At 40.3% G+C, this 57,671-nt stretch carries 43 protein-coding genes and 1 pseudogene (1 of these 44 running past the window's edge); 23 read left to right on the top strand and 21 right to left on the bottom strand.

Translation table 11 applies throughout. The annotated features are described in order from the left end of the window. Positions 1-104: 104 nt before the first annotated feature. The 3 genes from fldA to ACHB7C_RS09625 all read left to right on the top strand — a co-directional run bounded on the left by fldA (position 105) and on the right by ACHB7C_RS09625 (position 2,563). A complete protein-coding gene (fldA, locus tag ACHB7C_RS09635) occupies positions 105-632 on the top strand; it encodes a flavodoxin FldA (RefSeq protein WP_042846486.1) in 528 nt (175 codons plus the stop codon). A 267-nt stretch (positions 633-899) separates the two neighbouring features. After that, positions 900-1,349 carry a ferric iron uptake transcriptional regulator gene (fur, locus tag ACHB7C_RS09630; RefSeq protein WP_042846487.1) on the top strand — a complete coding sequence of 150 codons (450 nt, stop codon included), beginning with the start codon at positions 900-902 and terminating at the stop codon, positions 1,347-1,349. Positions 1,350-2,023: 674 nt separating this feature from the next. After that, complete coding sequence (locus ACHB7C_RS09625) at positions 2,024-2,563, top strand: polymer-forming cytoskeletal protein (RefSeq protein ID WP_225832874.1); 540 nt, start codon at positions 2,024-2,026, stop codon at positions 2,561-2,563. Between the two features lie 209 nt (positions 2,564-2,772). On the opposite strand, the gene ACHB7C_RS09620 is transcribed toward ACHB7C_RS09625, so the two are convergent. After that, a complete protein-coding gene (locus ACHB7C_RS09620; protein WP_042846489.1) occupies positions 2,773-4,170 on the bottom strand; it encodes an OprD family outer membrane porin in 1,398 nt (465 codons plus the stop codon). A 454-nt stretch (positions 4,171-4,624) separates the two neighbouring features. On the opposite strand from ACHB7C_RS09620, the gene ACHB7C_RS09615 reads away from it, so the two are divergent. Beyond that, positions 4,625-6,040, top strand: a complete 1,416-nt coding sequence (locus tag ACHB7C_RS09615; RefSeq protein WP_048606586.1) for an MFS transporter — start codon at positions 4,625-4,627, stop codon at positions 6,038-6,040. Between the two features lie 36 nt (positions 6,041-6,076). Here the strand turns inward: ACHB7C_RS09615 and ansB are convergent, their stop codons facing one another. Continuing rightward, positions 6,077-7,120, bottom strand: a complete 1,044-nt coding sequence (gene ansB, locus ACHB7C_RS09610; protein WP_048606585.1) for an L-asparaginase 2 — start codon at positions 7,118-7,120, stop codon at positions 6,077-6,079. Between the two features lie 194 nt (positions 7,121-7,314). On the opposite strand from ansB, the gene ycaO reads away from it, so the two are divergent. Next, a complete protein-coding gene (ycaO, locus tag ACHB7C_RS09605) occupies positions 7,315-9,069 on the top strand; it encodes a 30S ribosomal protein S12 methylthiotransferase accessory factor YcaO (RefSeq protein WP_071547884.1) in 1,755 nt (584 codons plus the stop codon). A 63-nt stretch (positions 9,070-9,132) separates the two neighbouring features. On the opposite strand, the gene ACHB7C_RS09600 is transcribed toward ycaO, so the two are convergent. From ACHB7C_RS09600 to ACHB7C_RS09590, 3 genes are read right to left on the bottom strand one after another with little or no spacing between them, the layout of a single operon-like run. Further along, positions 9,133-10,725, bottom strand: a complete 1,593-nt coding sequence (locus tag ACHB7C_RS09600; RefSeq protein WP_166685417.1) for a UxaA family hydrolase — start codon at positions 10,723-10,725, stop codon at positions 9,133-9,135. 25 nt (positions 10,726-10,750) lie between these two features. Beyond that, on the bottom strand, positions 10,751-12,064 hold the full coding sequence (locus tag ACHB7C_RS09595; protein WP_042846493.1) for an MFS transporter: 1,314 nt from the start codon (positions 12,062-12,064) through the stop codon (positions 10,751-10,753). A gap of 51 nt (positions 12,065-12,115) precedes the next feature. Further along, complete coding sequence (locus tag ACHB7C_RS09590; protein ID WP_131680520.1) at positions 12,116-13,009, bottom strand: dihydrodipicolinate synthase family protein; 894 nt, start codon at positions 13,007-13,009, stop codon at positions 12,116-12,118. A 355-nt stretch (positions 13,010-13,364) separates the two neighbouring features. Between ACHB7C_RS09590 and ACHB7C_RS09585 the strand changes: the two genes are divergently transcribed. From ACHB7C_RS09585 to pflA, 4 genes are all read left to right on the top strand, one after another. Then, complete coding sequence (locus tag ACHB7C_RS09585; RefSeq protein WP_048606579.1) at positions 13,365-14,144, top strand: IclR family transcriptional regulator; 780 nt, start codon at positions 13,365-13,367, stop codon at positions 14,142-14,144. 448 nt (positions 14,145-14,592) lie between these two features. Beyond that, positions 14,593-15,450, top strand: coding sequence for a formate transporter FocA (focA, locus tag ACHB7C_RS09580; RefSeq protein WP_048606577.1), 858 nt, complete (start codon positions 14,593-14,595; stop codon positions 15,448-15,450). A gap of 70 nt (positions 15,451-15,520) precedes the next feature. Next, positions 15,521-17,803, top strand: a complete 2,283-nt coding sequence (pflB, locus tag ACHB7C_RS09575) for a formate C-acetyltransferase (RefSeq protein WP_042846497.1) — start codon at positions 15,521-15,523, stop codon at positions 17,801-17,803. 123 nt (positions 17,804-17,926) lie between these two features. Beyond that, positions 17,927-18,724 (top strand): pyruvate formate lyase 1-activating protein, encoded by a 798-nt coding sequence (gene pflA, locus ACHB7C_RS09570; RefSeq protein ID WP_048606575.1) that lies wholly within the window; start codon positions 17,927-17,929, stop codon positions 18,722-18,724. 283 nt (positions 18,725-19,007) lie between these two features. Here the strand turns inward: pflA and ACHB7C_RS09565 are convergent, their stop codons facing one another. Both ACHB7C_RS09565 and ACHB7C_RS09560 read right to left on the bottom strand, forming a co-directional pair. Next, a complete protein-coding gene (locus ACHB7C_RS09565) occupies positions 19,008-20,168 on the bottom strand; it encodes a DUF1120 domain-containing protein (RefSeq protein ID WP_166685419.1) in 1,161 nt (386 codons plus the stop codon). A 10-nt stretch (positions 20,169-20,178) separates the two neighbouring features. Further along, positions 20,179-21,078, bottom strand: coding sequence for a fimbria/pilus outer membrane usher protein (locus ACHB7C_RS09560; protein ID WP_349483808.1), 900 nt, complete (start codon positions 21,076-21,078; stop codon positions 20,179-20,181). A gap of 64 nt (positions 21,079-21,142) precedes the next feature. Here ACHB7C_RS09560 and ACHB7C_RS09555 point away from each other — a divergent pair. Together ACHB7C_RS09555 and ACHB7C_RS09550 are read left to right on the top strand one after the other, a co-directional pair. Continuing rightward, positions 21,143-21,509: pseudogene (locus ACHB7C_RS09555) on the top strand (ISNCY family transposase); the annotation flags it as partial. Positions 21,510-22,179: 670 nt separating this feature from the next. Beyond that, complete coding sequence (locus tag ACHB7C_RS09550; protein ID WP_042846502.1) at positions 22,180-22,986, top strand: BPSS1780 family membrane protein; 807 nt, start codon at positions 22,180-22,182, stop codon at positions 22,984-22,986. Between the two features lie 418 nt (positions 22,987-23,404). Here ACHB7C_RS09550 and serS read toward each other — a convergent pair whose 3' ends face one another. The 5 genes from serS to lrp all read right to left on the bottom strand — a co-directional run bounded on the left by serS (position 23,405) and on the right by lrp (position 31,497). Continuing rightward, the gene (serS, locus tag ACHB7C_RS09545) at positions 23,405-24,697 is read right to left on the bottom strand and encodes a serine--tRNA ligase (protein WP_042846503.1); all 1,293 of its coding nucleotides are present in this window, start codon (positions 24,695-24,697) and stop codon (positions 23,405-23,407) included. A gap of 109 nt (positions 24,698-24,806) precedes the next feature. Beyond that, entirely contained in the window at positions 24,807-26,150 is a 1,344-nt protein-coding gene (locus ACHB7C_RS09540; RefSeq protein WP_042846504.1) for a replication-associated recombination protein A, read from the bottom strand. An 85-nt stretch (positions 26,151-26,235) separates the two neighbouring features. Beyond that, entirely contained in the window at positions 26,236-26,856 is a 621-nt protein-coding gene (gene lolA / locus ACHB7C_RS09535; protein WP_042846505.1) for an outer membrane lipoprotein chaperone LolA, read from the bottom strand. Between the two features lie 106 nt (positions 26,857-26,962). Next, positions 26,963-30,589: a DNA translocase FtsK 4TM domain-containing protein gene (locus tag ACHB7C_RS09530; protein ID WP_395347106.1), complete on the bottom strand. Its 3,627-nt coding sequence runs from the start codon at positions 30,587-30,589 to the stop codon at positions 26,963-26,965. A gap of 413 nt (positions 30,590-31,002) precedes the next feature. Continuing rightward, positions 31,003-31,497, bottom strand: a complete 495-nt coding sequence (gene lrp, locus ACHB7C_RS09525; protein ID WP_004918089.1) for a leucine-responsive transcriptional regulator Lrp — start codon at positions 31,495-31,497, stop codon at positions 31,003-31,005. A gap of 538 nt (positions 31,498-32,035) precedes the next feature. Between lrp and trxB the strand changes: the two genes are divergently transcribed. The 6 genes from trxB (at position 32,036) to infA (ending at position 39,856) form a co-directional block, all read left to right on the top strand. After that, positions 32,036-32,995, top strand: coding sequence for a thioredoxin-disulfide reductase (trxB, locus tag ACHB7C_RS09520; protein WP_198861200.1), 960 nt, complete (start codon positions 32,036-32,038; stop codon positions 32,993-32,995). A 183-nt stretch (positions 32,996-33,178) separates the two neighbouring features. Beyond that, positions 33,179-34,858: a DUF4153 domain-containing protein gene (locus ACHB7C_RS09515; RefSeq protein WP_395347101.1), complete on the top strand. Its 1,680-nt coding sequence runs from the start codon at positions 33,179-33,181 to the stop codon at positions 34,856-34,858. A 417-nt stretch (positions 34,859-35,275) separates the two neighbouring features. After that, the gene (gene cydD, locus ACHB7C_RS09510; RefSeq protein WP_349483811.1) at positions 35,276-37,042 is read left to right on the top strand and encodes a cysteine/glutathione ABC transporter permease/ATP-binding protein CydD; all 1,767 of its coding nucleotides are present in this window, start codon (positions 35,276-35,278) and stop codon (positions 37,040-37,042) included. A gap of 2 nt (positions 37,043-37,044) precedes the next feature. Then, complete coding sequence (gene cydC, locus ACHB7C_RS09505) at positions 37,045-38,787, top strand: cysteine/glutathione ABC transporter ATP-binding protein/permease CydC (RefSeq protein ID WP_042846510.1); 1,743 nt, start codon at positions 37,045-37,047, stop codon at positions 38,785-38,787. A 7-nt stretch (positions 38,788-38,794) separates the two neighbouring features. Further along, on the top strand, positions 38,795-39,496 hold the full coding sequence (gene aat / locus ACHB7C_RS09500; RefSeq protein ID WP_042846511.1) for a leucyl/phenylalanyl-tRNA--protein transferase: 702 nt from the start codon (positions 38,795-38,797) through the stop codon (positions 39,494-39,496). Positions 39,497-39,637: 141 nt separating this feature from the next. Next, positions 39,638-39,856, top strand: coding sequence for a translation initiation factor IF-1 (gene infA / locus ACHB7C_RS09495; RefSeq protein ID WP_004244560.1), 219 nt, complete (start codon positions 39,638-39,640; stop codon positions 39,854-39,856). Between the two features lie 62 nt (positions 39,857-39,918). On the opposite strand, the gene clpA is transcribed toward infA, so the two are convergent. Together clpA and clpS are read right to left on the bottom strand one after the other, a co-directional pair. Beyond that, on the bottom strand, positions 39,919-42,201 hold the full coding sequence (clpA, locus tag ACHB7C_RS09490) for an ATP-dependent Clp protease ATP-binding subunit ClpA (RefSeq protein WP_048606557.1): 2,283 nt from the start codon (positions 42,199-42,201) through the stop codon (positions 39,919-39,921). Positions 42,202-42,231: 30 nt separating this feature from the next. Next, on the bottom strand, positions 42,232-42,552 hold the full coding sequence (gene clpS / locus ACHB7C_RS09485) for an ATP-dependent Clp protease adapter ClpS (protein WP_042846513.1): 321 nt from the start codon (positions 42,550-42,552) through the stop codon (positions 42,232-42,234). Positions 42,553-42,952: 400 nt separating this feature from the next. Between clpS and cspD the strand changes: the two genes are divergently transcribed. Further along, the gene (gene cspD / locus ACHB7C_RS09480) at positions 42,953-43,195 is read left to right on the top strand and encodes a cold shock domain-containing protein CspD (RefSeq protein WP_042846514.1); all 243 of its coding nucleotides are present in this window, start codon (positions 42,953-42,955) and stop codon (positions 43,193-43,195) included. Between the two features lie 94 nt (positions 43,196-43,289). On the opposite strand, the gene ACHB7C_RS09475 is transcribed toward cspD, so the two are convergent. The 7 genes from ACHB7C_RS09475 to ACHB7C_RS09445 form a co-directional block, all read right to left on the bottom strand. Then, positions 43,290-44,252 (bottom strand): DUF1177 domain-containing protein, encoded by a 963-nt coding sequence (locus ACHB7C_RS09475; RefSeq protein ID WP_198861197.1) that lies wholly within the window; start codon positions 44,250-44,252, stop codon positions 43,290-43,292. Between the two features lie 250 nt (positions 44,253-44,502). Then, the gene (locus ACHB7C_RS09470; protein ID WP_042846516.1) at positions 44,503-45,252 is read right to left on the bottom strand and encodes an IclR family transcriptional regulator; all 750 of its coding nucleotides are present in this window, start codon (positions 45,250-45,252) and stop codon (positions 44,503-44,505) included. Beyond that, on the bottom strand, positions 45,249-46,082 hold the full coding sequence (locus ACHB7C_RS09465) for a nitrilase-related carbon-nitrogen hydrolase (RefSeq protein WP_048606539.1): 834 nt from the start codon (positions 46,080-46,082) through the stop codon (positions 45,249-45,251). The genes ACHB7C_RS09470 and ACHB7C_RS09465 overlap by 4 nt, the downstream gene beginning before the upstream one ends. A gap of 3 nt (positions 46,083-46,085) precedes the next feature. Next, the gene (locus ACHB7C_RS09460; protein WP_210786936.1) at positions 46,086-47,438 is read right to left on the bottom strand and encodes a cytosine permease; all 1,353 of its coding nucleotides are present in this window, start codon (positions 47,436-47,438) and stop codon (positions 46,086-46,088) included. Between the two features lie 469 nt (positions 47,439-47,907). After that, positions 47,908-49,851, bottom strand: coding sequence for a macrolide ABC transporter ATP-binding protein/permease MacB (gene macB, locus ACHB7C_RS09455; protein ID WP_166686735.1), 1,944 nt, complete (start codon positions 49,849-49,851; stop codon positions 47,908-47,910). Position 49,852: 1 nt separating this feature from the next. Continuing rightward, complete coding sequence (macA, locus tag ACHB7C_RS09450) at positions 49,853-50,959, bottom strand: macrolide transporter subunit MacA (RefSeq protein WP_042846520.1); 1,107 nt, start codon at positions 50,957-50,959, stop codon at positions 49,853-49,855. Positions 50,960-51,170: 211 nt separating this feature from the next. Beyond that, positions 51,171-52,835 carry an ATP-dependent endonuclease gene (locus ACHB7C_RS09445; RefSeq protein ID WP_042846521.1) on the bottom strand — a complete coding sequence of 555 codons (1,665 nt, stop codon included), beginning with the start codon at positions 52,833-52,835 and terminating at the stop codon, positions 51,171-51,173. Between the two features lie 391 nt (positions 52,836-53,226). Here ACHB7C_RS09445 and ACHB7C_RS09440 point away from each other — a divergent pair, with 391 nt between their 5' ends. From ACHB7C_RS09440 to artQ, 5 genes are all read left to right on the top strand, one after another. Then, positions 53,227-54,126: a lysine exporter LysO family protein gene (locus ACHB7C_RS09440; protein WP_048606535.1), complete on the top strand. Its 900-nt coding sequence runs from the start codon at positions 53,227-53,229 to the stop codon at positions 54,124-54,126. A 51-nt stretch (positions 54,127-54,177) separates the two neighbouring features. Further along, entirely contained in the window at positions 54,178-55,659 is a 1,482-nt protein-coding gene (locus tag ACHB7C_RS09435; protein ID WP_042846523.1) for a DUF2867 domain-containing protein, read from the top strand. Between the two features lie 98 nt (positions 55,660-55,757). Further along, positions 55,758-56,486 carry an arginine ABC transporter ATP-binding protein ArtP gene (artP, locus tag ACHB7C_RS09430; protein WP_042846524.1) on the top strand — a complete coding sequence of 243 codons (729 nt, stop codon included), beginning with the start codon at positions 55,758-55,760 and terminating at the stop codon, positions 56,484-56,486. Between the two features lie 18 nt (positions 56,487-56,504). Next, positions 56,505-57,248, top strand: coding sequence for an arginine ABC transporter substrate-binding protein (artJ, locus tag ACHB7C_RS09425; protein ID WP_042846525.1), 744 nt, complete (start codon positions 56,505-56,507; stop codon positions 57,246-57,248). Positions 57,249-57,260: 12 nt separating this feature from the next. Then, positions 57,261-57,671: the 5' portion of an arginine ABC transporter permease ArtQ gene (gene artQ, locus ACHB7C_RS09420; protein WP_042846526.1), read on the top strand. The gene runs 330 nt beyond the window's last position; the window shows 411 of its 741 coding nt (coding positions 1-411); its start codon is at positions 57,261-57,263; the stop codon falls past the right edge of the window.

Below are 57,671 nucleotides of genomic sequence, written 5' to 3'. Positions count from 1 at the left end.
GCCAGAATAAGGCGTAATATTATATTTATTTTCGTTCTAAAAGAGCTATAGAAGATCAGCACTAACTTCTATCTCCCTTAGAAAAACAAGAGGTTAATCACTTTATGGCAGTCATAGGCATTTTCTTCGGAAGTGACACAGGTAACACAGAAAATATTGCCAAAATGATCCAAGAAAGACTAGGCAAAGATGTAGCAGAAGTTCATGATATTGCTAAATGTAGCAAAGAAGATATCGAAGCTTTTGACATTCTACTTCTGGGTATTCCTACTTGGTATTATGGTGAAGCTCAATGTGATTGGGATGATTTTTTCCCAACTCTCGAAGAAATTGATTTTGAAGGTAAACTTGTCGCCTTATTTGGTTGTGGAGACCAAGAAGACTACGCAGAATATTTCTGTGATGCGATGGGAACCATTCGCGATATCATCGAACCTCGTGGTGCTGTTATTGTGGGTCATTGGCCAACTGAAGGTTACCACTTTGAAGTATCCAAAGGTATGGCAGATGACAATCACTTTATTGGTTTAGCCATTGATGAAGATCGTCAGCCTGAACTAACTGATGAACGTGTCGATGCATGGGTAAAACAAATCTCTGAAGAAATGTCCTTAGCAGAAATTATCGGCTAAGGCATATGAAATAGAGCCTAACCCATAGATCAGCTCACTTGTCGCTCTAAACGCATCATTCAAACAAGTGATCTAGTCTAAAATAGCCGATAAAGCATCCTAATAGGATAGGCTCTCAAGAGATTATCAAAATAATGAGACAAAGCATGGTTTCTATTTTTATTTTCCATGCCTATAATTGTAAAACAGTTTAGAAGACAACTGAATTTATGTTAAAAACGTCTCATTATTGTTAAATTTATGATTTAAGATACAGGACAAACCCGCATGACAGACAACAATAAAGCATTGAAAAATGCTGGACTCAAAGTCACTCTTCCAAGACTTAAGATTTTGGAAGTACTTCAAGAGCCTGAGTGCCACCACGTCAGTGCGGAAGATCTCTATAAAAAGCTGATCGACATGGGCGAAGAGATCGGGCTAGCTACCGTATACCGTGTATTAAACCAGTTTGATGATGCAGGTATCGTAACCCGCCATAACTTTGAGGGTGGAAAATCTGTATTCGAATTAACTCAGCAGCATCACCATGACCACTTAATCTGTTTAGATTGTGGCAAAGTGATTGAGTTTACTGACGAATCTATTGAAACTCGCCAGAAAAATATCGCCGCTCGCCATGGTATTAAATTATCTAACCATAGTTTATATCTATATGGCCATTGCGCAGATGGTGATTGCCGTGAAAATGCTGACGCACACGAAGCAAAAGAGTAAAAGAATCACAAGGTATTGCTACCCTATGAATAAATCATAGTAGCGACAAACGAAAAACCCCTGATAACCATGCTATTGCTAAATGTTATCAGGGGTTTTTATTTCCATAAATTATATTGTTATTCACACTATATTGGTGATTAAGCTCACTAATCTTCTGACAACTTTCACTTAAATCGCCAAATATCAGCACAGAGCTTGCATATTTAGCGCTCGATAATAAGTTGCAATTCAACCCAAATCCTTTATATTATTTTACATATGAATTTTCTTATATTAGAAATTATGCTGCCTTTATTAGTATAGGTACATAAATATCATCATAGATGATTTCCAATATATCAATAATATAAAATTTATATGTATTTAGCTTATTAACTCATTATAATTGTATTATCTTAAATTACAGTTATTCTTTAGTCTGTAACGAAGACGTTATATTACATTTTTTTTGTGTAGTCATTTTTTTTGACTAAACTCATTTATGTAGCTTTAGTCATTTTGTAAGAGATTAACTGATGAAAAAAACCTACCTTTTTCTTAATACTAGTTTTTTCTTCTGGTTTCTTACTTTGATAGGATGGTTTTTTAGTTACTCTGCCATCACCTTATTTTCATTTGTATTATCAATTTTGTTCTTGATCTTACACTTCAATCAAAAAAAGGTAAGTAAAATGTTCACCAAAAGACAAAACAAACCAACCCCTGAAGTAACCCCAACACCAACCGCTAGCACGCCCGAAGCACCCGCTAAGCTAGAAGAACAGATTACAATAGCAACCCCGACTATAAGTGAAGAGAAATCCAATACCATCATCTCAAGGGATGTCATTTTTGAAGGTAATATTACCTCTAATGAACAAGTACATATTTATGGCAAAGTGATTGGTAACATTATAGGGAAAAATAATACAGTGAAAGTCATGTTAAATGGCCAAGTTACTGGGAACATTACCAGTAAAGAGTTGATTGTTAACGGGCGAGTTGAAGGGGAATGTTTATCTGATTCGATAAGCATCGAAAATAATGGTGAAATTCATGGAACCATTCAATATAGTAATTTATCTATTAAGAAAGGTGGTATTTTATCAGGGCAAGCAAAAGTAAAAGAGGCTACTTTACATAATGAAAAAGTAACCCAATTAAAAGATAGGGTAAAACACGACCTTCACACCCCTACCGATAACATCGATAAAGACATCGCTTCTATATAATTATTAATAAATCTAAGTATTGTTTTAACCATTCAAAAAAGGTGAAATATATTCACCTTTTTTATTCAATCACCATTCCCTTAATATACGTATAATTAACTATTTCATTACATCATTTAATATTTAGTCTGTATGTTATTCCTATTTTTAGTAGATCACTGCCAAAATAATTAATTTAAAGCAGCAATCTACTCTCAAAAAAATTGATATTAAAATACAGTAAATGGCATCATCACCATAAATTTAATATCTTTTTCATCTTGGAAGATATTGCCATAACCACCGCCATAGCTAGGAATATCTGTATGGTTATCATATTTAGTAAAGTGCAACTTAAATAGTGTGTCTTTTGCACGGCCTGATTGTACTGTATATAAAATATCAAAGTTCCAAGCGCTTTCTCTTAAACGCACATCCTGAGCGTATTGTGAGTTAGTGCTCGGTTTTGCATCCCAACCATAAATATAGGATGTCCCAACTTTCCACCCTGCTAAATCCCAATTTTTTAAATCATACATTACACCTGCATACACCGCTTTTTCATTGTTCGCATTCCAATCAGAGCGGCCATCCCACCATATATCCATACGGCCGTTTGACGTCGCCCAACCCGGTGTCATACGTTGTAAAAAATAACCTTGGTTTCCTTCAGCTTTAACATATGTCCCTTCAACCTTAAAATCGAATTCGTCATAGGTATAACCTAATGTCATCGCTTGTAACCATGCTAAACCATCGTATACGTCATTAACGCCACCGTCTGAAACTTTATCTTTCGAGCCATAAAATTGATAAGAAAGACGTAAATCGCGGTCAACTACAGGTACTGCATATGATACCTTCGCAAAATACTGGTCCATATAATCCTTTGCTTGACCGTATGAACCTTCTAACACTAATGAATTTTTAAAATCATATTTAAAACCAATAGCATGTAAATAACTGATCCCTGTTTTACCATCCGCTTCTCGGAAATTGTACATATCACGATACCAAGGGGCTTTATAGCGGTCAGCCCATATGTACGACATGCTAAGTTCACCACTTTGCTCAAAATCAAATACCCCACCAACCTCTACCCCTCGGTAAGTTCCTGGCATATAGCTCCAATGAGAAGCAAGCAGTGTTTGCCCTGTTGGTTGAATATAGCCCCCTCTTCCCCAAAAAGGCCCATACTTCATTTTTGCCGCGGCTTTATAAATACTCACACCACTGCGGTCGCCTTTATATTTTTCATCCCAGCGTGTCTTTGCATCACTGAAACCAATTTCATTGGGAGCCGCAGGCCCACTATTGGATAATTCGATTGCGGTAAAACCAGCCAAATCTAAGCCAATAAAGTCCTGAAAATAACCTGAGGAAAAATCAAGGCTAGCGTTGAAAGTCGAGTGCTTAAGGTTATCTGCATATTTTTTATATTTGTCGCTATTTGGGTCTAAATCTTTACGTGAACGATCCCTTTGCCAATAGTAGAGTCCACCTTTTAGTGTCGAATCTTCCAAAAATTGCTCTGCTTGCATGATAGGATGATAACCAATTGGCAGCATAGCGATGGCTATTTTTAAGACGAGCAGTTTCCTGCCAGTATTGACATGTTTATTAACCATTCTTGTATTCCTCTAATAATTTTTAGTTTTAATTTTTCGGCCGAAATACGATTTAACTTTCCTTTTAAATCTAATAATTCACAATAACTTAAGCTATTTGTGATGTATTTAGCCTATTTTTTGCGACGCGAATTATCAACACAGATACTGGCTTTGTTGCCAAAATATGATCAGCGACACATTAATTTTTTTTAGTGATGGTTATCAATATTGATTACTCAATAAAAAATAAAATGTAACTATTTGATAAATAATTAAAATTAAACATGTACTAATAACAGCCTGGATTAAAAAACAATTCAATAAATAGCTATCTAATGATTTATTTATCTTAATTTTATAGTAATTGCTTAAGTTATATCACCACATTGACCTAATTGAATAAAAATGTATAACTGGTATAAGCATATTTAGTTGGGTTTTCTTAATTTATTTCACATATTAGAGAAAATGGATGACTCAGAATAACGAACAAGGCTGGAGCGTACTCCTTACGGGTAAAAACCTTTGGCTAACTCTAGCGTTAGCAGGGGGCATTTGCCTACATGCGATTAATGTTTATATCACTATCACAACGCTCCCTTCTGTCGTTAGGGATATTGGTGGTATCCGATTCTATGCATGGAATACAACTTTATTTATCCTTTCATCCATTATTCTTTCTGCACTAACCTCTCGGATTTTAAACCATCTCGGTCCTAAACGGAGTTATTTACTCGCTACTGCTATCTTCCTAATTGGCTCTGTTATTTGTGCCATCACGCCTTCTATGTTTATCATGTTGCTTGGCCGGATTATTCAAGGAGCAGGCGGGGGAATATTACTGACACTTTCCTACTCAATGGTGCATATTGTTTTCCCTCAGCACCTATGGTCAAAAGTATTAGCCATGATGTCGAGTATGTGGGGGATGGCAACATTACTGGGCCCCGCATTAGGTGGTTTTTTTGCTGAATATGATATCTGGCGCGGTGCATTTTGGTGCTTAGTATTTGTTGGGATACCTTATTTATGGCTAACGTGGTTGATTTTACCAAGTCATAATTTAACTGAAAAATGCCCTCAAGACCCAATCCCACTGCAAGCTTTGTTGCTACTTTCTGCCGCAGTATTGGCTATTTCACTTGGAAGTCTAAGTAAAGCAAGTCTAATCCCTATTCTTGGGATGTTAATTGCCATTTTATTATGTATACGATTAGTTAAACTTGAACGGACAGCCGAAAATACACTATTTCCCCAAGGTACATTCCATTACAAAGCACAACTTGCTCCTATTTACCTTACGATGGCGCTATTAGGGCTAAGTGTGCAAACAGAAGTTTTTGTCCCTTATTTTTTACAAACCCTTCATGGTGTTGCTCCATTAATGTCAGGCTACTTGGCCGCCTTAGTTGGAGCAGGATGGTCATGTTCTGCCATTATCTCGTCTTCATGCAAACCCGAACATGCGATAAAAACTATACGAATAGGCCCTTTTATTACCTTTAGTGCATTAGCTATTTTAGCACTTTTCATAACAAACATTTGGCAGATTGAAACGCTGCAAATCTGGATAATCTGCTTAGCATTATTCACAACAGGAGCTAGTATCGGCGCAGCTTGGCCACATTTGCTAACCCGTGTCCTGCAAGTTTCTATCGGCCCTGAATCACAAAAAGCCTCTTCAGCGATTACCACATTGCAGCTATTCTCCACTGCGTTTGGCGCATCTTTAGCTGGGTTAATCGCCAACCTTGCAGGGTTATCAGTACCAGGGGGAGTTGAAGGGGCGCAATCCTCAGCGAGTTGGCTATTTGCTGTGTTTTCACTGATCCCGTTACTTGCCTTAATGACGGCAAATATCGTTGCTAACAGAATGAAAGGTCAGTAACTAGAAGGCGGTAAACTCACCGCCTTCTATGCATAGTTAATATTGTTCAAATAGTTCTTGAATTTGTTTTGCATCCTTCGTTTGCGTCAAGGCTAATTGTAGTAAAACCCGTGCTTTTTGTGGGTTTAACCGTTCTGATGCTACAAAGCCATATAAGTTATCATCAACTTCCGCATTACGTGTGGTATAGCCTGTTGGTACACGGCTTGAACGCACGACCACAACATCTTCTTTTGCTGCGTTTGCTAAGGCATCAAATACTGTTTTATACATATTACCATTACCGACTCCCGCACTTACTATCCCCTCAACCCCTTCTTCTCTAAGTGCTTTAACTGGTGCTGCGGAGGCATTAGCATAATTATACACAATACCCACCATCGGTAGTTTTTCGAGTTTACTCACATCAAATACCGCCTTATCACTACGGGGCTGGGCAGCTTGGAAGTACGTCACTTTACCATCATGAATAAACCCTTCGGCCCCCGCGTTCACTGCATCAAACGCTTGTACTTCTGTAGTACTCATTTTCATCACATTGCGGCCTTGAACAACTTTATCATTCATAGCCATTAAAACCCCACGCTGCCCTGCTGATTTGTCTGTCGCTAAAACGACGGCGTTATACAAATTAAGCGGGCCGTCGGCACCTAACGCCGTTGAGGGGCGCATTGCCCCCACTAATACAATAGGTTTTTTACAACTCGTGGTTAAATCGAGAAAAAAAGCGGTTTCTTCTAATGTATCAGTCCCATGAGTGATCACAAAACCATCAGTTTTATCACAATCTTGATTAATCTTTTTAGCCAGTGTTAGCCAAACTTGGTCATTCATATCTTGGGAACCGATATTCACCAACTGCTCACCACTTAAATTAGCAATTTTTTTAGTTTCAGGAACAGCATTAATTAATGCGTCAATCCCGACTTTACCTGCTTGGTAGTTTGAAGAGGTTGCTGAATCTCCGCCTCCAGCAATAGTCCCTCCCGTCGCTAATACCGTAATATTGGGTTGGGCAATTGCTGATACGGCAAACAATGAAACCAGTGTCGCGAGTAGCGCTTTATTTCTGTTTTTCATCTTAATTTCCTTTCATTAATAAACTTCAGTTATTATGTGTATTTGTGCTGGGTTTTATGTGATCTATATAATTATTTTACGATAAATAATGAATTTTAAGATGATTTCTCTATGAACGAATAAAAAGCGTGAGGCTGACGACAAAAATCCGTATCATAGCCCGTTTGAAACACCCTACTCACAAGTGACTGACAATGAGCCAAACTTTTATACCCGGCAAAGATGCCGCTCTTGAAGATTCCATCGATGCATTTCAAACCAAATTAAAAAAATTGGGGTTTGATATTGAAGAAGCATCTTGGTTAAACCCTGTACCAAACGTTTGGTCAGTACATATTCGCGATAAAGAATGCCCTCTTTGCTTTACTAATGGCAAAGGTGCGAGCAAAAAAGCGGCATTAGCCTCTGCACTTGGCGAGTATTTTGAACGTTTATCAACTAACTACTTCTTTGCTGACTTTTACTTAGGTAAAGCGATTTCTGAAGGGGACTTTGTTCATTATCCCAATGAAAAATGGTTCCCACTGACAGAAGATGACAGCTTGCCTGAAGGCTTATTAGATAGCCGTCTGCTCAAATTCTATGACCCAGATAACGCATTAGCAGCAAGCCAATTAATTGATTTGCAATCAGGTAATGAAGAACGGGGTATTTGCGCCCTACCATTTACCCGCCAATCAGACGATAAAACGGTTTATATTCCAATGAATATCGTTGGCAATTTATACGTTTCTAACGGTATGTCTGCGGGAAATACAGCGAATGAAGCCCGAGTACAAGGCCTTTCTGAAGTCTTTGAACGTTTTGTAAAAAACAAAATTATCGCAGAAAGTATCAGCTTACCAACGATCCCAGCAGACGTGATGGCACGTTACCCTAGCGTAGTTGAAGCTATTGATACCCTTGAAAAAGAAGGCTTCCCAATTTTCTGCTACGACGCTTCATTAGGTGGGAAATACCCTGTCATTTGTGTCGTGTTATTTAACCCACAAAATGGCACTTGTTTTGCCTCATTTGGAGCTCACCCTGACTTTGGTGTTGCCCTTGAACGTACCGTCACTGAATTACTGCAAGGTCGTGGCTTAAAAGACCTCGATGTATTCAATGCCCCAACGTTTGATGACGAAGAAGTGGCTGAACACACCAATCTTGAAACTCACTTTATTGATTCAAGTGGTTTAATTAGCTGGGATCTATTCAAAGATGATGCGGATTATGCATTTGCAGATTGGAGTTTCAAAGGGACAACCCAAGAAGAATTTGCAACGCTTATCAGTATCTTCAATACCTTAGATGCAGAAGTGTATATTGCGGACTATAACCATTTAGGCGTATACGCATGCCGTATCTTAGTACCGGGTATGTCTGATATTTACCCGGTTGAAGACCTACATATCGCCAATAATGCGATGGGGGCTTATTTACGCGATACTATTATTAATTTGCCGGATAGCCAATGGGAAAAGCAAGACTACCTTGCCCTTATTGAGCAATTAGATGATGACGGTCTAGACGACTTCACCCGTGTCCGTGAGCTACTTGGTTTAGCTGTGGGTAAAGATAACGGCTGGAGCAACCTGCGTATTGGTGAGCTAAAATCCATGCTAGCACTGGCTGGTGGTGACCTTGAGCAAGCATTAGCTTGGGTTGAGTGGACGCAAGATTTCAACAGTTCAGTATTTACTGCAGAGCGTGCGAATTATTATCGTTGTTTGCAAACCCTGCTGTTGCTTTCTCAAGAAGAACAGCGTGAGCCTACTCAATACTACAACGCATTTGTTCGTATGTATGGGAAAGAAGCGGTGGATGCAGCATCTGCGGCTCTTGCGGGTGAATCATGTTTCTATGGTTTGTGGTCCATTGACGATGAACTAAAAGCGTTACCTGCACATCAAGCCTTGCTTGCCGCTTATGAAAAACTACAAAAAGCGAAAAGAGACAACGCATAATAGGTATTAGTTTATTGACGGGGTATCCTTACCCCGTCAATATTTAGTTTTATTCTAAATAACTTATAAATCGAGTGAACGTTTCCACAGTAAAAAATCATACTGCTCTAAACGGTCTGCTTTGACTTTATAGTCCCCACTCGCCGTTTCAATAACACGCTCAAACAACCCTTCGCTTATCGTCGGTAATGGGACACCCTCTATAATTGGCCCGCAATCATAATCAATCATATCCGATAAACGCTCTGCTATTGCGCTATTTGTGGATATTTTCAACACCGGAACAATTGGGTTCCCTGTCGGCGTACCAAGACCCGTCGAGAAGATAACCACATTACATCCCGCAGCCACTAACCCCGTAACCGCATCCACATCGTTACCGGGCGTACAAACTAACGATAACCCACTATTTGGCATTGGCTCTGCATAATCACACACCGCACTAATTGGCGATGTTCCACCCTTTTTAGCCGCTCCCGTTGATTTAATTGCATCTGTTATCAACCCATCTGCAATATTGCCCGGACTTGGGTTATCTGCAATGGTCGTACTAAAGAAATTTGCCGTTTTTTCATAGCGTTCCATTAGTTCAAGGAATTTCTTTTTATCATCAAAAGCGATACAGCGTTTCACCATATCCCCTTCAGCACCACAGAGTTCGGGGAATTCCGCTAAACCAGATGCACCGCCAAGAGTCACTAACCAATCAGAAACTAACCCCATTGCAGGGTTACCAGAAATCCCTGAAAAACCATCAGATGCCCCGCATTTAACACCTAGTTTTAAATATGATAGAGGGACATCAACCCGAGACTGAGGCTTAACTGCTTTCATGCCCTCATACGTTTGCTTTAATGCCGTTTGCATCATTTGTTCCTCGCTGTTCCATTCTTGTTGACGGAAATACAGCGTCGGTTTATCAAAGTTAGGATTACGGGCAAAAAGTGATTCTTTGAACATGTCCCGCTGTGCTTTTTCACAACCTAAACTAAATACAGTGATCCCAATGACATTAGGATGGTCTGCATAAGCCGCAAGCACATCACACATCGTTTTGCTGTCTGACGTTGCCCCACCGCACCCGCTGGTTACAGTAATACAGCGAACACCTTCTATATGTGGAAATAGTTTTGGCTTAGTGATTGCCTCTTGTGCGCCCGCCGTTAAATCAAGTGCGAAACTTTTTAAGCTATTATTGCTGTAACCCAATGCGTCATTAAGAGCATCAGTCAACTTAGTCACATTGCGGTTTTCACAAAACACTAATGGAAAAATTAACCAGTAATTAGCCGTACCAACGCGGCCATCATCCCGTAAATACCCTTTAAATGTACGCCCCTTATATTGTGAAACATCTGGGGCCAGCCATTCATAAGGCTCTTGTTCTAACGAAACAGGTGCAGCATAGTGGCGGATATTATCAACCGTAATCGCCTCACCTTTTGCGATAGCTTTTGTGGCTTTCCCTACTGCCGTACCATACATAGACACAATGCCATCAACAGGGATAGCTTCAAGGGCAAATTTGTGCTTGGCTTTGACCTCTGTCACTAACGTAACGCTTTCATTTCCCCATTGATAAGTCTCACCTGCATGTAAGTCTTTCAGCGCTACAATCAGATTATCACTTTCATCTATTCTTAATATTTTTTGCATGTTTCACCTTCCAGAAATCAAGCTATTAATTTGACGGTAACGCCTTAATATTTTTTTTATGTGTATTCTTTTTTAGTAACCCAATAAGCAATGCGCACCCCACAGTGATCACCGCTAAAGTGACAATACCCGCGGTAGTACTATTCATCATTTTATCGACCTCAACGCGAATGATTGGCGCAAGGAATGAGCAAAATGCCCCCATCGTAGTACAAAAGCCGATCCCTGCAGCAAGTGCTGGGCCGCTCAATAGCTGTGGAGGAAATGTCCAAAAAATCGGTTGCACTGATAAAAAACCTACCGCACTTAAACAGAGAGCTGCAATAGCGAATACCGGACTCGCAAATGCAGATAATGCAAGACCTAAAGCGGCTGCTAGCATACACACAACAGAGATTTCGATGCGACGATTTGGGTACCTGTCAGCAATACGAGGGATAAAATACACCCCGAATGCAGAACAAGCCCAAGGGATTGCAGCCACCAGTGATTGTTTAAAGCCTAGGCTTTCCCCCATGAGGGATGCAACTTGAGAAGGTAAAAAGAACATCAAACCATACACTGAAATTTGGATCGTGCCGTAAATCAATGCCAAGTGCCATACTTTGGCATTTTTCAGTGCAGATAATACCGATGTTGTTTCTGTTTTTTCATTTTCTTTTGCTAACTGCTCTGTCAGTGCTTTTTTCTCTTCATCAGTAAGAAAACGTGCTTTTTCGGGGCTATCATCCAGATAAAAGAATGCAAAGATACCAATAACAATCGCGGGTAAGCCTTCAATAACAAACATCCAGAACCATCCCGGACGACCTAACCAACCATGTAATTCAAGCAAAGCTCCTGATAACGGTGAACCTAAAGTTAACGCAAGTGGCACACCAAGAACAAAAATACCAATCACTGAGCCACGAACATTATTTGGAAAATAAATAGAAGCTAGTAATAAGATCCCTGGATAAAACCCTGCTTCACCCAGCCCAAGTAAAAAACGCAAAATAATAAATTGCGTTTCATTGGTAACAAACCCTGTCATTGCAGAAAGAACCCCCCAAATGACCGTCGTAATACTGAGCCATTTTTGGGCGCCTATTTTATTTAAAATCAAGTTTGCGGGAATACCAAATAATGCATACGCGGCAAAGAAAATCCCTGCACCAAATGCAAAGGCAGAATCTGATAAGCCAATATCCACTTGCATGGCATCTTTGGCAAAACCAACATTCACTCGGTCAATGAATGCAACAAAATACAAAATAAACATCAGGGGGACTAAACGCTTCCACGATTTGGCTATCGCAGAATTTAAAACGGGATTGTTATAAGCTTTTATCGTTGCCATGATATTTTTTCCCTGTCAGTAAGATGTTCTATGTTTTGGATTCAGGAAAGATTAGAGCGGTGCATCAGCAAGTGCCAATAGCTGCTGAAGCTGCTCTGTCTGTGTACTGTTCAATCCAATAAATGGTGATGTGCAATGATCAGAATTAATCACCCCTTTGAGTTGTAACGCTTTTTTAAATGTTGGAATAAATGGCGTATTCACCCCATAAATCGCCATTAATTGGTCGACGCGTTGCTGATATTTTGCGACTAATGCTAAATCACCTTGAGCAAAAGCCTGCATCCATGATGCAAAAAATTGAGGGAAAATATTCGATAAACCGCCGATACAGCCACTTCCGCCAGACAACACGACATGAGCAAAGTTATTGTCATAGCCTGCATAAACTTCAAAATGTGGGAGCCGTGATTTTACTGTTTCAATCACTTGAGCTGTATGAGAAGTGTCAGGAATGGTATCTTTTAGCCCAACAATATTAGTGTATTTATCCGCTAAGCGAAGACAAACCTCAGGAGAAACAGAGTAGCCAGTGCGCTCAGGGAAGTTATAAATAAAAATTTTAGCGGGTGTTTTTTCCGCAATCGTACTGTAAAAACGGTAAACCCCTTCATCGTCTAGTGGGAAATAATACGGGCTAATGATCATCACACCGTCAATTTCCTGCTCATAGGCAAAATTAGCCAATTCAATGGATTCATTCACATCTAGGCGGCTTGCCCCTGCATAAACATGCATTCCTTCTTTTTGATAACCGCCACAAAGTTCTATTAATGCTTTTGAATTCTGCATATTTAATGCAAAAAACTCCCCAGTACTCCCCATCGTCACAAAACCTGACACCTTTCCTTTCAAAGAGTCATAAACGTGTAAGTTCTGTTCAAGATCTACTCGCCCCTTGTCATCAAAAACGGTCACTACGGGGGTAATATAACGACTTTCCATACTTTTTTTCTCCATTATTCTTTTTCTTCATCAATTATTGTTCATATATACAAACTGCATTCATAAATAAAAACACAATCAAATAAACACGAATTCTAGATGGAGTCAAATTTATCCATTAACTTTAACTATTCACTTAATGAATTGATTAATTGAGATTTAATTGATGAAAGGGATAATAACGGTAGATTAAATCTATTTTTTTATTAAAAAATTTTGAGCAGTATCACGGCTTTTTATTGCTCATATCAGGTTTATTCATGATGGAAATGAGATAAATCGTTTTTCTACGGCGATTTACATCGTGTTATTTTAAACCTAGAATAGCGGCAAAATTAATCAGGGAGATAGTTCAATGTCTACGGGGCACATGCCGACAATTCGAGTATTAGAGATACTTCAAGTTTTAGCGGCTGAAAATACTGGGCTTTCTTTGACACAACTTTCTGATAAAACTAATATTTTAAAGGGGACAATTTACCCTATTTTAAAAACATTGGCTGAGTTTCGGTATATCAATTACGATGATAAGAGCCAGCTTTACTATTTAGGTATTGCGTGCTCAATTCTTTCCCGCTCATTTTTCGAAAAATCATATTGGTTGAAAATGATACATCGAGAGATGACGCAAATTGTTGAAGAGTGTAATGAAGTTTGCCAAATGGGCATCTTAGATGGCGCTGATGTACTATACATAGACAAAGTGCAATCTGCACAAAAAGTCCAACTAATTTCTAACATTGGAACCCGCTTACCCGCCATTTATTCAGCATTGGGTAAAGCGATGATTTTTAACTATACTGACCAACAAATTGCTCAGCTATACCCTTCTGGCTTTACGCCACTCACTCAATATAGTGTGCAAACTCTACCTGAATTGCGTCAGCAACTTAATATTGTTAGCCAAAATGGCTATGCCGTAGACAATAAAGAAATCAACGAAGAAACAACTTGCTATGCTGTGGCATTGCGCCAACGTAATAAAATCATTGCAGCAATTAGTGTATCTATTCCGACCTTCCGCAGTGATAAACAAAAAGTTGATCAAGTCATCAAAACATTGCTCAACAGCCGTGAACGCATCGAACAAGAGCTAAATACATTAGAAGATATTGAATTTTATACTGAAAACTAATTTAGCGTCTTCATAAAAATTTAAAGCATTGGTTGCTTCCATCAAAGATTATTTTCTTATAATTGGCATAATTGTTAGATAAATATTGCTCGTTAATATAACTAACTAAAAAGTGGTATATCAGATTAAAGTTATACAAGTTAGGGGGATATATACACATAAGTTAAATTAAATATTAAACGGATCATATTCATCTTAAATAATTAACATTTGCACGTATTTTTTTACTTAATCCTGGCCTTAAGATAGCCTTTATAAAAATATTTTATAAATTTTAAAAAATATTTTTATGTTATTTTTCATTTGGTTACAGTTGATTTTAACATTTAACCAACCATTTTGACCGCTTTCTCTAGAGACTTCATGATCCACATCAAATTTCTCATTTATCCCCTTTGTTACTATTATTGCGTGCTATAATTAATCAACTTTGTAAGAGAGTGTTGGTATGAAAGCTGACAACCCTTTTAATTTACTGCCACCAGCTGTAATGGCGCAAGTCGCAGATGATGCGGCCTTTTATAAGGCGAATAAGCATCCTGCAATTACTTACTTGTCAGCATTCACTGCCGGTATTTTTATCTCTATCGCATTTGTATTTTACATCACTGCAACTACAGGGGCGGCTGAAGCGCCTTATGGTTTTACTAAGCTCATTGGTGGGATTTGTTTCTCCTTGGGTCTGATGCTAGTCGTTGTATGCGGTGCCGACCTTTTCACTTCTACCGTACTCACTATTGTTTCGAAAGCCACAGGCAGGATCACTTGGGGACAAATGTTCCGTAATTGGTTTCATGTCTACATTGGTAACTTAATTGGTGCATTGTTCTTTGTCGCAATTATCTGGTTCGCAGGGCAATATACTGCAGCAAATGGGCTATGGGGTCTTAACGTTTTACAAACCACCAGCCATAAATTACACCATACTTTTGTTGAAGCTGTTGCATTAGGAATTTTAGCAAACTTAATGGTCTGCCTTGCGGTTTGGATGAGTTATTCAGGTCGTAGCTTAACTGATAAACTGGTTGTTCTTGTTCTGCCTGTTGCTATGTTTGTAGCAAGCGGTTTTGAACATAGCATTGCAAATATGTTTATGATCCCATTAGGGATTATGATTAAAGAATTTGCTCCTGCTGAGTATTGGGCTCAAATCAATATGTCACCAGAGCAGTTTTCTCACCTAACAGTCGGAAACTTTATTACAGATAACTTAATTCCAGTCACTATTGGAAATATTATTGGCGGCGCGATTTTAGTCGGCCTCATTTATTGGTTCATGCATTTACGTGGTGGCCAAAAACATTAATAGCCACTGACACACACAAAAAGATTTATTAAGATCCTTAAAAGATCCATTGTTAAAAGGTAAAAGTATCATGTCCGAGTTAAATGAAAAATTCGCTTTAGCATGGCAAGGTTTTAACCAAGGTAACTGGCAGGATAACGTCGATGTACGTGATTTTATCCAGAAAAACTACACTCCATATGAAGGTGATGAATCTTTCTTAGCAGGCTCTACCCCAGCGACTGACGCACTGTGGGATAAAGTCATGGAAGGGATCAAAATCGAAAACCGCACTCACGCGCCAGTTGATTTTGACACAGATGTTGCGTCAACTATCACTTCCCATGATGCTGGTTACATTACTAAAGAATTAGAAAAAATCGTTGGTTTACAAACTGACGCCCCTCTGAAACGTGGTCTTATCCCGTTCGGTGGTATCAAAATGGTTGAAGGCTCATGTAAAGCTTATGACCGCACTTTAGACCCAGAAATCAAAAAAATCTTCACTGAATATCGTAAGACTCACAACCAAGGTGTTTTCGACGTTTACACACCAGACATCTTAAAATGCCGTAAATCAGGTATCTTAACAGGTCTACCGGATGCATATGGTCGTGGTCGTATCATCGGTGACTACCGTCGCGTTGCACTGTACGGTATTGATTTCCTGATGAAAGACAAATTTAACCAATTCACCTCTTTGCAAGAAAGATTAGAAAAAGGTGAAGACCTGCAAATGACTATCCAACTGCGCGAAGAAATTGCTGAACAGCACCGCGCATTGGGTCAAATGAAAGAAATGGCTGCAAAATACGGTTACGATATTTCTGCACCAGCAACAAATGCACAAGAAGCTGTACAGTGGACTTACTTCGGTTACTTAGCCGCAGTGAAATCACAAAATGGTGCAGCAATGTCATTTGGTCGTGTTTCAACGTTCTTAGACGTTTATATCCAACGTGATATCGAAGCAGGTAAACTGACTGAACAACAAGCGCAAGAACTGATTGACCACTTAGTCATGAAACTGCGTATGGTACGTTTCTTACGTACACCTGAATACGATGAGCTATTCTCTGGTGACCCAATTTGGGCAACAGAATCATTAGCGGGTATGGGTCTTGATGGCCGTACTTTAGTCACCAAAAATACGTTCCGCTTCCTGAACACACTGTATACCATGGGCCCATCTCCAGAGCCTAACATGACTATTTTGTGGTCAGAAAAACTGCCATTGAATTTCAAAAAATATGCGGCAAAAGTCTCTATCGATACTTCATCAGTTCAATATGAAAACGACGACCTGATGCGTCCAGATTTCAACAACGATGACTACGCTATTGCATGTTGTGTTAGCCCAATGATTGTTGGTAAACAAATGCAGTTCTTCGGTGCTCGTGCTAACTTAGCGAAAACCATGCTGTATACCATCAATGGCGGTATCGATGAAAAACTGAAAATGCAAGTTGGTCCTAAACATGCGCCAATCATGGACGAAGTCCTTGACTTCGATACTGTGATGAATCAAATGGATGGCTTCATGGACTGGTTAGCAACTCAGTACGTCACTGCACTGAACTGCATCCACTTCATGCACGACAAATACAGCTATGAAGCTTCTCTAATGGCGCTGCATGACCGTGATGTCTATCGTACAATGGCATGTGGTATTGCGGGTCTGTCTGTTGCAGCTGACTCACTGTCTGCGATTAAGTATGCCAAAGTTAAACCAATTCGTGATGAAGACGGTATTGCAATCGACTTTGAAATCGAAGGCGAGTATCCACAATTCGGTAATAACGATTCTCGTGTAGATGATATCGCGTGTGACTTAGTTGAACGTTTCATGAAGAAAATTCAGAAACTACCTACTTATCGTAACGCAGTACCAACTCAGTCAATCTTAACTATCACATCTAACGTTGTGTATGGTAAGAAAACAGGTAATACCCCTGATGGTCGTCGAGCAGGTGCTCCGTTTGGCCCAGGTGCAAACCCTATGCACGGCCGTGACCAAAAAGGTGCGGTTGCATCGTTAACTTCTGTTGCTAAACTGCCATTTGCTTACGCGAAAGACGGTATTTCTTATACTTTCTCTATCGTACCAAATGCATTAGGTAAAGATGACGATGTTCGTAAAACTAACTTAGCAGGTCTGATGGATGGTTACTTCCATCATGAAGCGTCTATCGAAGGCGGTCAGCACCTGAACGTTAACGTTATGAACCGTGAAATGCTGTTAGATGCAATGGAAAACCCAGAAAAATACCCACAACTGACTATCCGTGTATCTGGTTACGCAGTGCGTTTCAACTCACTGACTAAAGAACAACAGCAAGACGTTATTACTCGTACTTTCACCAGTACAATGTAATAATTAGCTTATTAAAATAAAGTAAATTAAAGGCCCCGTTTTATGGGGTCTTTTTATCTATACCAGCAACGATATTTTTCTCTCTAAAGTTTGCGGTATGACGGATATTTTGGAGTGCCTGCTATGTCTATCGATGATACTAAAACTAAAACAATAGCGACAACTAATGTGACAGAAACCCCTGCCGTACTTGGCCGTATTCACTCTTTTGAATCATGCGGTACCGTCGATGGTCCGGGGATCCGCTTTATTGTCTTTTTCCAAGGCTGCCTAATGCGCTGTCTGTATTGTCATAACCGCGATACATGGGATACCCACGGCGGTCAAATTGTAACTGTCGATGAACTAATGAAAGAAGCAGTTACCTATCGCCATTTTATGAATGCAACCGGTGGTGGTGTTACCGCATCCGGTGGCGAGGCAATTTTGCAGGCAGAATTTGTCCGCGATTGGTTCCGCGCCTGTAAAAAAGAAAATATCCATACTTGCTTAGATACGAATGGCTTTGTGCGCCGTTATGACCCTGTTATTGATGAACTAATGGATGTTACTGATTTAGTCATGCTCGATTTAAAACAAATCAATGATGATATCCACCAAAAATTAGTGGGTGTATCCAACCAGCGTACACTTGAATTCGCTCGCTATCTGGCTAAACGTAATCAAAAAACATGGGTTCGCTATGTCGTTGTGCCAGGTTGGAGTGATGATGACCACTCAGTGCATCTGCTAGGTGAGTTTACTAAAGATATGAGTAATATCGAAAAAATCGAGTTATTACCTTACCATGAGCTGGGTAAACACAAGTGGGAAACTATGGGTGAAGAATATAAACTTGATGGGGTGAGACCACCATCAAAAGAAGTCATGGAGCGTGTTAAAAGTATTCTCGAAAGCTATGGCCATAAAGTGATGTATTAATACTCGTTGGGGCTTGAAATAAAGCCCCCCTTACCTTAGCGTATTGCAACTGGCTCTGTTAGTTGGGGTTGGTTTTATCAAGCAATACGCAGGTATAAAACAATTTATCCGATGCAAGTTTCCATTTCCGTATATTGTTTTTGAATTAATAACGAATATTTGGAATTGGTAATCAAACATAGAAAATGCTGTTTTACGTACCGTTCAAATACTGCAAAAACAGACCAACCGAGAATGAATCTGCGACTATGTGTTGATGCGACGTAGCCAGCCTCCCTTAAATCTACAAATAGCATAATTCAATGATAGAGCGGCCTTTGAATTTAATTTCTTTATTAACAGTTAGTAAAGAAGCTTTATTAATAAAAGCTTGAACTTTTATTGTGCCTTTTATATTAGAAAAAAGAGCAGGTTGCAAACTCCCTAATTTTGCCCAAGATATGATTTTATTTGAGGAATCATTAGGTAATAAATCACCATTCGCATGTTGCCAAATGATATTTTGGTCTCCACAAGATGCATTACCTGATATTGGCTGCACTCTCTCTGCCTTATTATCTACATATAAAGAACCTAAATCTAACGCTATCGCATATCCACCAATTGGAACACCTTCCTGAGTATTACCTAATCCCCCTGCCATCATATTGTTATTTAATAACTGAACAGGAGGAACTCCATAACCGCTAACACCTTCTTGTTTATTTGGCGCAAGTGAACGTTCAATTTGATTAAAAGTTTGGAGTGCTATAGCAGTTTTCCCCGAATCACATTGTACAGTGAAGTTAATATTTTTTTCGGGTAATATTGTATAAGAATAATTACTTAACTCATTTCTATTTATAGCACCATAGTCAATTGAGGTAGAATCAACAATAAGATTACATGCTGTTGTCATTTCTGAATAGCTAATACTTAAACTTGTACTTCCACCCAACGTTTTTAACGGTATTTTGTTCCTAACAACAACACCTTTTTTACTCAATGAATTAATTTTTAAATCAACAAGTAAATTGAAGGAAAATACTTTTCCTTTTTCACCCTGTGCGGGTTGAATACGTAGATTGGGATAAATTTTAACATCTTTTTGTGATGAGTTGATTCTATTTGAGCTATTTAATTCAATAGCATCGATTAAAATAGGTTTCCCATCAAGCATCGGATTATTTACATTTAAAATAGCTTCAGATGTATTATTTGAAAAGGTATTGCTAATCGTAGAAAAATCAATATATGGGGTAGTTTCTTCACTGCACTCTACTACTACAGGAACAATCCGATTCCCCGCATATACCACACCATTTTGTTTTTTTGTATTAAAATCAGCTAAGGTATCATAGTTAACCTCATCTGTTCCCAAGTTGATGTTACATGTCCCATGACCATCTGATGCAAATGCACTAAAAGATAGGCAAGTTAGTAGCCCTGCAATTAATTTTATCATTCTAAAGCCTTTAGTTAGCCATAAAGCAAATAGGGTTTATTATTGTAAACAATTCAGTTTTCGAAATACCAACATCACTAGTGAGATTAATAGTGCATTTTTTATTATTGCCTACGTCAACAAAATAACTTGTCGGCAAGGATAGATTATCGATAATAATTCGCCCAGCATTGTCAGTTATGGTTAATAAATCACCGTTTTTATCATATACTTTTAAATTTTTAGAAAGTTTCTTCCCATTAAATGATGGAGTTAAAATAGCTCGGTTAACTTGATTAATGTAGAAATTAACCAAGGGAACACTTCCATTAGCAGGTTGAAATTCTATAATCCCATAGGGAGCATTCATATTTTTAGGTAATTTTCGGTAGTCTATCTTAGCATAATTAGTTCTATAACTATCTATACTTGGTATTACCGCGTAACCTTTACTATTAGTCATCACTGTTCCTGATGAAGATTGTATTGGAATATTTTCTTGGTTTTCTGTTTTTGCTATAGCAAATGTATTCGCTATTCTTTTCGATGAAAAAATGAGTTCATTATCAAAATAAACCATGCCGCCGGATAACGACCCATAGTAACTACTGGTATTATTACCTTTACTAATATTACCCGAAAGTAAAGTGACCGGTGTAGTATAATTCATATTCAATGAGACATTTTGATTACTTGGTTCTGTATTTTTATTCGCACTAATCGAATAACTTAAGTTATCATAATTATGGTTGCTATATCGCGTTCCGTAACTTTTGTTATTGTCATACTGATTCATCCAACTCGATAAATTTTGCCTATCCCCTAACGAAATATCGACATTGAAATAAATACAATAATATAATTTTACGCTTGGGTTTTGCATAATGTTAACAATCTTATATTTAAGCAAATCAAGGTATTGAATACTCACCCTCTATTTCTTAGATTAGTGTTTTATTGGTACTAAAAAGCGCTATCTCAACTATAGCAATCGCTGGTTTAAAGGTCGTGCTCTAGTCTAGAGCAGCTCTAATTTACGTTGATGATGCGACAAGTTCACTGATGTAACTGAGATTTGTTAAATATGGAGCCACTTTTAGTTATTTTGAAGCAACTACAGTGATATAGAAAAGCATGACAACCTCCTTGCGTGATACAGAAACAAAGCAAGCATTTTTCAGATCAATAATAAAAATATAACTAAAGGCGATGAGCACACTGAATTTGGAAGAACGATGCGCGACTTAATATCCAAACCATTTGTATTCAGACTAGCTCAGATAAAGATCGTGTCGAAGTGCTCATTTAACCCTTCACGACTGGCTAGTCAAAGAGTTCAGGCATAAAGGTATCAGTTGTATGGGAGAATTGATATTTTCCCAATAGAACAACCTCCACAGCTGTACCATAAAAAACATACCCAATATGCTAGGTACTGGCTTTATACCTATACTCCCACTTCACCACACAGGTACATATCTTGACTTAGTTTTCCTACTAATTTTGATTAGTACAAACCCTACGTTCAACAATATAGTGCGATTAACCCGAAAAAATTAATATAAATACCTTATTTCAATATACCGATTACGTTCCTTTTAAATAAAGGAATTACAACGTATGTTTCTACTGAAAGAAATTAAACCATCAGATATCTGCCCAATATCGAGTATTAGTTTATAAAAATTACCAATATTAACCATGTTGTTTTCATGGGTAATGTATTTCAATTAAGAATGATTTAATGCTCTATTAATGTGTTATAAAAACAAAAAACAGTATTTTATACCAACTTAAAAAGCCAATTGTTTGTTGTCATTGATAAAATATTGTCTATTTGGATTTTTTAACAAAATACTTTTTATTGAAAAAATAATTAAACATAAATACCTTACCAGAATTGTCTGCTTTATAATGTACTCACTTATCTGCATACTACTGCCAATAAGTAACAAGAGTGACATAAACTCAAAACACTTATCTATAATAATATATTGCTAACTCACTACGAAAAATAGGTTCCTTTTTTATCATGAATAATGAAAACTTTAGTGCAGATAACAACCCTGCACCTACAATTGACCCACAAAATCAAACTGATACTTTTGTTTTCCATGCTGAGCCTCGCGCGGTAGATGCTGGTGAAGGGGTTAACTGGATCAGCCAATCATGGTCTCTCGTTAAAGAGAAACTGGGTATGTGGATCTTGATTAACATCGTACTATTTGCATTAATCTTTATCATTTCGATGATCCCTTTCCTTAATTTACTGATTACCTTTATTACTCCTATTTTTATTGGCGGTATTATTGCAATCTGTGAAAACCAGCGTAAAACAGGTCAAGCTGAAATTGGCTTACTATTCGCTGGTTTCCAAAATAAATTCGGTACCCTATTTGCCGTTGGTGCAATCAACTTTGCCGCTAACTTAGTGGGTATGATCATCGCCTTTATTATTGGTGGTTCCGCTATGTTTGGTTTATTGATGGAAAGCAACCAATATGGCTCACCATCTGATGCTGCAATCCTTGCGTCTTCAGGTACATTCTTCTTTGCAATCATTATTATGGCTGTTGCTGCATTAGTCGGTACCGCATTAACTTGGTTTGCACCTGCACTGGTAATGAACCATAACTTTACTGTTGGCGCTGCAATTTCTGCCAGCTTACAAGCTGTTAAGAAAAACATCCTGCCAGGTATTCTGTTCTTTATCGTTATTTCAATCCTAATGATAATCTCAGTTATTCCTTTAGGTTTAGGTCTGTTAGTTTCTATGCCAATTATGTATGCTTGTTATTACAGCAGCTACCGTAGCCTGTTTTTCTCCCAAGTAAAATAAGCCAAGGTATGATGATTTAGCTATTTTGCTAAATCATTAAATCTAAAAAAGGAAAGCATTTGCTTTCCTTTTTACTATCCCCTACAAATCCACATATATTCCTTTAAATAATAATTTTCTTCCTCCTTTTTTAAATTAGAGTTGTTTTCCATGTATTTCGATATCACTGATTTGAAACTGTGTTAATGTCGCTAATGCAGGAAGCATCAGCCATGGAGAGGAACTAACTTATCTTACATTGCAATCTGTAGGTGAATGAATGGGTGGGTTAGAAAATGAATTAAATATTGGCATATTTAGTCATTCAGTGAAAGGGGGCTCAGGTTTAACCTGAAGATACTTATTCAGAACACGTTAAATTTGCAAAAAAAACGCGACCACTATGAGCCGCGTTTAACTTTTGAAAGAATAACGGAAATTAACCGATATATTCTAGGCCTTTCATATATGGGCGTAATACTTCTGGAACTTCAATACGGCCATCTGCTAATTGGTAGTTTTCTAAAATCGCCACCAATGTACGACCAACGGCTAAACCAGAACCATTTAGCGTATGAACTAGTTGAGTTTTCTTATCACTCTTACCACGGAAACGCGCTTGCATACGACGTGCTTGGAAATCCCACATGTTTGAACAAGAAGAAATCTCACGGTATGTATTTTGAGCTGGTAACCATACTTCTAAGTCGTAAGTTTTGCGTGAACCGAAACCAATATCACCAGTACATAAAATCACTTTACGGTAAGGTAAGTTCAATAATTGCAGAACCTTCTCAGCGTGACCTGTTAGCTCTTCCAGTGCATCCATCGATTTTTCAGGGTGAACTATTTGTACAAGCTCAACTTTGTCGAACTGGTGCATACGGATAAGACCACGAGTATCCCGACCATATGAACCCGCTTCAGAACGGAAACAAGGTGTATGTGCAGTCATTTTTAGCGGAAGATCATTTTCATCTAAAATTTCATCCCGTACTAAGTTAGTAACAGGGACTTCTGCTGTTGGGATCAACGCATAAGTGCTGCTGTCTGCTTCTTCTTCCAACGGTTTGGTATGGAATAAATCTTCACCAAACTTTGGTAATTGGCCGGTACCGTACAGCGTATCATGATTGACCAAATACGGAACATATAGCTCTTGATAACCATGCTGCTCTGTATGTAAATCCAACATAAATTGGGCTAACGCACGGTGCATACGGGCTATTTGCCCTTTCATCACCACGAAGCGTGCACCGGTCAGTTTTACCGCAGCAGGGAAGTCTAGGCCCCCTGTTAATTCGCCTAGGCTAACGTGATCTTTAACTTCAAAATCATATTCACGAGGTTTACCCCAACGCGCAACCTCGACATTGTCGGAATCATCTTTGCCATCAGGAACTTGGTCATCAGGAATATTCGGGATACTCAATGCAATATCACGGATTTCTTGTTGCAGCTTGTCTAATTCTGCCTTAGCAGAATCCAATTTTTCGCCTAATAAGTTAACTTCTTGACGTAATGGCTCAATATCTTCACCACGTGCCTTAGCCGCACCGATAGTTTTCGATCGCGAGTTACGGTCTGCTTGCAGGGTTTCAGTTTCAACTTGTAAAACTTTGCGGCGTTCTTCTAATTCACGCAGCTTTTCCACATCAAGGGTAAAACCCCTGCGAGCCAGTTTTTCAGCAACCGCGTCTAGCTCCGTACGCAGTAAATTTGGATCGAGCATGCTTATCCTGTGATAATTGTTAGTTATTGATGGTACTTAATATAACGCATTCCAGCGTTATAAATAAAAGTATAGTAATTGGCTATATAACCTTACCGCATTGCCCAGTTTAGCGATAGCGTTTTATGGCACTATTTTGATCCTGTTGGGCTAACCAGTCTAATTTTTCAGCAAACTTGCTCTCTTGCCCTCGTTTTTCAGGGTAATAATAACGCGTTGCCTGCATTGGCTCAGGAAAGTAGTTTTCCCCAGCAGCGTAAGCATTAGGCTCATCATGAGCATAACGATACCCTTTCCCTGCCCCCATTTCTTTTAACAACTTAGTTGGGGCGTTGCGTAAATGCTCAGGGACATCGTAGTCGGGCTGCATTTGAGCATCTTTAATAGCTGCTTTATATGCGGTGTAGACAGCATTACTTTTTGGAGCGCAGGCAAGGTAAATAATCGCTTGGGCAATTGCACGCTCACCTTCTGCGGGCCCCACTCGGGTAAAACAATCCCATGCAGAAATGGCCACTTGCATAGCCCGAGGGTCGGCATTCCCGACATCTTCAGAAGCTATTGCTAACAAGCGGCGTGCGACATAAAGTGGATCTCCCCCCGCCGTAATGATCCTTGCATACCAATAGAGCGCGGCGTCAGGGGCCGAGCCTCTTACTGACTTATGCAATGCAGAAATTAAATCGTAATAACGGTCACCTTTATTATCGAAGCGTGCAGTACGTTCACCACTGACTTCTTTCAGTAAGTCAGCGGTCAAAATACGTTGGCCTTGGCTATCGGCTTCAGCCATATCGGCCATCATTTCCAATAAATTCAATGAGCGCCGAGCATCGCCATTAACTAACTGTGCAATAATTTTACGTGTACTGTCAGGTAGAAGAATATTTTGCCCACCTAGCCCTCTTTCTGTATCAGCTAAGGCTTGTAACAATACTAGCTCAATATCCGCTTCTTCCAGTGACTTAAGTAAATAAACCCTTGCGCGCGAAAGTAGTGCAGAATTCAACTCAAATGAAGGGTTCTCTGTTGTCGCCCCAATGAATGTGATCGTGCCATCTTCGATATGAGGTAAAAAAGCATCTTGCTGGCTTTTATTAAAACGATGAACTTCATCCACAAATAAAATTGTTCTGCGGCCTGCGCTACGGTTTTGGCGTGCTTTTTCTATTGACTCACGGATTTCTTTAACACCTGAGGTAACAGCAGAAATACGCTCTATGTCAGCCTGAGCATAATGGCCAATCACTTCAGCAAGAGTCGTTTTACCTGTCCCCGGTGGCCCCCATAAAATCATGGAGTGCAAATGCCCTGCTTTAATAGCGCGTGGTAATGGTTTCCCCTCCGCTAACAAATGCTTTTGGCCAATGTATTGCTCAAGGGTTTCAGGCCGCATTCTTGCTGCTAAAGGTTGGAATTCATTCTGCGAAAAATCGAGAGACAGGTTACCCACGAGATCCTCTTTTTTACGTCTTAAAAATAAAGAAGTGCAAATCACCAGGCCATTAAAACCTGATGATTATTGTCGTTACTATTGGTTATTTTGCATTCGGTCGCTGGTCATCTAAGGTCACCCCTTTAGGCATCGTAAATTTGAATTTACTTGCATCAACAGGACCATTTTTTTGTTCTTTTAACTGATAAGCACTGACTTGCCCATCCTGTTCCACTGCCGAAAATTTTTCAATTGTCCCCTCTGGTGAGACTGTGATTGAAAAGCGTTTCAAGGTGCCATTAGTTTGCTTTGGTTTTAAATCAAACGTGTTACCTTGCTGAATAATTGAATACTGCTTCCAATCTTTAGGATCATTACGAGTGATTAATAAAAATGGCGTGTCTTGTGTGGCATCGGCCAAATTAGTTACCGTAACTTGTTCAACAAAAGGGTTATAAAACCACAAGTTTTTGCCGTCCGAGACTAATACACTTTCATCAGGTGATGTCATATTCCAATTGAATAAATTCGGGCGTTCAAGCCATAAATCCCCAACACCTTCTTGAACAAGATCCCCTTCAGGGCTAGTCACCTTCTGTGAAAAACTGGCTTGGAAGCTATTGACCTTGTTCAGACGAGCTTGTAGGTCTTGGCTGGCGTCGGCCAGTACTTGGCCGATATGTAAACTGAAGGCGAGTACGCCTAATAACATCATTTTTTTCATCGAACAATGACCTTAAGTTATGACCCTAAGAGGTGTGATAACGTTATACACCCCTAAAATTAAACCAACAATCAGCACACTAAATGATTAAGCTGTTAACCTATTTTTAATGCCCCATTGACGGTGGCGCAAGGACTTCACGATTCCCGTTATGACCTTGTTCACTCACAATACCTTGGATCTCCATTTGCTCAACAATCCTTGCGGCGCGGTTATAGCCAATCCTAAATTGACGTTGAACACCGGAAATAGAAACACGTTGTTTTTCAACCACAAACTCTACAGCTTGGTCAAATAATGGGTCAAGTTCTTCCCCACCACTATCATAGCCCCCACCTTCGTTATCATCACTACAAGTGGTAATGTTATCAATATATTGTGGTTTCCCTCGCGCCTTCCAATCATTCACAACCGCATGAACCTCTTGGTCACGAACAAAAGCACCGTGTACACGCATAGGGATTGATGAGTTTGGCGGAAGATATAGCATATCCCCCATCCCTAATAGGGACTCAGCACCGCCTTGGTCAAGGATAGTACGAGAGTCTATTTTACTGGAAACAGTAAATGCAATACGAGTAGGGATGTTTGCTTTGATCAACCCAGTGATAATGTCGACAGACGGACGTTGCGTTGCAAGAACAAGGTGAATACCTGCTGCTCGGGCTTTTTGTGCCAATCGAGCAATTAGCTCCTCAACTTTTTTACCTGCCGTCATCATTAAATCAGCAAATTCATCAACCATAACAACGATATAAGGTTCTTTTTTCAGCATAGGATGTTCAATTTCCATGCTATCACTAGGTTTCCAATGCGGATCAGGTATTGGACGCCCCATCTCTTCGGCTGCTTTAATTTTATCATTATAACCCGCAAGGTTACGTACACCGAGAGCAGACATTAGCTTATAACGACGTTCCATTTCATTCACACACCAACGTAATGCATTAGCGGCGTCTTTCATGTCGGTAACGACTTCTGTCAATAAATGCGGGATCCCTTCATAGATGGAAAGCTCCAACATTTTCGGGTCAATCATAATAAAGCGGACATCTTCGGGCTTCGCTTTATACAAAATACTGAGGATCATGGCGTTGACACCAACGGATTTACCTGACCCAGTGGTACCTGCTACTAATAAATGCGGCATTTTTGCTAAATCAGCAACCACGGGGTCACCTTCGATATCTTTACCTAACACAATCGTTAATGGCGAAGGGTTTTTCCTAAAGTCATCGCAGTCTAAAACTTCACTTAAATAAACCGTTTGGCGTTTTTCGTTAGGGAGTTCAAGCCCAACGTACGGCTTACCCGGTATCACTTCCACAACACGTACTGCCACTGTAGATAAAGAGCGTGCAAGGTCTCGTGATAATGTTGATATACGAGCGGCTTTCACACCGGGTGCCAAATCCAGTTCAAAACGCGTGATCACAGGCCCTGGGGAGAAACCAACAACCTCAGCTTTCACCCGATAGTCATTTAACCGAGCTTCGATTAACCTAGCGGTTTGCTCAAGTTTAAACATGTCGACTGGTTCTTCCTGTTCAGGTGGGCTCGCCAGTAAGTCAAGGGATGGCATTGGTGTTGTTGGTTTTGGTAAAGGTTGATCATTTCGCACCAAAAACGGGTGGAATAAGCTATCTTGCTGTGGCTGCTGTGGCTGCTGTGGCTGCTGTGGCTGCTGTGGCTGCTGTGGCTGCTGTGGCTGCTGTGGCTGCTGTGGCTGCTGTGGCTGCTGTGGCTGCGCAAAAGTGTGTGCCGATGTTGACGAATTGCCAAGACCTTCATGAATATTATTTTGTGAATTTTCCGAAGGAACTGGCACCGCACTAAATGAAGGCATAAATAATGGGTCAGCTGGTTCATCGTCTACCAGATCATCAACTGGAGAAAAACTACCCAGCACGGAAAACTCTTTTTTCAAATCAACCTTAGATTCAAAGTGATCTGATATCTGGGAATGTTCATCTTCTGCAAAGCTATTTTTGTACACGTCATCGACTGCAGGAGTGGATTCAGTTGATGCGGGTATTGTGTGAGTATTATTAGAAAATGCTGACGCTGATGGCCAACGATGCTCAATTTCTGGCTGCGTCAAAGAACCTGATTCAGATGGTTCATCTTGCTGCTGTTGTTCTGCAACGCTCGGTTGTGCGCTAAATACCGGCGATTCATAGTCAGTTTCATCGATATCACCATAACGCTCTCGTTGTTGCTCTAAGAACTGAGCTCGTAGCAATTCATCTTGCTGTGCTTCCTCTTCCGTTTCAGAGGACTCCTGCTCACCTGCGGACCACTGTTGATATGCTTGCTCGCGTTTTAACGCCTCTTCTTGGCGGCGTTGCAACTCAGCATCACGCTGAGAAGGGATACGGATACCGTAAAGTTCACGACGAGTAGGTAAACGAACAGGGTTTGGCCTTGGTAATTCGGGCTCTACTGTTTGTTTTACTTGGGCGTGGCGTTCAAGTGCGGCAATGGAAATCCCCGCAGCAGCAATGGCCGCTGGGTCTGAAACACGCTCCGTCACTGTTGAACTTACAGCACTCGCGACATCACTAACATTCATCGATGGCGATGAAAGTGATTGTGGCTCAAACGAGTTATATTGTGGCTTTTGAGGCTCTATTTGATTATTTGACTGTTCTTGATGAGGAACATCAGCTTGATTTTGTGGTGTTATATGCTCATTAGCGTGATATTCAAATGGCGTGGATGTCGCGTTTGATTGATGAACAGGAGGTTCATCCGATATTGGTGCCGTTTCCTCAAAACCAGAACCTAATTGAGGTTGGTAATCTTCAGGCACTTCAAAATGATAGGTATTAGGCTCATCAATAGCAGAAAACGATGGCACCGTTTCTTGTTCTGGTACACCTTGAGCCGCTATTGGCGTTGCCCCTTCAGTAACCGCTGTATTTTCGGTAGACTCTGCCTCTGGTGCAGGGGATACTTCAGTCACCAACTCGGCAACAGTAGGCGCAGAAAATAAAACGTCATCTGGGTCTATAGTATCTGGGTAATTATTAGCCCTATGCTCTGCTTCTTGCGCACGTTGTAACGCACCTTCGGTTTCTTCGACATCTACATCATAGTCATCTAAGTCATCACCCCTCGCCCTATTTGTTAATAAAGCGATAGGAAAAAGGACGGCAGATCCAATTTTTTCTGCAATTGTCAGCCATGACCAACCTGTAAATAACGTAAAACTAATAGCCCATAAGAACAGCAATGCAAGTGTTGCACCTAATGAGTTAAACCACGGCATTATTGCGTTACTAAACACGCTACCAATAACACCGCCTGAAGCAAAGTTAGGTAAATCATCAAAATTCAGTGCAGCTAGCCCACAAGAGGATAAAATTAGCGCTAACCCACCAATTAACCTTAGAGAAAGAGAGAAGAAATCAATATAGCGACGCTGACTTTCGTATTGGAAAATAGCCCAGCAACCGAGAATTAATAAGGGAGGAATTGCAAAAGCAAGAATACCAAAAGCAGAAAAAAGAATATCCGCGCTCCATGAGCCAACACTACCACCTAAATTCTTTACGGGCGCATTCCATGTGGTTTGGGACCAACTTGGGTCCGAAGGGCTGAAACTCAATAAAGCAACCATTAAAAAGATAGCGCTCAAGCAAATTGCGAGCAAAATAACCTCTAATAGCCGCCTACCGCTACTTAATTTTTTAAATTTGATGTGTTTATCTTCTGTGTATTCTTGGCTCATTATTGTTTCTTTGCTGACTGATGTTCTTTACTGATTTATGTTTATTCTAACATTAATCGCCTTGCTGTGCCTGTTTTACCGTTACGGAAGTAAATCAATGCATCACAGGAACGACAAGTTTCAGTATTTCATCTAACGCATAAGGATTCAATTTCTATTTCCCGTTAAAAATCCTAAATATTTATAGATTTAAAATCAATTAATTGGAAACAATACTCCTTGTTTACTAAGTAATTTTAGCAAACAAATGTCAACGCGGTTAGATTTGCGATTAAATGAGACACTTGAGGGTGAATAACACAATGTTTTTACTGTATTAAAACGGAACAACGCTGAGTAAACTCAGCGTTGAAACTGCAGTGCGACAACAAAGCTGAAAATGCTGTGCTGAAGTGAGGTTAAAAAAGTAAAAATTAGCGTGTTTTAATCACTAAACGGTTACTTTGTTTAACTTCTTCCATAACCACGTAGGTACGAGTATCGTTTACACCAGGTAAGCGTAAAAGAGTTTCACCTAGCAGCTTACGATATGCGGACATATCTGGCACACGCGTTTTCAACAAGTAGTCAAAATCACCAGAAACAAGGTGACATTCTTGAATTTCTTCAAGCTTTTGAACTGCTGTATTGAATTGTTCGAACACGTCTGGTGCACCACGATTCAGTGTAATCTCAACGAACACTAATAGGGATGCATCTAAGTAATGTGGATTTAACAAGGCGGTATAGCCAGAAATAAACCCTTGTCTTTCAAGACGACGCACACGCTCTAAACACGGTGTCGGTGATAAACCAACACGCTTAGACAATTCTACGTTAGAAATTCGCCCGTCTTTTTGTAATTCGTTTAATATATTCCTGTCGATACGGTCAAGGTCTTTGCCTGGACGCTTTTTATTGTCAATCATCTCTTAATCTCTCTTTCTCTAATTGTTATTTTCTACATCTATAAAATAGCACCTTAGCCGCACCTTTTATATTTAGGGAACCGTGTTCAGGAGCAAATTTTATTCATAGTGCTGAATTTCGTGTGAATGTAATTATCACCCACAATTTTGACTCATTTTTTAAGTTTGTAAGTAGCGTAAAGTTAACTTTCCAGTAAGAACAAAAATGCGCCATTTCCATTGACCTGCTAGATAATTAACTCTTACACAGATGTTTTCGCAAATGCGCAGCCGATTGTCAAAGCAAATGAATAAAAATCAGTACAAGATTTCGCTTTTTTTTCCAGTAAAACGTTTCGCAGCCTTAATTCAAGATAATTCCTAAAAATTGTGAAGCGTGACATATTCAACTTTTTGCTACATTTTTTTACAATTAGTAGGTATTGCCTATCATAGAAATTAGTGGCATGACACTCACTCGCACTTAAACCACTTTTGTTAACCTGCTATTTCTCCTACAATCCTGTTAACGCTTTTTTTTAGATTAAAAGAGGAATTCATGAGCACAACCACACATCGCAAGTTAATCATTCTAGGTTCAGGCCCCGCAGGTTATACTGCCGCAGTCTATGCTGCACGCGCAAATTTAAGCCCAGCCCTGATTACTGGGGTGGAAAAAGGTGGTCAGTTAACTACCACCACTGAAGTTGAAAACTGGCCAGGCGACCCTGAAGGGCTTACTGGACCGATGCTAATGGAGCGCATGCATGAGCACGCAGTTAAATTTGAAACTGAAATCATCTCTGACCATATTCAAAAAGTAGATTTAAAGCAACGCCCTTTCCGACTAATCGGTGATGAAAATCAATATACTTGTGATGCCCTCATTATCGCAACAGGTGCTTCCGCTCGTTATATTGGTTTACCTTCAGAGGAAGCCTTTAAAGGTCGTGGGGTCTCTGCTTGTGCCACTTGTGATGGATTTTTTTACCGTAACCAAAAAGTCGCCGTCGTTGGTGGTGGAAATACCGCGGTTGAAGAAGCACTATATTTATCGAATATTGCCTCAGAAGTTCATTTGATCCACCGTCGTGATAGCTTCCGTGCAGAAAAAATCCTTATTAATCGTTTAATGGATAAAGTCGAAAACGGCAATATTATTCTGCATACCGACCGTACTTTAAGCGAAGTACTCGGCGATGACATGGGGGTTACGGGTGTACGCCTTGAGTGCACTAAAACCCACGAAACAGAAGAAATACCTGTAATGGGAGCCTTTATTGCTATCGGCCATAGCCCAAATACCGCTATTTTTGAAGGGCAATTAGACTTAGACAATGGTTACATTAAAGTCCAATCTGGCACACAAGGTAATGCAACCCAAACCTCAGTAGAAGGTGTTTTCGCCGCTGGTGATGTAATGGACCATATATACCGCCAAGCAATCACCTCAGCAGGGACAGGCTGTATGGCAGCATTAGATGCAGAACGTTACCTTGATGGGCTTGCTTCTAAATAATCTATAACGAACATCTAGGCTTTAATCTTAAATAGATTAAAGCCTTTTTTATTCCTTCCTACTCTCCCTAGTTTTTCTTAACAACTTGCTATTGCTCTATATTTTAAGAGCAAGTTTATATTGCGTGCAAAACATTCAACCTATACTGTTTTTACATAAAATTAACGTTAACAAGGCACAAATATGGGGCAGCAATTAGGGCGTGATGATATTCGTGGTTATGCCTATTTTATTATTGTAGTTCTCGCAATAATCCAAGGTGTTATTATTGCAGCTACCACGGATTATTCTATCCGTTATGATAGCCAGTTAAGTACAACAACAGTGTATCTACCAGTCTTACTCGCTATTTTTGTTCCTTCGGTCATTAGCTACTTAATTACTAATGCGAAATCCGCCATTTTTTATCTCAATATTGCAATTACAGTCGGGTTAACTTGCTGGATTAACTACTGGCACGCCCAAGATTTTAAAACGCCAACAGAAGCAGACCCATTTTTTGCCTTTCTCACTCTGACTGTTTTATTCTTTTTCATGTTGCCATGGATGCAAATGTTACAAACAAGCGCAACATGGAAAATCAATTACAGTTGCTTAATGGGTTTATATATTAAAAATACTTTCCTAGGTATTTTATCCTCTGCCATTGGTGGGCTATTAGCGTTAATTATAAAGCTAGCTAGCTTTTTATTTGGCATTGTAAACCTCAATTTTTTGCACAATATCCTAGATAACGAATTAGTCTATTGGGCAGGCTTTACTCTTGGATTCAATATCAGTTTGGTCTTTTTAAGGGCTGTACTTGATATTCAACTTAGTAATTTTGCCAGTTTTATTGCTCGATTTTTCTTACCGTTGCTTAACCTAGTCGCTGCCATTTTCTTAGTGGGTTTTGTGATTTCATATTTCTCAGGTTTAGCCTCCGTCGGTCTAGGTTCGGCAGTCATGCTGTGGTTTATTATCCTGAACCTTATTTTTATTAACTTCGTATATGGTGATGGCAGTACACAATACCGATTCCGTCCGGGGCTAAATGGTTTTGTTCTCCTTAGCATTATTCTGCTCAATGCATTTTCAGCACTGTCTCTATACGGGATCATTGCACGTGTTAACCAATACAGTTGGAGCATTGAGCGCTTATACGCTTTCACAATTGCCTTGTTTTTATCCGCTATTGTCCTTGCTTATAGCCTTGCAATTCTTCGCAAAAAAACAGCATGGATGGCATCTCTAGGTACTATCAACAAAGTCGGTATTTTGTCTTTGCTAGCGATTATTTTGGTCATTAATAGCCCGATTGCCGATTTTAAAAGGATCACGGTCAACAGTATCATAGCGGGGGTTGAAAACGGCAAAATTAAGGTAAATAGTTCTTTAGCATACGACTTAAAGCATTTAGGTGAATATGGGGAACAAGCCTATAAACAATTAGATAAAAACCCAGAATACACAGAAGCGTTTCAAACTAGCCCATACAATGAAGAACAACGTAAACCATTGAAAGGTGTGTTAATACAAGCTAAAAACAGCCCTAAATTACCAGATAGTTGGTTTGACCTCGGTGAAAATCTCACCGGTGAATGGTATTGCACATCACAGTATGAGCCATACTCATGCATGGGCTTTATGGCAGACGCCAACCAAAATGGCCAAAATGATGTTGTTATGTGTTATACCTACCCCACCAGTGCCAGTATTGAATGTAATATTTGGCAACAACAGGAACAAAGCTGGGAGTTAGTCGATAACCAAACTCGTTTGTTTAATACTGTACAAGCGAAAGACAAAGCTTGGGATAATTTATTAGACGGACATTTTCAATTAAAACCTAAAGAATGGTTAATGATTGACCCTACCCCTTAGTTTTTTCTAAAAATGTAGATGGCTTAACAGAATGTCATTTAGCCATCTACATATCAAATAAAAATACAGTAATATCTCAACCAACCTCATCTTTTAAGACTGACTGAAATATTAAATTTACCTTTATAAAACAATTTAATAACAAAACACAGTTCACTTTAAATAAGGTGCTTTTATTATGTAACATATCCTAATGAAGCTGTTATGATGGAGCCTAAATAACTCGAATTACCGAGCAAGATCAAAAATACTGGTTTTCATATCGTCATTAATTATGTTGCTAGGTCACTCTATTATCTTTCTTGTGCAGTTTAAAATAGGGACTAGCGCAATATAGTAATGATGAAAGCGACGTTAGGTTGGCATAATCTAACTACACTCAATAACATTAAAACTACACCTGCTAACTAAATCATTATGGATAAATCAAGACAGACTGAATTGGTACGTTGGTTAAAACAACACAGTGCTCCCGCGAAGCGCTGGTTGCGGATCTCTATGCTGTTGGGCATGCTTAGTGGCTTACTGATTATTGCTCAAGCGTGGTTTTTAGCCGTTATCCTACAAGCATTAATTATGGATGGCACTCCACGGGAACAACTTGTAACGCCTTTTATTCTACTAATTAGCGTCTTTATTCTTCGTGCAATTGTCACTTACATACGAGAACGTATTGGCTTTCGCTGTGGGCAAGTTGTACGCCAAGAAATCCGCACAATGGTGCTAGATAAACTCCAAGAATTAGGCCCCGTTTGGGTCAAAGGGAAACCAGCGGGAAGTTGGGCAACCATTATTCTTGAACAAATCGAAGATATGCAAGACTACTACTCCCGCTATCTACCTCAAATGTATTTAGCGGGTATTATCCCCATCATGATTTTGATTGCTATCTTTCCCTTTAACTGGGCTGCTGCGTTAATTTTATTCGTGACCGCACCGCTTATTCCTATTTTTATGGCATTAGTTGGGCTTGGCGCTGCGGATGCTAATAGGCGTAATTTCATTGCATTAGGCCGCCTCAGCGGTAGTTTTCTTGATAGGTTGCGAGGCCTCGATACTTTACGATTATTCTTCCGTGAAAAAGCAGAAATTCAGCAAATTCGTGAGTCAACTGATGATTTTCGCTCTAGAACCATGGAAGTACTGCGGATGGCCTTTCTCTCTTCTGGGGTCCTCGAATTTTTTGCGTCAATTTCTATTGCGGTTGTTGCCGTCTACTTCGGGTTTTCATACCTTGGTGAAATGAACTTCGGTAGCTATGGTTTACCTGTCACACTGTTTGCGGGTTTTTTAGCTCTCATTCTTTCCCCTGAATTCTTCCAGCCATTGCGTGATCTCGGCACATATTACCATGCGAAAGCCCAAGCGGTTGGAGCTGCTGAAACGTTAGAAACATTGCTAAATAGCGAGGGGGAACAAAAAGCCCAGCAAGGTACAAAAACCCTCCCAAATGAACCTATTCGTATCGAAGCCAAGCAGCTAGAAATTTTATCGCACGATGGGGTGTGTCTTGCAGGGCCATTAGATTTTAGTATTGAACCACAGCAACGTATTGCTTTAGTAGGCCAAAGCGGTGCGGGCAAAAGCTCTCTACTCAATCTACTATTGGGTTTTTTACCCTATAACGGCTCAATCACGGTAAATGGCATTGAATTAAATGAATTATGCCCCGATAAGTGGCGTGAATTGCTTGGCTGGGTTGGGCAAAACCCACATCTACCCGAACAAACACTGATTGAAAATATCTGTTTAGGTAAACCTAACGCTTCTGAAGCAGAAGTTAAACATGCTATTGATAATGCTTATGTCTCTGAATTTTTACCGCACTTACCTGATGGCTTAAATACACGGCTTGGCGACTACGCCGCTCGCCTTTCTGTTGGGCAAGCACAACGAGTTGCTGTTGCTCGCGTTTTATTGAAACCATCGCGTTTATTGCTGTTAGATGAGCCCGCCGCAAGCCTTGATTCTCATAGCGAACAACGGGTTATGCAAACACTAAACCAGCTATCAGAGCAACAGACGACCCTGTTAGTCACCCATTTACTGGAAGAAACTATCGATTACGACCAAATTTGGGTAATGGCTAATGGCCAAATCATTCAACGGGGTAATTACAAACAACTCAGTCAATCTGAAGGGGCGTTTGCCCAGTTACTTGCCCACCGCAGTGAGGAGCTTTGATAATGAAAGTTTTATTACCCTTCTTAGCCCTTTATCGCCGTCATTGGTTTTTGATCACCTTAGGCATTATTTTAGCCATTGTGACCCTACTTGCCAGTATTGGGCTGTTAACTCTTTCTGGTTGGTTTTTAGCAGGTACCGCAATTGCCGGTTTCCCTGGGCTGTACTACTTTAATTATATGTTACCTGCCGCAGGTGTACGTGGCGCTGCTATTTTCCGTACTGCTGGTCGCTATGGAGAACGCCTAGTTAGTCACGATGCGACGTTTAAAGTTTTAGCTCACCTACGTGTTTTTGCATTTAGTAAAGTACTTCCACTCTCCCCAGGTGGGATCAGCCGCTTTCGCCAAGGTGAATTACTTAACCGCCTTGTTGCCGATGTAGAAACACTTGATCACCTCTATTTACGGGTGTTATCACCAATTATCACTGCATTTTTCGTGACTTTCGTGCTGATTTTTGGCTTAAGTTATCTTGACCCTCGCCTTGCGTGGACACTGGGAGGGGTCATGTTATTTTTATTATTTACCATGCCAATAGCCTTTTATCATGCGGGTAAACCAATTGGTCGAGAACTGACTGAATTACGTGGAAATTACCGCACTATTTTAACGTCTGCACTACAAGGGCAAGCGGAATTAACATTATTTGGCGCAACATCGCGTTTTCGCCAAACCTTGTGGGGAATAGAAAATAGCTGGCAAGCTCGCCAACAGCAACAAGCTGCGCTTACAGGGCTATCACAAGCGGTTATCTTGTTTGCATCGGGTATTACCGCAACATTATTGCTGTGGATGGCTGCGGAGCATGTAGGAGGTGATACAAAGCCTGGCGCATTAATCGCATTATTTGTTTTCTGCGCCTTAGCAGCCTTTGAAGCGCTAGGCCCAGTTGCTGTTGCTTTCCAACATATGGGCCAAGTTATTGCTTCTGCCACCCGAGTTTCACAACTGATGACAGCCAAACCGGAAGTGACTTTCCCTACCCAAAGCCATTCAATAGAAACACTAGAAAGCTTAGAGGTTGAAAATATTTCGTTTACTTATCCAGAGCAGCCTTTTGCTGTTCTGAACAATGTCTCCCTGTCTTTGACTAAAGGCCAACATTTTGCCTTGTTAGGTAAGACTGGCTGTGGAAAATCTACTTTGCTTCAGCTTCTTACCCGCGCATGGGATGTCGACAGTGGAAGCATTACTCTCAATGGTCATCCCATCAATGAGTTTAGTGAACAAGCCTTGCGCAGCGTGATGTCCGTAGTACCACAGCGCGTTCATGTGTTTAGTGATACTTTACGTAATAATTTATTATTAGCAAAAGAACAAGCGACTGATGCAGAACTTAATGAAGTGCTTCGCCAAGTTGGGTTAGGTAATTTGTTAGAAAACGAATTAAAACTCAATGCATGGATGGGCGATGGTGGCCGCCAATTATCTGGAGGGGAACAACGCCGCTTAGGGATTGCTCGGGCACTATTACACAATACTCCATTGGTCCTTATGGATGAACCGACAGAAGGGCTTGATGCACAAACTGAGCAACAAATTTTAGCACTGCTAAAAGAAAAGTGTGCAGATAAAACCTTGATTGTCATTACTCATCGGATGCAAGGTCTAGAAGAAATGGATAACATATGTGTGATGGATGATGGTAAAATCGTCGAACAAGGCACCCATCAAGCGCTGTTAGATATGCAAGGTCGGTATTACCAATTCCGCCAGCGCCATTGGGTACAGCAACCCCTTTGAGGCGCATATGTACCAATTAGATGATGACTCCAATTTATTTCCTCCCGTGTCTGAAGCGATGCGGGAACCGAATGGTTTATTAGCCATTGGGGGAGATCTTTCATCAAAAAGGCTGCAAGCTGCTTATTATGATGGTATCTTTCCTTGGTTTAATCCTGGAGAGATGCCTTTATGGTGGTCACCAGACCCCAGAGCTGTGCTAATGGTGGGCGATTTACATATTAGTCGTTCAATGAAAAAAGTGTTAAAAAAACAGATTTATCGCATTACGATTAACACTGCTTTCAAGCAAGTTATTGAAGCTTGTTCTGTCCGTCCCGAAGGTACGTGGATTTTACCTGAAGTACAAGCCGGTTATCTGGCTTTGCATCAAGAAGGGATCGCGCATTCTGTTGAGGCTTGGCATGGCTCACAACTTGTTGGGGGGCTTTACGGCGTGAACATGGGTCACCTATTTTGTGGGGAATCTATGTTCAGTAGAATGAATGATGCATCCAAATTTGCTTTTATTACATTCTATTTTCATTTTTTGCGCTATAATGGGCAGCTTTTTGATTGTCAGGTACTTAACCACCATACCGCCTCGATGGGCGCAAAAGAGATATCCCGTAGGGATTTTTTACATATTCTTTATCGGTGGCGTAACAAAGCGATTGACCCCGCCTGCTGGTTACCGCAATCGATTGAAATACCGCCAATTTTTAATTAGTGAAAATTGGTTTTTACAATAATTTTATTCCCCATGAAAAAATAAAGATCGTGTTAAAATGCGACACTTCTTTACTTAGTGCGGGTTTTTGGGCATTATCTTGCCCGTTAAAAATCACGGTTATTAGACTTAGAGGATTAGATGGCCAAAGAAGACAATATTGAAATGCAGGGCACAGTTTTAGATACCCTGCCAAACACAATGTTCCGTGTTGAACTAGAAAACGGTCACGTAGTGACTGCTCATATTTCTGGTAAAATGCGTAAAAACTATATCCGCATCCTGACAGGCGACAAGGTAACTGTAGAGTTAACTCCTTATGACCTGAGCAAAGGCCGAATCATTTTCCGTAGCCGTTGATATTCTCTTCAGGCAAGGCCTGACATTACCACAGGTGCATGACACACCTGTGGTCTATTTCGTCAGAATACCGCATCCTCCGGAGAGGCCTTGTGCACGCTACTGAAGCTGTATGTCAGTGTGTTACTTTTTTCATCAAGCCCGATACTTACAGAGCCGCCATTGGTTAATGAACCAAATAGCAATTCATTTGCTAATGGTTTTTTCAGGTTATCCTGAATTGCGCGCGCCATAGGTCGGGCGCCCATTGCTTTATCATAACCTTTTTCACATAACCAACGACGAGCCGCTGAGCTCACCTCAATGGATACCCCTTTCTCATCAAGTTGTACTTGTAATTCAACAATAAACTTATCAACCACTTGCGTGATAATCTCAGGCGTTAACGAATTAAACCAAATAATGCCATCTAGACGATTACGAAACTCTGGAGAAAATACTTTTTTAATCTCAGACATCGCATCAGTACTGTTGTCTTGGTCAGCAAAACCAATGGAACGACGTTGTGTTTCTTGCACACCAGCATTGGTTGTCATCACCACCACTACATTACGAAAATCAGCCTTACGGCCATTATTATCGGTTAATGTGCCGTGATCCATTACTTGCAGCAGAATATTAAACACATCAGGATGTGCCTTTTCGATTTCATCCAATAACACCACTGAATGTGGATGTTTAATAACAGCATCAGTCAGTAAACCGCCTTGGTCAAACCCGACATAGCCCGGAGGTGCACCAATTAAACGACTAACTGTGTGGCGCTCCATATACTCAGACATATCAAATCGTAATAGTTTGATATCTAGTGCTTTAGCTAACTGAACGGTGACTTCTGTTTTACCAACCCCAGTTGGACCTGCAAATAAAAACGAGCCAACAGGTTTATTGTCTACCCCTAAACCTGCTCGATTCATTTTAATGGCTTCCGATAATGCATTGATCGCATTGTCTTGGCCAAATACGAGCATTTTCAAACGCGAATCAAGGGTTTTCAGTTTGTCTTTATCACTCGATGAAACCGTTTTTTCTGGGATACGTGCAATACGTGCCACCACGGTTTCTATTTCAGGTACACCAATGGTTTTTTTACGCTTACTTGGTGCAATAAGCCGCGTACGGGCTCCAGCTTCATCAATAACATCAATTGCTTTATCTGGTAGGTGCCTGTCTGTGATGTATTTAATAGATAAATCCACAGCAGCTTGGATAGCTTTAGCGGTATAACGCACATCATGATGCGCTTCATACTTAGGCTTTAACCCAGTGATGATACGAATAGTTTCTTCTGGTGTAGGTTCAACAATATCAATTTTTTGAAAACGACGCGCTAACGCCCTATCTTTCTCGAAAATACTACTAAACTCTTGATATGTCGTTGAGCCAATGACTCGAATACGCCCACCTGATAGCAAAGGCTTAATCAAATTAGCGGCGTCAACTTGGCCACCGGATGCAGCACCCGCACCGATAATCGTATGTATTTCATCGATAAATAAAATACTCTTCGGGTCTTTTTCTAGCATTTTTAGCAGCGCTTTAAAGCGTTTCTCAAAGTCCCCGCGGTATTTGGTGCCCGCTAATAATGAGCCAATATCTAATGAATAAATAGTGCAACCTTTCATCACTTCTGGGACATCGTCTTGCTCAATACGCCACGCTAAGCCCTCTGCGATTGCTGTTTTACCAACGCCAGACTCCCCGACTAATAGTGGGTTATTTTTACGGCGGCGACATAGCACTTGGATCGTACGCTCTAATTCTGCCTGCCGTCCCACCAGTGGGTCGATATTCCCTTTTTTAGCCTGCTGGTTCAGGTTAGTCGTGAAGTTGTCCATATGGTCTTCTGAGACCGGCTGTTCTTCATTTGGAGTACTACTCGGGGAAATATCTTGTTCAGATGAAGGCCCCTCACCTTTTACTGTGCCATGAGAGATATAATTGACGACATCTAAGCGACTGACATCATGCTTACGCAATAAGTATGCCGCTTGAGATTCTTGTTCACTAAAAATAGCGACTAAGACATTCGCACCACTGACCTCGTTGCGCCCAGATGACTGCACATGAAAAACAGCTCGCTGTAATACACGTTGAAAACTCAGAGTAGGTTGGGTGTCTCTGTTATCATTTTCGGGTAACAAAGGTGTAGTTTGCGCGATGAAGTGTTCCAGTTCTTGGCGCAGCGCGACAAGATCAACCTTGCAAGCATCTAGAGCTTCGCGCGCAGAGATATTACTCAATAACGCCAGCAATAGGTGCTCTACTGTCATAAACTCATGGCGGCTATCTTTCGCTTTTGTAAAAGCTACATTTAAACTAAGCTCCAGTTCTTGATTGAGCATAAGCACCTCCCAAAATTGATATTAAACCAGTCAAACTTTCTCTATAGTGCAAAGCAAAGGGTACTCATGTTCACGAGCAAAAGTATTGACTTGCGCCGCTTTTGTTTCAGCAACCTCTGCGGTAAAAATTCCACAAACTCCCTTTCCTTGAATATGGACATCTAACATTATCTGTGTAGCGCGTTCTTCATCAAAAGAAAAGTATTTTTGTAACACTTCGACAACAAAATCCATCGGAGTATAATCGTCATTATTTAATAATACCTTATACATCGATGGTGGCTGTAAGGTTTGCTCTACTTCATCTTTAAAAATGACGTCTGTTTTAAATGTGCCCAGAAAATCGCTCATTACTTTCTTGCTCAGTCTTACTAAATGTTAAATTTCAATTTTAGCATAGTCTTTATTATCAACGATTTCACCAATCAAGTTGATAATGCCATCAAACTATACGGTTAGATTAGTATGTCATTTTTTATCATATGTACTATAAACCACAGTGTAGCATGGCAATCGCCCTCACTTCTATGATTTGCAATCTGTGAGCCATATCAAATATCACAGAAAATAGCCGTCAATGCTTATCGAATTCTTAACACTTTACCATAATTACTGAGACTCGCCTCTTGACCTTATAAGGCAATTTACTACAGTATGTTTTACGAGCAATCAACAGAGTATTTATACTTAGTTGTTGTGTGTATTTTATACATGTCTGTAAAACACTATTTGCAAACCTAAAGGATAAAATATGGAGACGGGTATCGTTAAGTGGTTCAATAACGCAAAAGGCTTTGGTTTTATTTGCCCGGCTGATGGCGGAGAAGATATTTTTGCTCATTATTCCTGCATTAAAATGGATGGTTATCGGACTTTAAAAGCAGGTCAAAAAGTGCAATTTAGCGTAACGATTGGGCCAAAAGGTAATCATGCGGATCTGATTATTCCAATTGAAGTTGAGAGTACTCTTCCTGATAATACTGAATCAAATTAATATGTTGTACAATTTAACACTTTGTACAATAGAGCACAGTTAATTATTTCAATATCATTGATGACATCAATAATTAACTGTGGCTATTTATAACTTAACTATCAGATAATGGTTTTTTAGCCGCACAACCACCCGCTGTTTGCAGATGGGACATATCACCATACAATGACGTTAATAATGCATATTGTTCAACGTCATAAAACTTACATTGGTTTTCTGTAAACGCTTTTGCAACTTCAATCATAAATTTTACAGCCGCCGCAATATCAACTTCATGGCTAGCCCCTGTGGAGCAACCCGGTACGACGGTATCTGAGCAAATGGCCACACCAACAACAGGAGCTGATGTTGACACCGCAGGTTGTAAAATACTATTAATATGATGAAGGCCATTGCCGTAAGGCGTTATGTCTTGAATAGATAACGGGAACGTGACTGCCTTTTGCCCACTACTCCACTCCATTAAGCGGATCAAATCTTCAGACACAGGCAGGATATAACCACTTTTTACTGTAGGGGATAACGCATACCCCTTGTGGTTCAGTAAACGATTCCCTTTTGTCGTATCTACCGACAAAATTGCATCCGCCTCAGGAATTGCTTCATGCTGATTCATCGTCGCATCTTCAAGGGGAGAATCCATAAAATCAACAGGTGTATGAGGCCGCGTTGGGGCATTAGGGCAAATATGAGTTGTGATAATCACATCCCCTGCCAGTTTGTCCCCCTTTTCATGCATTTCTGCTAACTTAAGACCTGCAGCAACTGCAGCTATGGCACCATCAGCATCAGAAACAACACCAATTCGAGATGGCCTAGCACCAATACCACCTAAGCGGCCGATAATCCCCAGTGTTGGAGCACCTTTACCTTGTGATTTACCTTGTGCGCCAGGAATATGAATACGGACAAAATCACTTTGACCTTTAAGATCCTTGACTGTTTTAGACGTGACATTAATTTGTGGGAAACCCTGGAATAATGCAACAATGTCTTCACCCCTAACACTAGCGCTATCGATTAAATCGTAAACGCAAAGAGTTTGTTTTAGACTCATTGTATTTCCTTCAATTTTAATTATTTTTTATAAAAATGAAGGGCTACTTTGGGGATAACTAGCCCAATAAAGCTAGGTTTCCCCATTTCACCCCATGTGAAACCACTTATTGCTGAGGTCTCACCTTTTCCTGATGAAGGCGTTATTCACGCACTTAAAATAAAGTACTAACGATATAAACTGCTTATAATTTACTCTTTACTTTCACTACTTACTTTTACTACCTACTTTACTACATGACATAATTTCACTACTTTTTGATACTTTTTTGTAGCCAGTAAGGGTCGCCAACCATACAACCTAGATAAGCAGCCTTATGGCAAAGATTAGTGGATAATTGCTCCATAACCTCTTTGTTCATCTGCATTTCAGGCAAACTTAAACACAGTGCATATAATGAATTTTGCGATGGGTCAAAAACGGTACTGGATACAGAAGCAACACCAGCTACAGATTCATTCATCGAGAACTCCCAGCCACGCTCAGCAATGAGGTTCATTTGTTGAATCAACCTTTCTTGCTCATCTTTTGACTCACGACTAATAATTTCTGACCTTTCATTCAACGGTAGCCTAGATAACAACGCACGCCCCGTAGAAGTACCAAGAATAGGCAAACGAGTCCCCGGCTGGGTAACCACTTGCAACATACTATTGCCAAAACGCGCATGGACAACACGCACCATGTCATCATCAAGTGCGGATACATAGCTGGTAAAACCGCTATCTTTAGCAAGCTCATCAAGCGCTTCAAGCATCATATCGATTAAAGGGTTCATCCCCCTCGCTCGGTGAGCTAATTCCATAATCAATAAGCCAGGCCGATAAATTGGCGCATTATTTTTCTTTTCTAACAGCCCTAGTTCTGCCATCTGTTTTAAAAGGCGTGATGCGGAGCTCTTTGGCATACCTAATTCATTTACCAACGTTGTTACTGTTAGCTCAGCGCCTGTACGCAGGAACAGTTGATAAACATCAACGACACTAGATAAAATACTCATGACCCTAAACCTTGGGTTAATACACCGTAACTTTGTGGTTTTCTATCTCTTAGATAAGGTACTTTAAGGCGTGTATGCGCTTGGTCTAAGAAATCAATTTCACCAATTAATAGCTCTTCACCTGCATGAGTTGCTTCATAAAGAACTTGTCCACGAGGGCCTAATACCTTGCTTCCACCAAATAAATGGAGGTCTTCTTCATGGCCCCAACGGTTTACAGCAAGTAAGTGGGTACCATTTTCCAGTGCTCGACAAGCGCTGTTGATATCCCAAACGTCTTTATCTTGTACACACCATGCAGAGGGGGCTAATAACAATTCGGCCCCTTGTAGCGTTAAAATACGAGCGACTTCAGGGAACCCCATGTCATAACAGATCATGATGCCAATTTTCCCTATTGGTGTGTCAAATACAGGGAAGCTGTCACCACGACCAAACCACTGTTTTTCTAAACCAAAAGCATGGACTTTGCGAAATATACCGCTAACCCCTTTACACCCTGGGTTCCAAACCCCCACAGAGTTATATATGTCACCTAAATAGTCGCCACGCTCAACAAAACCGCTAACGATGGTAATATTAAGGCGGGTCGCAAGTTCACTAAATAGGTTATAGGTTTCGCTGCCCTCTGAATCACTTAAGTCCCAGAGTTTTGTAGTTAATAAATCACCACGATAACCTGTTGTTGCTAATTCAGGGAAACAAACCAGCTTCGCACCTGAATCAGCAGCTTGTTGGCACATTAGCGCCATGCGCTGCAAATTATTCTGCTTATTACCGAGTTCAGAATTAAACTGAGCCAAAGCAACTTTAACTTTTGTACCTGACATTGCTTAATCCTTATCCAAATTAGAGACTTGGCGAAAATGCACAGCTTCAACACCTTTTGCTTTTGCCTGCCAGCTCATGGCAATCCAATAAGCTATAGCCCCCGTAACTAATGAGTTAAGTGCTGGAATACCGTAATCTGCATTAAATGGCCCTAACTCTGATGTTCCCCATCCGACTATGACGGCAATTAACCAGACAATTAAAGTAATGGGGTTATACGCTTCGCAACTAGGCGGCAATATGCCCTGTGCACGCGTAGTATCTAGCTCTTTGCGGTCTCGTTTTAAGATATAGTAGTCAACAACCATAATCCCTGCGACAGGAGGGATTGCTATTCCAAGGTAAATTAAGAAGCCAATAAAATTGTCTAAAATCCCTAACATTGAAGCGATGGTCCCAAAAATACCAATCACCCACGTTAAATAACGGCGGTCAAAACGTTTATTAAAAATCGCATTGAGTAGTGTTGAGAAACCTAAAGATGATGAGTATAGATTGATATCATTCATTTTTATTGTTGAAAAAATAACAATCGATGCACCTAATAGGCCAGTCAATGCCATCATTAAATCAAACACTTGGCTAGTACGTAATGAAAGTGCCATCAGTACCGCTATCATGTTTACCAGAAGCTCTCCAAAAAAAGTGCCGATGAGCGTCATCCAAAACACATCTTTAGGGGCTTTCATAAAGCGGCTGATGTCTGGTGTTGTCACCGCTGCAATAATAAAACCGCCAGCAACCATCGTGATTGCAGCTGGCATTGTCATTAGTGGCCCGGCGGGTTCAGTGTCATTGATAAGAGTACCAATATCCTGACCTGATAATAAATTATACGTCGCCCAACCTAATGCGAATAAAAATAGCGGCGTTGAGATATTTGCAGTAATAGATAAAAATCGATACCCATATACTGTAATAACCGTCACCGCAATACCTGTAATAAGTGACCAAGTCCCTGGTGTTAGCACGTTAGTCGCTTTATACATACCATCCGCGAAGAAGCCATTTTGTACGCCAAACCAACCCATTAAAGAAATGGCAATTGCGCCACCAATCAGAGCTGAACCTAACTTACCAAAACCCGCCCACCTAGAGAGTAGGCTAATCGACATACCTTCGCGACATGCAGCCGCCCCAAGCCCCCAACTGACTACCTGCAAAATTACAGAGCCAAGCATGGTTGCCCAAAACGCCTGCCAAAAAGTTAACCCGTACCCGAGCGCCGCACCTAACATGACTTGTGAAACACAAGCTAGTGCACCAATTCGTAGAATTAACACTTCATAGAATGGTCTACGAGCACTTTGGGGTACCCGAGCCAAAGAATAATCTTCACCTACTTTATTCGCCATATTCGCACCTGCTGTGTGGTTGTCTTTGCTTAGTTTTTTACTGGCTTTATTATAAGTTCCATTATATGGAACTAGGTTTCATTTATTCTACAAGCAAATAATATCCATGATCGCTACCAATTCGCAAGTAGAATTTATCTTTTCAGACAATATTTTTATTATGAAATATTTAAATAAATGAGGGAATACATATAGCGAGAAAAAATTTCATTGATAAATGAATAGGTTAAATTTGGAGCATTTAATTAGCAGAATTTAATCGAGGAACTCGGTTCCATTAAACGGAACTGTAACATGATGTAAATATATTCTTAAATAGGCAAAACTTCAATGCATGAATACCCTACTTATAAGGAAAATGATATCTATATTGATTGGAAAGGTCAGATATTAAACCGCCTTAAAAAACACTAAAGCAATTTCCTCTGTATTGTATAAACCAATACAGAGGAAAATATTAATAGGTTAATTACTCCCTCGCTAATGCATCAATCGGATTTAATCGGGCGGCATTACGTGCGGGTAGAAAGCCAAAAATAACCCCGATCGCTGTTGAACAAGCAAACGCACTCACTAGCGCCATAGGGTCAAAGGAAAAAGTCCAGCCGGGCAATGCCATTTGGGCCAATAAACTGATGCCATAGGACAATCCAATTCCTAGCAGCCCCCCCATTAAGCATACTAAAATGGCCTCAATCAAAAACTGCTGCATGACATCACTGGTCCTTGCACCCACAGCCATACGAATGCCTATTTCACGAGTTCGCTCCGTCACCGAAACAAGCATGATATTCATCACCCCGATCCCCCCGACCACGAGTGAAATGACAGCCACTAAAGTTAGGAATAACTGCATTGTTCTCGTTGTTTTTTCAGCTGCTTTAACAAAAGTATCAAGGTTAAAAGTAAATATATCTTGCTTACCATGACGCAATGTCAGTAAACGAGTTAATTGTTGCTCTACCGTTTTAGCGTCATAACCCTCTTTTACCCGAACCGTGAAACTATCATAATAAGGGCGATTAATAATTTTACTGTTCACTGTGGTATCTGGCAGCCAAATTGATAATGACTTGCTTGAGCCAAAAGCTGATTTTTTCTCTTCAAGCACCCCAATAACGGTAACAGGCATATTACCAACTAACAAAGTTTCGCCCACCACACGCTCTTGCTTAGGGAAAAATCGTCGTTTCGTGTTCGCATCAATCACAACAACTTGCGCACGCCTATCCACCATATCTTGCGTAAAATTCATGCCTTCTGAAAACTTTGACGCATAGACATCAAAATAACCGCGCCCAACACCTAAAAGCTGTGCCGCCGCATCTAAATTTCCCTTTCTTAGGCGAGTCGAACTATTGATTTCTCCTGAAATCGCATACACATAAGGTTGTTTTGCTAAGGCTTCAATATCTGCGGCTTTTAAAGACTGACGATTTTGCGCATCATCACTGCCAAAATCTTCCCCGGGATAAATTGAAATGGTATTAGTTCCAATTGATTTTATATCATTCAAAACCATATCTTGTGCTGCATCACCAATAACCATAATCGATACCACCGAAGCGATACCAATGATGATCCCTAACATTGTCAGCAAAGTACGCATTTTATTGACGACCATTGCACGCCAAGCCATCAATAAAGCTTCACTAAACCGACCATATACCTGACTTAAAGACAGTTTACGGCTAGCAGCTTTTGGTAACGAATTAGTACGAACAGCTGCTACCACCCCCGAATCACGAAGAATTTCACCATCCTTAATCTCAACAACCCGCTCCGCTTGCTCAGCTATTTTTGGGTCGTGGGTGACAATAATTACGGTATGCCCCTGAGCGCAGAGGTCTTTTAAGATTTTCATCACCTCTTCGCCAGAATGGCTATCGAGTGCGCCTGTCGGTTCATCAGCTAAAATGATTTGCCCACCATTCATCAGTGCCCTTGCAATACTGACTCGTTGCTGCTGGCCACCAGAAAGCTGACTAGGACGGTAGTTGATGCGTTCACCTAACCCTAAGCGTTGTAATAATTGTGCAGCCCGTTCGCGGCGCTGTGCCTTCCCTGCTCCCGCATATATAGCGGGGACTTCAACATTTTGCTCTGCACTTAAATGACTCAATAAGTGATAACGTTGAAAAATAAAGCCAAAATGTTCGCGTCGAAGCTCAGCAAGTTGGTCGTTATCTAAGGTGGCAATATTTTGCCCGTCAACGATGTAATCCCCTGACGATGGTTTATCTAAACAACCAATAATATTCATCAGTGTTGATTTACCAGACCCTGATGCCCCAATAATTGCAACCATTTCACCTGCATTAATTTTCAGTGAAACATTTTTCAAGACTGTAGTTTGGTTTTCACCTTCACCGTAACGGCGGGTGATCCCTTGAAGCTCAATTAACGCAGACATTTTAGTTCTCCGTGTCACTGTGCCCAATGATCACTTTGTCACCATCATTTAACCCCTTGACGACCTCCACATACACATCATTACGGCTACCAATCTCAATTTGTTTTTTCTCTGCTTTATCACCTTGCAGAATATCTACCTCATAAGTTTGTGGCGAAATTTGATCTCCCAATGCAGATAGAGGCAATAACAAAACGTTCTTACGTGAGTCTAATTCGATTTTGACCTGTGCCGTCATTTGTAATTTTAATAAATGTTGTGGGTTAGGCACTTCAAACCGCGCATAATAGAAAATAGCATCATTGATTTTTTCAGGTGTCGGCAGTATATCCTTTAGCTGGCCTGAAAATTTTTTATCTGGTGCGCCAAGCACCGTAAAAGATGCCTCTTGCCCTGGCTCTAAGTAAATTACGTCAGCTTCAGAGACTTCAGCTTTCACCAACATAGTATCCAAATCAGCAAGCGTTAAAATGGTTGGTGCCTCTTGGGCTGCGATTACTGTTTGCCCTTGTAATGTTTTAATAAAAGTAACAATACCGTCCATTGGTGCAGTAATTTGCGTGTATTTTAGGTTCGTTTTCGCGGTGTCTAAAGTGGCTTGGTTACGTTTAATTTGCGCTTGATAAGTCGCGACTTGGGCTTTTTTTACTTCAACGTCGGTTTTTGCTTTGTCTAAATCTTGTTGTGCGACCGCTTGTAACTTTGCCAAGCTAACATGACGCTGGTACGTGACTTGTGCCAAACGCAACTCAGCTTGAGCTAAGGAAAGGTTAGCTTCTAACTCGCGAGTCGTTGCTTCGGATTCAATCACATCATTTTGGGCTTTTTTAGGGTCAATAACGGCAAGTAAGTCACCTTTTTTGACGTAATCGCCTTCTTTAACATATAACGTTTGTAGCTGACCACTTACTTGGGCTCCGACATCAACTTTACGTACCGCATCGAGTTTACCTGTAGCGAGAACTTGCTTATCCAAATCGCCTCGAGTGACATCAACGGTCTGAAAAACTTCTGGATCGTTATCATTAAAGAGAAACCCAGCGATACCAGCGGCAACAATAATTATCACCAAATAAAGAGGCCACTTTTTTTTAGGCTTTACCTTCATTTATACCTGCTTCCTATGAACAAAAAGAGGGCTGCGCCCTCTAAAATAACTTACTGTAAGATAACAATAATGTTTCAACTTAACATATTGGCTTAATTCAATATGTTCATAATATATAACTTAAGTTATCAATTGATTAAACACATAGCAGGCTAAACTTTTCCTAGGTTAAATAATCAATCAACAACATACCTATTTTTGTTATCTCAGCTTAATTAGCTTTTCCCCTTGCAAGCCATGCAACACGAGAAAACATATTTTTCAGTTGCAGTGGAATGCTATCAGGCCCTAACTCTGCCGCCCGATTTACGGTGGCTAAGGCTAAATCAGGTTTTGAAGTACGGGAAATCGCTTTAATGATCACCCGTCTGGTTGAGACTTTTGCATTATCAGGAATATCTGCAATTTCATGATATAGGCTTCTGAACCCTTCGCGATATAGGAAATGTTCCATATCTGGAGCGGTTAACATCGTTAGCCTATCCCTATCTGGCGAATTGATTTTATTCGCATAATGCGTTGCAGTAGCGGCATATTTACGCCCCGCTTCATCACCATCCGTCAACACATGCCATTCAATCCCCATTTTATTGGCAAATTTCAACAGCGGCTTCAAGCCACTTTGTGCAAACGCAATAACTTTAATGCCTTCCGTTTCAAAGTAATAATGACATTGGCTTGCAAACTCGCTCATTAGCCAAATTTCAGTTTCCCCTTCAACCAATAACCAACAACGAGCAAAAAGTGCAGATGGCCGGTTAAATCGAATATGGAAAGAGATTTTACGTAACTCTTCAGGGCTTAAATCATTTTGGTTTAAACGATAAGCAGATACTTTATTCGTATTGCGCACCAAACGACACAAATCTTCCAAAGGCGCCAGTGAAAGTAGCTCACCTGAATTGGTTGTCGTGATACGTTGAAGTGAAAACAGGCTAAATAACCCCCAAGCAATAGAGAGCATAATCGGATGTAGTCGAGTTTCAGGGTCTTCAACAATAATCAATGGCCTCGCATGTTTATCTAAGTGAATATTACCTTTGGCTTGTAATAATGAATAAAACATCCCTAAGATAATTAAACGGATATTTCGTTGGTTTGGTTTTGCGATAAGACGATTAATATTGTCCAGTGCTTTCCAACCTTGTTTGCGAGGTTGAATATTTATGAGTGAATTGTCTGTCTTAATAATATGTGCAGTTTGCCCTGAAAAATAATGGCTCAATAATTGCTGCATTGCATCGATACCCGCCCCTAAATCATCATCACTCAGGCGCTCAGGGTTTTTAACTAACGCACTTGTTAATTCCTTAATATGAGCATTAAACATATCCCGCATTTCTTTTTGCCCAGTCACTATTATTTCTGGGTTAATCGACTGTAAGAAACGAGCATCTCGTAAACGGATAACGGGGTACAGCCGAACAATTTCTTTTATGTATTTCCCTACATTATCCAAGGATAATTTATTACCACCTGAATTTAAGAAGCTTTTATCAACCACGACAGTATTGTCATCTTTGAGTTCAGCACTCACTCGGTAAAAAATATGCTTAAGGTCATCACCATTATCGACCCAAACGGAGCTAAGATTATGGAAACGATATGACTGATGCCGGCCTTTACGGCGCTCACAAAATTTTAAAACAATCTGTAATGAACGATAACGTGAATCATCATTCCCTGCTGGGTGATGAAAGTCATGTAAAGTGAATTGATAATCTTTATGTTCGGGGGAGAGAAGAATATCAAGAGCATCAAGTAAACTGGATTTACCCCATGAGTTCTCACCGATTAAAACTGTGCTGTTATTAAGTTCTAAAGACAGCCGGTTAATCCCTCTAAATCCATATATTTCCACACGTTCCAGATACATATCTCTCTCCTTGGAATATTTTTAATTCACTTGGAACCACCAGTACAAGATAGCGCCAATGATTGAGCATACTAAAGGACAATATTTAGAGCTTACCGATTAAGCTTGTTTATTACTATATATATGTACGAGAAATAAAAAATCTTCACAACAAAACAGCTAACTGTATTGAGCATCTAATTGCAGTGTTATAAAATAGTAAAACTTTTATTTTTAGTATTTTTAACTTGCTTTTCGATGAATTAACCAATAAAAAATTTTATGGCGAAAAGCCCTTTTAGTACGGTGCGTTAAATCAGGTTTGTGCTGCGATAACTTAAATAAAGAAAAATAAGCATAACGCCTTGTTTATATTTACCTAGTCGATGGGATAACCTCTAAGGATGCGGCCATGTATTCAGGACTTTTAATTATTCTTCTACCGTTAACTTTCGGTTATCTTATTCCTATAAAAAACAAACAAATACTCCATCGTGTCCATCAATCATTGAACTCAATGGTGTATGTTATTTTATTTTTAATGGGTATTACGCTTGCACTGCTCGAAAACTTAAGTGTTCACTTAATTTCTATTTTAATTTATGCCGTTACCTTCTTTGCCTGTATATTTTTACTAAATGTTATCTCGCTGTTATTGTTAGATAAACTTGACCCGTGGAAAATTCCTCAGCATAAACAAGAAAAACCTCCTTCACGCCTCAAGATGGTATTCGAATCCTTACAGCTCTGCGGTGTACTGCTGTTAGGGTTTGTTGTTGGGCTAACTGGCTTTGATTTTCTACACTATGCAGATAAAGGCAGCCAGTTAGCGTTGATGCTACTGCTTTTATTGGTTGGGATTCAGCTACGTAATAGCGGCATGAGCATCAAGCAAATTTTAATTAACCGCCGAGGCACAACAATTGCCTTCGTGATGGCGGTCAGTGCGTTGGCTGGTGGCGCGCTTGCTGCATTTTTATTAGGTATTCCTGTTAAAATGGGGCTAGCTCTTGCTTCTGGGTTCGGTTGGTATTCCTTAACGGGGATTGTCTTAACCGATGCTTACGGCCCTGTAATGGGAAGTGCAGCATTCTTCAACGACTTAGCTCGCGAACTTGCTGCAATTATGTTGATACCAATGATTATTAACCGTTATCGCTCAACCGCACTGGGTATTTGTGGCTCAACCTCAATGGATTTTACCCTCCCCGTTTTGCAACGTAGCGGTGGGGTGTCTATTGTCCCTGCGGCCATTGTTCATGGCTTCGTACTTAGTCTTATTACGCCAATTCTTATGGCCTTCTTTACATAGGTAAAATTTCAGTCACAATAGCGGTTAATTTGCGTGAAACAGGAAATTAACATGACAGATAAACAACGTGTTTTAGTGTTGGGCGCTAGCGGCTATATTGGGCAAAACCTAATTCCCCAACTGATTGAACAAGGATATGACGTTATTGCTGGGGCTCGTCGTGTTGATTGGATGCTATCTCAAGGTTGGCATGATACCCAATGCATTTATGTTGACCTTCACGACCCCGAAACTTTAAAAGGGGTAATGGAAGATATCGACATTGTTTATTTCCTAGTACACAGCATGGCAGACCAAGCTAATCTGGTTGAGCGGGAACGCGCAGCAGCACGTAATGTACAACAGGCTCTTGAAGGCTCTAATGTTAAGCATATTATCTATCTTAGCGCATTGCAGCACGGCCATACCTATTCACCACACCTTATCGCAAGGCGTTTAACCGGCGATATCTTGCGTGAAAGTCATATCCCTGTGACTGAAATCCGTTCTTCTATTATTGTTGGGCCAGGTTCAGCAGCCTTCGAAATTATGCGGGATATGGTTTATAACTTGGCTATTTTAACCCCACCACGCTGGGTGCGTTCAAAATCATCTCCAATCGCCCTATCCAATATTCTATATTATTTAACACAACTGGCAAAAACGCCGGTAACAGAAAGCCGAATTTTCGATGCAGGCGGCCCTGAATATATAAGCTACCAAGAGCTATTCAAAAGATTTATCAAAGTCAGCGGTAAACGCCGTTTGCTGATCCCTATCCCAATTCCAATTAGTATGATTTCGGTGCATTTTATTAGCCTTATCACCTCAGTACCGCCTTCAATTGCTAAGGAGCTAATCCAAGGCTTACAACATGACCTTCCTGCTGATGATAAAGCACTACGCGAGTTGATCCCTCAAACCTTAATTTCTTTCGATGACGCAGTCAGAGCAACCTTAGCGGAAGAAGCGGATGCCGTCGATAATGCAGATTGGGGATACGACCCTGAAGTTCGCAAGCGTTGGCGACCGGGCTATGGTTTTTATCCAAAACAAGCAGGTGCAACGCTTGGTACCATCGCTAGCAGCGAATCTCTTTGGCATGTCGTTCAACAAATTGGTGGCAAAGATGGTTATTTTTATGCCAACGGCCTTTGGAAAACCCGCGCCATCATGGATGATATGATGTTGAATAAAATTAAATATGGGCGCCCCAATCGCGAAGAGCTGCAACTTGGCGATGAAATAGATGGTTGGCGTGTCATAAACCTTGAACCTAATAAACAACTTAGTTTGCTATTTGGTATGAAGGCACCGGGCCTTGGGCGGCTGACATTTACTATTCATGATAGCGGTAACCGCCGCTCAATTGATGTTAGAGCTTGGTGGCACCCAGCTGGCTTCTGTGGTCTGCTTTATTGGTTTGCCATGATGCCAGCACACTTATTTATTTTTAAAGGTATGGCGAAGCGAATTAGTGAACTGGCTTTTGAACGGGATAAACAACTCGCTAAGCAACAGCCGATAGAGCATCCAACTGAGAAAACAGAATAATTTTAGCGTAAAAACCAAATTTTTATGCATAAATTATTGCATAAATATGCTCATGGGATTAATATCGCAGGTAGTGAAAAAAGATATTATTGGTAAGCATGAGCATTCAATTAAAAAACATCAACTGTTTCTATGGTTCCCATCAGGCTCTCTTTGATATCAATCTAGAGTGTTCTGCAGGTGAGACCATGGTATTACTCGGGCCAAGTGGAGCTGGTAAAAGCTCTTTACTGCGTGTTCTCAATTTATTGGAAATGCCACGTTCTGGCCATTTAAATATTGTCGGTCAGCAATTTGACTTTTCATCGGTACCCGATGCGAAATCTATCCGTGAATTGCGTCAAAATGTCGGCATGGTATTCCAACAATATAACCTGTGGCCTCACTTGAATGTGATGGATAACCTAATTGAAGCCCCTTGCCGTGTATTAAAGTTATCGAAACAAGAAGCACAAAGTAAAGCGGCTAAGCTGTTAGAACGCCTACGTTTATCTCAATTTGCTGACCGCTATCCTTTACATTTATCTGGTGGTCAACAACAACGTGTTGCAATTGCAAGGGCGCTTATGATGGAACCTAAGGTTCTGTTGTTTGATGAACCAACGGCTGCGCTTGACCCTGAAATAACCGCACAGGTTGTCGATATTATCCGCGAATTATCAGCAACAGGCATTACACAAGTTATCGTGACTCATGAAGTAGAAATTGCACGTAAAACCGCTAGCCGTGTAGTGTACATGGAAAACGGTCATATTGTAGAACAAGGAGACGCCAGCCATTTTGCGGCGCCTCAAACTGAAGCATTTGCAAATTATCTGTCACATTAATAGATATAGGATTAAGCAATGAAAAAAATTATATTAGCCGCGCTACTAGGCGCAGTAACCCTATCAGCAACTGCTGCAGAAAAAGAAACCATTCGTTTTGCAACGGAAGCAACTTATGCACCGTTTGAAATGTTTGATAAAAATAACCAAATTGTGGGTTTTGATGTGGATTTAGCCAATGCAATGTGCGAAAAAATGAACGCAACTTGCACATTTACTCACCAATCATTTGATAGTTTAATCCCTAGCTTGAAATTCCGTCGTTTCGAAGCATTGATGGCTGGTATCGATATTACCCCTGAGCGCCAACAACAGGTCGATTTTACTGAAACCTACTACCCTAACTCTGCTGAGTTTATCGCAGTAAAAGAGAAAATCTCTTCGGTTGATCAACTAAAAGACAAAAAAATCGGTGTGCAAAATGGGACAACTCACCAGAAATACATCATGGAACAACATAAAGGGATGACAACCGTTCCTTATGATAACTATCAATCTGCCATTTTAGATTTACAAAATGGCCGTATTGATGCTGTCTTTGGTGACACCGCTGTTGCTGATGAGTGGTTAAAAGCGAAAGGTAATGAAAACCTAACGGCTGTTGGCGAAAAAGTCACTGATCCACAATACTTCGGTATTGGTCTAGGTATTGCTGTTCGTAAAGGAAATAAAGAGCTACTGGATAAAATGAATAAAGCCTTAGCTGAAGTTAAAGCAGACGGCACTTATGATGCTATCCACAAAAAATGGTTTCAACAGTAATTGATATAATTAATGAGCAACTTTCTATTTTTAACAAGTGCCGCCGGTATCACCGTCGGCCTTGCTGTTTCTGCACTGGTTTTAGGGCTGATCCTCGCCATGTTATTTACTGCGTGGGAGTCCGTCCGTTTTAAACCTATTGCCTTTTTAGGGACTTGCTGGGTTACTTTGATCCGTGGTCTACCTGAATTACTGGTCGTGTTGTTTGTCTACTTTGGTACATTACAACTGATCAATTTGCTTGGTGATGGGTTCGATATAAACCTCGGTTTTTGGCAAACCACTATTCAAATTGACCCTAGCATTTTCTTTGCTGATAGCGGTGAATTTGATTACACCCCATTTGTCTGCGGTGTCATTGCCCTCGCCTTGTTATATGCGTCTTATGCATCACAAACATTGAGAGGAGCTTTAAAAGCAGTA

It is taken from the genome of Providencia sp. 2024EL-00732 (assembly GCF_044006275.1).
GTDB classification, from domain to species: Bacteria; Pseudomonadota; Gammaproteobacteria; order Enterobacterales; family Enterobacteriaceae; genus Providencia; species Providencia huashanensis.
Note: the sequence above shows the minus strand (reverse complement) of the source record. Positions and strands in the feature narration are given on the sequence as shown.

Coding starts and splice junctions, on each gene's coding strand:
- fldA (WP_042846486.1), top strand. CDS start 105: ATGGCAGTCATAGGCATTTTCTTCGGAAGTGACACAGGTAACACAGAA.
- fur (WP_042846487.1), top strand. CDS start 900: ATGACAGACAACAATAAAGCATTGAAAAATGCTGGACTCAAAGTCACT.
- ACHB7C_RS09625 (WP_225832874.1), top strand. CDS start 2,024: ATGTTCACCAAAAGACAAAACAAACCAACCCCTGAAGTAACCCCAACA.
- ACHB7C_RS09620 (WP_042846489.1), bottom strand. CDS start 4,170: ATGGTTAATAAACATGTCAATACTGGCAGGAAACTGCTCGTCTTAAAA.
- ACHB7C_RS09615 (WP_048606586.1), top strand. CDS start 4,625: ATGACTCAGAATAACGAACAAGGCTGGAGCGTACTCCTTACGGGTAAA.
- ansB (WP_048606585.1), bottom strand. CDS start 7,120: ATGAAAAACAGAAATAAAGCGCTACTCGCGACACTGGTTTCATTGTTT.
- ycaO (WP_071547884.1), top strand. CDS start 7,315: ATGAGCCAAACTTTTATACCCGGCAAAGATGCCGCTCTTGAAGATTCC.
- ACHB7C_RS09600 (WP_166685417.1), bottom strand. CDS start 10,725: ATGCAAAAAATATTAAGAATAGATGAAAGTGATAATCTGATTGTAGCG.
- ACHB7C_RS09595 (WP_042846493.1), bottom strand. CDS start 12,064: ATGGCAACGATAAAAGCTTATAACAATCCCGTTTTAAATTCTGCGATA.
- ACHB7C_RS09590 (WP_131680520.1), bottom strand. CDS start 13,009: ATGGAAAGTCGTTATATTACCCCCGTAGTGACCGTTTTTGATGACAAG.
- ACHB7C_RS09585 (WP_048606579.1), top strand. CDS start 13,365: ATGTCTACGGGGCACATGCCGACAATTCGAGTATTAGAGATACTTCAA.
- focA (WP_048606577.1), top strand. CDS start 14,593: ATGAAAGCTGACAACCCTTTTAATTTACTGCCACCAGCTGTAATGGCG.
- pflB (WP_042846497.1), top strand. CDS start 15,521: ATGTCCGAGTTAAATGAAAAATTCGCTTTAGCATGGCAAGGTTTTAAC.
- pflA (WP_048606575.1), top strand. CDS start 17,927: ATGTCTATCGATGATACTAAAACTAAAACAATAGCGACAACTAATGTG.
- ACHB7C_RS09565 (WP_166685419.1), bottom strand. CDS start 20,168: ATGATAAAATTAATTGCAGGGCTACTAACTTGCCTATCTTTTAGTGCA.
- ACHB7C_RS09550 (WP_042846502.1), top strand. CDS start 22,180: ATGAATAATGAAAACTTTAGTGCAGATAACAACCCTGCACCTACAATT.
- serS (WP_042846503.1), bottom strand. CDS start 24,697: ATGCTCGATCCAAATTTACTGCGTACGGAGCTAGACGCGGTTGCTGAA.
- lolA (WP_042846505.1), bottom strand. CDS start 26,856: ATGAAAAAAATGATGTTATTAGGCGTACTCGCCTTCAGTTTACATATC.
- ACHB7C_RS09530 (WP_395347106.1), bottom strand. CDS start 30,589: ATGAGCCAAGAATACACAGAAGATAAACACATCAAATTTAAAAAATTA.
- lrp (WP_004918089.1), bottom strand. CDS start 31,497: ATGATTGACAATAAAAAGCGTCCAGGCAAAGACCTTGACCGTATCGAC.
- trxB (WP_198861200.1), top strand. CDS start 32,036: ATGAGCACAACCACACATCGCAAGTTAATCATTCTAGGTTCAGGCCCC.
- ACHB7C_RS09515 (WP_395347101.1), top strand. CDS start 33,179: ATGGGGCAGCAATTAGGGCGTGATGATATTCGTGGTTATGCCTATTTT.
- cydD (WP_349483811.1), top strand. CDS start 35,276: ATGGATAAATCAAGACAGACTGAATTGGTACGTTGGTTAAAACAACAC.
- cydC (WP_042846510.1), top strand. CDS start 37,045: ATGAAAGTTTTATTACCCTTCTTAGCCCTTTATCGCCGTCATTGGTTT.
- aat (WP_042846511.1), top strand. CDS start 38,795: ATGTACCAATTAGATGATGACTCCAATTTATTTCCTCCCGTGTCTGAA.
- infA (WP_004244560.1), top strand. CDS start 39,638: ATGGCCAAAGAAGACAATATTGAAATGCAGGGCACAGTTTTAGATACC.
- clpA (WP_048606557.1), bottom strand. CDS start 42,201: ATGCTCAATCAAGAACTGGAGCTTAGTTTAAATGTAGCTTTTACAAAA.
- clpS (WP_042846513.1), bottom strand. CDS start 42,552: ATGAGCGATTTTCTGGGCACATTTAAAACAGACGTCATTTTTAAAGAT.
- cspD (WP_042846514.1), top strand. CDS start 42,953: ATGGAGACGGGTATCGTTAAGTGGTTCAATAACGCAAAAGGCTTTGGT.
- ACHB7C_RS09475 (WP_198861197.1), bottom strand. CDS start 44,252: ATGAGTCTAAAACAAACTCTTTGCGTTTACGATTTAATCGATAGCGCT.
- ACHB7C_RS09470 (WP_042846516.1), bottom strand. CDS start 45,252: ATGAGTATTTTATCTAGTGTCGTTGATGTTTATCAACTGTTCCTGCGT.
- ACHB7C_RS09465 (WP_048606539.1), bottom strand. CDS start 46,082: ATGTCAGGTACAAAAGTTAAAGTTGCTTTGGCTCAGTTTAATTCTGAA.
- ACHB7C_RS09460 (WP_210786936.1), bottom strand. CDS start 47,438: ATGGCGAATAAAGTAGGTGAAGATTATTCTTTGGCTCGGGTACCCCAA.
- macB (WP_166686735.1), bottom strand. CDS start 49,851: ATGTCTGCGTTAATTGAGCTTCAAGGGATCACCCGCCGTTACGGTGAA.
- macA (WP_042846520.1), bottom strand. CDS start 50,959: ATGAAGGTAAAGCCTAAAAAAAAGTGGCCTCTTTATTTGGTGATAATT.
- ACHB7C_RS09445 (WP_042846521.1), bottom strand. CDS start 52,835: ATGTATCTGGAACGTGTGGAAATATATGGATTTAGAGGGATTAACCGG.
- ACHB7C_RS09440 (WP_048606535.1), top strand. CDS start 53,227: ATGTATTCAGGACTTTTAATTATTCTTCTACCGTTAACTTTCGGTTAT.
- ACHB7C_RS09435 (WP_042846523.1), top strand. CDS start 54,178: ATGACAGATAAACAACGTGTTTTAGTGTTGGGCGCTAGCGGCTATATT.
- artP (WP_042846524.1), top strand. CDS start 55,758: ATGAGCATTCAATTAAAAAACATCAACTGTTTCTATGGTTCCCATCAG.
- artJ (WP_042846525.1), top strand. CDS start 56,505: ATGAAAAAAATTATATTAGCCGCGCTACTAGGCGCAGTAACCCTATCA.